We start from the raw sequence: 44,223 nt of genomic DNA, 5'->3' as shown, positions 1-44,223 counted from the left end.
ATGGCAAAAGAAAAGTTTGAACGCGTAAAACCGCACGTAAACGTAGGTACAATCGGCCACGTTGACCACGGTAAAACAACTCTAACAGCAGCAATCACTAACGTACTTGCAAAAGTATACGGTGGTGTAGCTAAAGACTTCGCATCAATCGATAACGCTCCAGAAGAGCGTGAGCGTGGTATCACAATCTCAACTTCACACGTTGAGTACGATACACCAACTCGTCACTACGCACACGTAGACTGTCCAGGACACGCTGACTATGTTAAAAACATGATCACTGGTGCTGCACAGATGGACGGCGCGATCCTAGTAGTTGCTGCTACTGACGGTCCTATGCCTCAAACACGTGAGCACATCCTACTTTCTCGTCAGGTTGGTGTACCTTACATCATCGTATTCATGAACAAATGTGACATGGTTGACGACGAAGAGCTTCTAGAGCTAGTAGAGATGGAAGTACGTGAACTTCTTTCTGAGTACGACTTCCCAGGTGATGACCTACCTCTAATCCAAGGTTCTGCGCTTAAAGCGTTAGAAGGTGAGAAAGAGTGGGAAGACAAGATCGTTGAGCTTGCAGAAGCACTAGACACTTACATCCCAGAGCCAGAGCGTGACATCGATAAGCCATTCATCATGCCTATCGAAGACGTATTCTCAATCCAGGGTCGTGGTACAGTAGTAACAGGCCGTGTTGAAGCTGGTATCATCAACGTGAACGACGAAGTTGAAATCGTAGGTATCAAAGAAACTACGAAGACAACTTGTACGGGTGTTGAGATGTTCCGTAAGCTTCTAGACGAAGGTCGTGCGGGTGAGAACATCGGTGCACTACTACGTGGTACTAAGCGTGACGAAGTTGAGCGTGGTCAGGTTCTATGTAAGCCTGGTTCAATCAACCCACACACTAAGTTCACTTCAGAAGTATACGTACTTTCTAAAGATGAAGGTGGTCGTCACACGCCATTCTTCAAAGGCTACCGTCCACAGTTCTACTTCCGTACAACTGACGTAACAGGTAACGTTGAGTTACCAGAAGGCGTAGAAATGGTAATGCCTGGTGACAACATCAAGATGACTGTTGAGCTAATCGTTCCAATCGCGATGGACGAAGGTTTACGCTTCGCTATCCGTGAAGGTGGCCGTACAGTAGGTGCTGGTGTTGTAGCTACAATCATTGAATAATCAATAGATTGCAGTAACACTGTAAAAAAGGTCACTTAAGTGGCCTTTTTTAATGTCTGAGATTTGGAACTGGTAGGTTGGATAAGCGCAGCGCCTTCCGGTGGGGTACCATCCGGTGGGGTACCATCTGGCAGTCATCCATCACTTATTGAATCAGAACTTAAACTGATCGTTAATCAAGGATGTTAAAACATGATCTTGCCATTCACCGTTGAGAAATAGATAATCTTTAGCAACTCCTTCAATGGTAAAGCCTAATTTTTTTAAAACGGCCGCGCTTCTTGCGTTGCATGGCACATAGTTCGCCATGATCCGATGAAAATTCTTGTGCGCAAAAGCCCAATGTATAATGACGGCCAATGCCTCGTGCATTAAGCCACAGCCATTCTTTTGCTGATCTAGTTGATAGCCTAAAAAACACGCCTGAAAAGGACCTCTTTGAATGCCAGACAGGCCTACTTGACCAATGACATGTTCTTCGTTGCTTTTTTCAAAAAGGTAGAATTGATACATTGAGTCATCTTCGAAACAGGCAGCTAAGTGCTTTAAGTTTTGAACCCAATGGTCCACCGTGAAAAAATGCGCATCACGCAAAGGTTGAGAGTCGGCAAAAAACGCTTTATTTCTTAAGTAAAACTTCGTGATGGCAGGTGCAAATTCTGTACGTGCACTTTTGATTATTAATCGCTCGGTGTCTATTTGCATTGTTTATCCTTATTGTGGCCGACGCTGCTGCGATTGTCGGGCACTTGATATCGTTGTATATCAGGGTAGTTAAACTGAGCGTAAGTCCATGTAAGAAAGGCTTTACATCGCGGTGAGTTACAATAATATCGTATGGTATATTTTACTGCCCATTCAAACATTCAAAGGTCGTAATTTAAAAGCAAAAAACGGTTGCGCTCAACCCAACTTAACTCTTTTACTTAATATTGTGTTTTCTCGTTCTTTGACACTCTGCTGTGTAACAACGATAGCAAGATGCAATATAACGTTGCGTGAGGGTCAAGGCTTTAATGAGTTCAGTTCTGTGATGATTGTTTAATATGGCGAAAAGGGCGTTTTGCAAAAGGCTGCACTATCATGTCGCAGCCCTATTTGTCTGCTTGAATTAAAACTTTAACGCTGTCCAAGGGCCGTTTTGACTGTCTTGTGGTGCTTGGCCGAGTGTCCAGTGACGCGCGTAGTAATAAACATTTTCGTGTTTAACCACTTCACCCCCTTTGTACTCTTTGGTCGCTGACCACGGAGATACCTTTGATAAGTCTGGCGTACTTGGGTTGTTATCGCCATCACCGTTACAACTAGAATTGAAAATACCTAAAGGTTTGTCAGTGTTTACAAACCATTTTACGGCTACTTGGTCTGAGCTGTAGCCTCGATTAACATGCTCACCTACATTCCAGCGCGCCATATGACGGTAACCTGTTGTATCAACGATAGCAAACCAATGATAGGCATTGTCTTGATGATGTAGTTTATCACCTGCAAATGTCGTGCTGATATTCGAAGTGAGCTCGGCAAAAACACGCTCACCTTTGGTGTAGACATATTCTGCGGTTGTCAGTGATTTTGAATCGCCATTTTCGAACAGGACTCTGACTTCTTGTCCTGCCTCAACAGCATCTACCAATTGACACAATTGCCCTTCAATCGCTTTCCCTTGTTGATCATGATGGTACGCTAGCGTCCAGTTTGCAGATGCATTGAAAGATGCAGTCACACCAGCAAACACTAGACTTAATAGATACTTGTTCATCAAATTCCTTAATTTAAGTTGTTATATTGATACCGATCAATATCATAGAGTATGTTGTTTCCATAATAAATACAAAGGCTGGTAAATGTATCTGGTAGCAATGTAAGAGGCCGCTGACGGTGAGTACAATTTGTACTAAATCAGTTACAGAAATAAGTATGCTGTTTGGTACTGCCGGTACGCACGGTCTTTAAAAACCCCAAAAAGCGTTTGACCTCAACCTTACTTGAGCTTTTATCTTACTCGTGACTACATTAAAAGCATAAGGAAAACTTGATGTTAGAATTGCAATCGTCAACCATCGCTAAGTATATTTCACACTACCTTAGTGGTTTCTCAATTGATGCGCCTATTGGTACTTTAAGTTTTGTGCAAGCCTTACAGGCGCAACACTTAGCAATGTACAGTTTCAGCAGCATTAACGCGATGCAGGGCGCTTATCTAAGTCTCGAGCCTGAAGAATTGTTTGAGCGGCTAATTGTACAGCGTCAGGGAGGGTATTGTTTTGAGCACAACCGAGTGATGTATTTAGCACTGCAGGCTCTGGGTTATCAGGTACGCCCAGCGTTAGCGCGGGTCATGCTAAGTGGTAAAACCGATAATCCTCGCACACACAGAGTCACTTTACTCACCCATGAAGGTAATACCTATGTGGTTGATGTGGGTTTTGGTGTGCAGGGTTTTATTTTGCCACTTGCCATTGACCACAATCATAGTGTGAACGAAGGGCCCAACCACTATCAAATTGAGCGTACAGCGGCACATGCTAAGGTATCATTGAGCGCACCACAGTCATTGACCTTGTATGAAATTGATTTAGCCAAGGTATTTGAGGAGGATTGTGAGGTGGGTCACTTTTATAGTCATCAACACCCAAAAGCGTCATTTGTGAATAATCTCGTTGTATCACGCATTGATGATGGCCAGCGCTATTTGATCCGCAACACGACCTTTTTACATGTGGATGAGCGCAATCAAACGCAAAGTGAGCAAGTAATCGGTAGCGTATTTCAGTTGCAGCAATTACTACAAAGGCACTTTAATATAACCGCCAGCGAAGAACATCTGAACAAGGTGTTTGATAAAGTACAAAGGCGGCAATTAGCGCGAGCAGGATAATGGCTTAGTGATTGCGTATGGCCTGCTCGCAACGGGCCTCGGTATTGAGCTTATTTTTTAACATGTTATGGCTTTTTTGTAGTTTGCTTATCAAGCTTTCATCACTGTTAATATTGGCGGCTAGGTACATACGCTTACTCAAATGGGGTGAAACATATACGCGCTCCCATTCTCCGCCTCTACCTAATGCCATTTGTACATTTTTAACGAATAGGTCAGCCCCATACAACAAGTCAACTCGTGCCTTATTAAGCATTTGTGCGCCTTGCTCATGGCTGGCCAAAATCACTAAATTATCTTCCTGAGAAAAACCAATTTCTACCAAGTGTTGTTCGGTTGGCTGGCCAGATGCTACTGCTACAACATATTGTCTTACGTCTTCTATATCATTAATTTGAATGTCTTTTCTGGCTCTTAGCTTGTAAAAGGATACATTTATTTCACACAAGGGGGCCACCCAGTGATATTGCTTTTCGCGTTCATGTGTACGTGCTAAAGAATAAATAAAGGCGTTAGGGGTGTGGTTTACCACATGATTGGTCCTAAACCATGGCAAAACATGAATTTTGTAGTCTAGTTTGCTGTGTTCAAACAGCATTTTCACTAAGTCAGTAGCTACACCTCCAATTCTACCTGGCCCTAGAAACTCTTGGTAGGGGGGAAAGTCTTCGGTATAAATATGAATTTGCTCATTTGAGTCCTTAGAGTGCGCCAAACCATGGCACAAGATTAAAGCGCAGATGGTTATCCAGTGGATGTGTTGTTGCATTATTCTGCTCCTTGATTTTTTACCCACTATAAAGCGTAGTCAAAGTGATACAATTTGGTGTTATTTTATCCATCGCCTAGTGCATGTTAATTGGATACAATGCACCAATACTTAGATGTAAAACAGCCTGATAGGTAATAAACACAAGGATTTAAGCAGTATGACTCGTATGTTAGCGTTAGTAGGCGTAATTTTATTACTCAGCGCCTGTACCAGCCTAGTTGAAAAGGGAGATAAATTATACGAACAAGGTATGTACCAACAGGCTGCAGAATTTTATCAGCAAGCTGTGCATGAAGACGCAACGGACGTTGAGGCACAACAGCGGCTTAATCAGGCCCGCCATAAAATAATAGACCGTGGACTCATCGAAGTTCGCATGTTGCGACTCGCTGCAAATCAGGTTGGGGCAGCCGATAAACTTGAGACTATTTTGCGCAATCAAAGCTCTTGGCACATTGAAGCGATGGGGGCGCAGGCTGCCACGCAAAATGAAGAAATTCGTTATGCGGAGCAATTTTTACGTACACAAGCAAAAGACCTTGCCAATAGCTCGTACCCCGATAAATTTCGTTGGTTTGAGCAAAAATATGCTTTTTTAATAACCAATGCACAGTTAGCTACAATGTTAAGTGGCTATCAGCAACAACTCGGCGAGCACGCTAAAAGTAAATGCCAAGCACTGGCTGAGCAGGTCCAAGGGCAGCGGTTTTTTCTCAAAGAACTGGCGCAAAAGTATTGCTCAGCCTGGAGTGTGGCCCAGACATTTAAGCTAGATCAGCAAGATAAGAGCCGCTATCGAAACATCGTTTTCAATAAGCAATTGCAACTTAATACGTCAAAGCGACGCGCCCATGAACAACTAATAGACGGCGCGCTTAGTGAGCTTAAAGATCAATTTCAGCAAAGTATCTGGTATGCACCCATTGGTGAACAATTACTCAAATTAACGCTAACAGCCGATGTTGACTATCAGCGTAATAGCATACAAAAGCAACAGGAGAAACGCTATCTAGTCAAGGAATGGCGGCCCGATCCAAATGACAAATCTAAACAGGTAGAGGTTGATGTTGAACGGGTCTATATTTATCCGCAAACACACTATCACGAAGAATACTCTGCGCGTTTGAGCTATAGTGGGCAGTTGGCAGGAATGTCGTTGGCAAATCAGTATATGGATAGCCAAAGCAACCAAACTGTCAGCCATAGTGCTAATTTTGCTGAAGCTGAGTTGGCACCTAAGTCTGCGAAATTCTTGGATCAAACCAGCACATTTTCTGATTATCTGACTCGCCTGACACACGGCGTCAATGATGAGCTGACAAAGTTATGGGCCAGTCAATATTGTCAAAATCAATACGCACAAAACTCGATGGAAAATGTGTTGCGGTGTGCACGTGTGGAGTCAGACAATGATTACGTAAATAGTTGGTTTGAACGTCAGTTTGGTATCAACTACAAGGCGATGCGTACTTTATATGGAGTGTAAGTAGAACGTAAAAGCATGGACTCAGTCCATGCTTTTTAGGCATTAATCAATTAAGCGTGAAACCACAAAGTAGGGGTTTAAATAACTTTCTTTTTGATTATATAGCAAAGGAGTCCCGTCAACTTTACTCACCGTTGCTCCTGCTATTTCAGCAACTGCATGGCCGGCCCCTGTATCCCACTCACTTGTTGGTCCAAGCCTTGGATAGATATCAGCTTGACCTTCAGCAACGAGACACAGTTTTAGCGAACTGCCTTTTGCAACCATTTCGACTTCATCAAACTGCTCTAAGTAGGCCGCTAAGTCAGCAGAAGGGTGTGAACGAGAACCCACCACGTGAATTTTGCCCTTATTGGGCTTTTTAGTTACTTTCAGTTCGATACGTGCTTCGCCACATTCTCTGAAAGCACCGATAGCTTCAGCGGCTAGATAACTGACATTCAGAGCCGGGGCATGCACCACGCCAAGGATAGGTTTCCCATTTTTGATTAAAGCGATGTTAACGGTAAACTCACCGTTCTTTTTAATGAATTCTTTGGTGCCGTCAATTGGGTCAACAAGCCAGTATTCTTGCCAAGCTTGTCGAGTTGGCCAATCAATATTAGCGCTTTCTTCACTCAAAATGGGTAATTCAGGTGTGAGCGACTTTAAACCTTTTACGATCACTTCATGGGCCGCAACATCGGCATCGGTTACAGGGCTTTCATCCGCCTTATACTCGATATTAAAATCTTTGGCGTAAATCGGCATGATGGCATCACCGGCTTTACGTGCCAATAGTAAGATCTCTTCCAATAGATCGGTCTGGTTCATAACTTATCCTATGATGTTTTTGGTTTTTAGATAGGCTATCAATTGTTCGACGGACTGTTGTAATGAGTTTTTACTGGTATCCAAGCGAACTTCCGGATTGTTTGGCACTTGATAGTCGGAATCTATCCCCGTAAAGTGTTTGATCTCTCCAGCTCTGGCTTTTTTATACAGCCCCTTTGGGTCTCTTTGTTCACATACATCCAAAGGAGTATCAAGAAAAACCTCAATAAACTCACCGCCTCCTAATAGCTCTCGTACCATATCACGTTCAGCACGAAACGGGGAAATAAAGGCTGTTAATACCACCAAACCGGCATCGGCCATCAATTTACTCAGCTCACCAACTCGGCGAATATTTTCCACGCGGTCGGCGTCGCTAAACCCCAAGTCTTTACATAGACCATGACGTACATTGTCACCATCAAGCAGGTAGGTATGAACGCCTTGCTGATGTAGCGCACTTTCTAGTGCGCCTGCTACGGTGCTTTTACCAGAACCAGAGTAACCAGTGAACCAAAGCACGCAAGGTTTGTGGCCCTTTTGTTCGCTGCGCAGTGCTTTGTCTACGGCATAGTTATGCCAAACTATATTTTCGTCCATATTGCTACCTACTAAAATGGGAACACCAAAGGTATTAAGGTTAAAACGGTGACCGAATAAATTAAGGACAGCGGCAAGCCCATCGTGACATAGTCTTTGATCCGGTAGTTGCCAGCGCTATACACCATTAAATTGGTTTGATAGCCAAATGGTGAGATAAAGCTCGCTGATGCACCAAATGCCACAGCCATCACAAAGGGCAGTGGATTGACACCAAAGCCAACAGCTAATGCATAAGCAACAGGGAAAGATAGCGCTGCTGCTGCATTGTTAGTGATCAACTCGGTAAATACCACGGTCATTACAAATATGGCAATAAAGGCTCCATAAGGGCCGAAATCACCTAATAAAAAGAACAGTCCACTGGATATTTGCCCAGCCAGACCGGTGTTGATCATCAACTTTGCAAGGCCAATAGCGCTGCCGACAATAGCAACAAGCTCTAGAGGAAAGCGTCGTTTCAATTCATTAACTTTAATAGTACCCATTAGAATTAAACCGACTAAAAGCACCATCAGGCCTTTTACCAGTGGCACTAAGTCAAATATGCTCAGCGCCAACACTGTAGTAAATGCGCCTAATACAATATTTGATTGCTTCGATTGGAGATGTGTCTGTAAATCCAATCCAGAAATATAAACAAATTCGCGCTTAAGGTCTGGTAGTTCATAAAATTGGCTGCCTGGTGCTAAGATCAGAGAATCACCAGCTTGTAGTTGAACTTGACCTAAGCCACCTTGTAGGCGGTCATGACCACGGCGAATTGCAATAACGGCAGCATGGAACTGTTCACGAAAGCGGATTTCTTTGACCGTTTTTCCGATAAACTTAGATGATTGGCTCATCACCACTTCTACCAAATGCTCTACATCTTTTTCATGTTTGTCATGAACGATTTTTAGGCCATCAAATTGGGATAAAAGTGGTACAGACTTAATGTCACCAACAAACAATAAAACATCACCCTGTTGAATCACTTGTTGTGGTGTTACTGCAATAATGCGGCGGTCACCGTGAATAATCTCAGCGAGGAATAAGTCTTTAAGGTCGCGCAGGCCATTTTCTTCAACGGTACGGCCGATCAGCTTTGAGCCCGGCTGAACTTTTCCCTCGAGATAAAACGGCACAACTTCCTGATCGTTTTTACCATTGTCTGGAAGGTATTTTAGTAGCACCATAATTGTTAGCAAACCAGCAACTAATGCCCCTAATCCGACCAAGGTAAAATCAAAAAATCCTAATGGTGCCATGCCCGCATCTACTGCAAAGCCATTGACGATTAGGTTGGTCGACGTGCCGATTAGGGTCAATGTTCCACCTAAAATAGCGGTATAGGATAGTGGTAACAAAAGTTTAGAAGGAGAGTGTGTGGGGCTCTCTTTTATCGCAGAGATAAGAGAGGCAACGACAGCCGTATTGTTGGTGAACGACGACAAAAAGGCGGTCGATAAGCCTAGTTTCATCACTGAGCATGACAAACTTCCTTTTGCCAGTGATTGCGCTAAGGTTTGTATCAATGTGGTTTTTTCTATCGCAATCGATACTAGGATCAGCAAAATAAGGGTGATCAGCGAGGGGTTTGCGTAGTTAACAAGCATCCCCTCAAGCTCAATTAGACCTGTAAGATAACTGATACTAATGGCCCCAACAAATAGCCATGCTGGTTTTAGTCGACTGCCAAAAAGACAACCGACTAGTACTAACATGATACCTGTTAAAATGATTTGCTCATGCACTTAGAGGTACTCCTATTAACAGGCGTAGGGCCATTACTTAAGCTTACTAATATCAAGCGCTTGCCAGTGTGGGAAGTGCTTGCGTACTAAAGCGTTAAGCTCAATTTCAAATTCACTAAACTGTGAATTTGACACACTTTGTGCAGCCAATAGGTTCTCAATCATACCTGCACCAACCGTCAAATTACTTAGTCGGTCGATTAATATAAACGCGCCTGTTTCGCGGTTATTGCGATACACATCGGCCAGAATGCTTTCTGTGAGTTCCAGCGTCACGATGGCAATTTCGTTCAATTGTAAGGTGTCAGCCTGGCCCTTTTCCAACGTATTTACATCAATTGTGTGATCGATATGCTTAACAATAGCCGAAGTATTCTTACTACCAAGCTTGAAGTTATAGCTTTTCCCAATTGCCAATGGTGACTCATGCATCCAAACTAGTTTAGCCTGAATCAGATTAGTAACCTCAGCGTTAGATTCTGCTGGCACAATCACGTCGCCGCGACTTACGTCGACTTCATCGTTAAGTGTGATGGTAAATGCCTGACCTGTTTCAGCACGCTCTAGGTTGCCATCGAATGTCACCAGCTCTTTAATGCTTGAACGCTTACCAGAAGGCAATACTTTTACTGCTTGGCCTACTGCTAGTGACCCCGACGTTAGAGTGCCCTGAAAACCGCGAAAATCCAAGTTCGGGCGCACTACATACTGCACAGGGAAGCGTGCTTCGAACTCTGTGTTCGCAAGGGCGGCCGGAGAATCTTCTAATAACTCCAATAAAGGTTTGTCTTTGTAATATGGTGTGTGCTCAGAACGTGTCACCACATTGTCACCTTTCAAAGCAGACATAGGCACGAACTTGATGTCAGTCACATTTAGCTGCTTTGCAAACTCAAGATACTGTTCTTTGATACGGTTAAACACGGCTTCATCAAAGTTACAGATATCCATTTTGTTCACGGCAACTACAAACTGTTTGATACCAAGAGAATCACAGATAAAGCTGTGTCGCTTAGTTTGGATTTGCACACCATATCGAGCATCGACCAGAATGATAGCTAAGTCACTGGTAGAGGCACCGGTTACCATATTACGAGTGTATTGTTCATGTCCAGGAGTGTCAGCAATGATAAACTTGCGCTTAGCCGTTGAGAAATAACGATATGCAACATCAATGGTGATCCCTTGCTCACGCTCTGCTTGTAGGCCATCTACAAGCAACGCTAAGTCAAGTTCTTCACCTGCGTTGCCTACTTTTTCATTGTCTTTGTGCAGTGCAGCAAGCTGGTCTTCATATATTTGGTGACTGTCGTGCAGCAAGCGACCAATCAAAGTAGATTTACCGTCGTCTACACTGCCGCAAGTCATCATACGTAGTAGGCTCTTGTCTTGCTGACGAGCAAGATAAGCTTCAATACCTAATTCTTTTACTTCATTGGCAGTTGACATTAGAAGTACCCCTCACGTTTTTTCTTCTCCATTGACCCAGCTGAGTCATGGTCAATGACACGACCTTCTCGCTCAGATGATGTTGATAGCAACATTTCTTCGATAATCTCGGTTAATGTACTCGCAGTAGACTCCACTGCACCTGTTAATGGGTAGCAGCCCAAAGTGCGGAAGCGCACAGATTTCATTTGCGGCACTTCGCCTTCTTCTAAAGGCATGCGATCGTCATCTACCATGATTAATGTACCATTGCGCTCAACAACGGGTCTCTCTTTGGCAAGGTAAAGAGGGACCATTTCAATATTTTCCTGATAGATGTATTGCCAGATATCTAACTCAGTCCAGTTAGATAGCGGGAAAACACGGATGCTTTCACCTGGATTGACTTGGCTGTTATAAGTGTTCCATAACTCAGGGCGCTGGTTTTTGGGGTCCCAGCGGTGATGTTTATCACGGAATGAGTAAACACGTTCTTTCGCACGTGATTTCTCTTCATCTCGACGGGCACCGCCAAATGCGGCATCAAAGCCATATTTGTCTAGAGCTTGTTTTAAACCCTGCGTTTTCATAACATCGGTATGTTTTGCGGAGCCATGTGAAAAAGGCCCAATTCCCATGGCAATCCCTTCTGGATTTTTGTGTACCAACAAATCAAAGCCATATTCTTTGGCGATACGGTCACGAAACTCGATCATTTCGCGAAATTTCCAGTCGGTATCAACATGTAATAATGGAAAAGGGATTTTGGCAGGAAAGAAAGCCTTTCGCGCCAAATGAAGAAGTACCGAAGAGTCTTTACCAATTGAGTAAAGCATGACTGGGTTTTCAAACTCCGCAGCGACTTCGCGAATAATCTTTATACTCTCAGCTTCAAGTTGCTGAAGGTGTGTTAAAGCCATGGTCGTCGTCCTACATCAAAAATTAAATATAAATAAACTGTTTATGCCACATCTGTGAGTGGCTGAGCGAAGCTGCTTACTTGTGTTGTTTTACCAAACCAAGCAAGTTGCTCATGCAGCGCCGCAACTTCACCAACAATAAGTAACGCTGGCGATACAATTTTGTGTGTTTCTATTTGTGCGGCTAATTGACTTAGCTGCGTTCTTACCACCCTTTGTTCTTTACGGGTGCCATTCTCAATAATCGCAACAGGTGTTTTACCATCTCGTCCATATTTGAGCAGTTGTGCTTGAATATGCGGGGACTTAATAACACCCATATAAATCGCTAAAGTTTGGTTGGGTTTGGCAAGTGATTGCCAGTCCAGTTCTTGTCCATCTTTTTTGCAATGACCAGTGACAAACTGAATTGCTTGAGCATGATCTCTGTGCGTCAGTGGAATACCCGCATAGGCACTACATCCTGCAGCTGCGGTGATCCCAGGTACTATTTGGTACTTAATTTGATTTTCAGCCAATACCTGTACCTCTTCACCCCCTCGGCCATATATAAACGGATCGCCGCCTTTTATACGACAAACTTTTTTGCCTTGCTTCGCTAAATCAACCAGCATTTGGTTCGTGTCTTCTTGCTTAACGCTATGGTTACCAAGACGCTTACCTACACAGATTAAATCGGCATCGCGGCGAACTAAGTCCATAATTTCATCAGAAACTAAGTAGTCATAAACCACAACATCCGCTTGTTGCATTAATTGCAATGCTTTTAAAGTTAGTAACTCAGGATCGCCCGGACCCGCCCCAACAACATAAACTTCTCCCTCTGGAGTAGGCGTTGCATTAAGCATACCATGTAGTTGTTGCACAGCCGCTTCGGTATCACCTGTTTGAACTTTACTGACCACGCTTGAGTCGAAAACGCGCTCCCAAAATTGGCGTCTGTCTGCAAAATGTTTAAATCGTTTCTTAACTTGAGCACGAAAATCACCCACCAACCTAGCCAAAGGGCCAATATGCTGAGGGATCAAAGTTTCCAATTTCTCTCTTAGTCGACGAGCTAATACAGGGGCTGTTCCTGCGCTTGAAATCGCAATAGTTATTGGGTCTCTATCAACGATAGAAGGGAAAATGAAGGTGCATTTAGGTTGATCATCCACAACGTTAACGAATACATTGCGTGCATTAGCTAATTCAAAAACAGTGTTATTTACAGAGTCGTTGTCTGTGGCTGCAATAACTAACATTTTTCCATCTAAATGAGATGCGCTGAAATGCTCGCTAACAAGAATGACTTGACCTTCATTGGCATGCTCATGAAGTTCGTCACAGAAACTGGGGGCGACCAGCGTGACTTCGGCGCGCGCCTTTATTAATGCACGGCATTTTCTAAGCGCTACTTCACCGCCACCGACGATGAGTACCGGCTTGTTATCAAGTTTGGTGAATATAGGTAAATACTGCACAGTTTGCTCCACAAGCACATAAATAACGCAACCACGATGCACGCAAAGTGGTGAATACGGAAGCAGAATATAGTGCTCCTAACAGAGTAAAAAATAATTAAAACCTAGTTTATATAACTATAAGTTATATGCGACCTTTAAAAAAGGCTTAAGCCTTTATTTACAGCACTTTGCGCGTTTATTTTTTCTGTGGCAGACAGCTTATAGTGTTTGGTTATGAGTTATTCAGCATGACATTGTTATGGGTCTTTGTTTTTGCGGACATATGTCCTATGGTGTTCGCTGAGGATGCTTTTTACTAAGCCAAAAATGTTGAACTTACTGGAATAGAATTATGGCATTGCATGAAGATGCTGAAATGGCATTAAGCTTAATGGACTTAACATCATTGAACGATAGCGATGACGAACATGCTATTGCTGCATTAATTAGTAGTATCAACCCTAAGTTTGGTGTGCCCGCGGCGGTATGTGTTTATCCCCAATTTGTCGCGCTGGCTAAACGTTTACTCGCTGAACGAGGCTTAATGCAAGTCAAAGTAGCGACGGTAACCAACTTTGCGGATGGTAAACAAACATTGAAGCGTGTATTGGCGCAAACAGAGCAAGCCTTGGAAGACGGTGCAGATGAAATCGACCTAGTATTGCCTTATCAGCAACTAATAGCGGGCGACCCGGATACGCCTTGGCAATATGTCAACTCCAGCAAAACTCTGTGTGAGGGTCGAGCAAAGCTCAAGGTGATTATAGAAAGTGGCGTGTTAGAAACAGAGGCCTTGATCACGCAAGCATGTGAAGTTGCCATTCTCGCTGGCGCCGATTTTATTAAAACTAGTACCGGAAAAGTGAATGTAAATGCCACACTAGATGCAACACGCACTATACTGAAGTTTATAAAGCGCTCTGGTAAAGACGTAAGCTTTAAAGCCGCAGGAGGCGTTAAAACTGTGCTGCAAGCAGCAGAGTATCTACGTCTCGCCGAAGAAATCATGGGGAGCCAGTGGGTAAATGCGGATCATTTTCGCTTTGGTGCCTCAAGCTTATTAGCGGATATACATGAAACAATCTCTAGTTCGGGAAAGTGATTTAGAAAAGCTAAAGTTGGAGCATGATGCAGCTAAGCTATTTCTGCGTTGTTATGAACAACAATATGGCACGCCCATGCGGCATATCTGGCACAATGAGCCAAATATGCCGGACATTAGTTGTTATCAAGGTGATGAACGTCTTGATATTGAAGTAGCACATCTCTATGGCAGTGAAAAAGAAGCGATGGCGGTACTTGGCAGGCCATTGTCGCTGGAAACTCAACGCGAGTTAGCCGCCATGGCGCAGGCCCCTACAGAGCAACGTTTGCGTTTTGCACTCGGACGCTTATTAAATCAAAAAGCCTATAAACGCTACCATTCCAAGCGTACTTGGCTATTAATACGTAATGCTAGTACGTTGTGGCACCACTCGGATTTTGTTGCTGTGGTTGGTCATCTTGACTATCCCAGCAATCATGCCTTTGAGCAGATCTGGTTGTTGACTGACTTTTATAACCCCGATTTAATTCGATTAGACACTTGAATTTGCACCATTCAAACCCATCTAAACCGTTGTATTGATGGCGGTTGCGTGGATTATTTGTGTTTGCACATCTTTTACTCTTGTTTTCAAATTGTTCGTAAGTATAATGGGCATCCACTTTGCAGGGGCGTAGTTCCAATTGGTAGAACAGCGGTCTCCAAAACCGATGGTTGCGGGTTCGAGTCCTGCCGCCCCTGCCAATTCAAAACTTGAGTCTAAATCTAAAATAATGTGTTTTCAGTCTTGAGCGCTTATTTGTACATTTGGATTTAATGGATTTACCCTGTTATATGCAGGGTTGTTGTGTCTGTATTTAAGGTAAAATTGATTATGAGCACTAATGTTGAAAGCCCGTCAAGCTCGATGGACATGGTAAAATGGCTAATTGCAATCACGCTACTTATGGGTGCGGTAGTTGGCAACTATCTTTATGCAGATATGTCTGTATTGGTACGTGCGGTAGGTGTGGTTGCAGCGGTAGCAGCAGGTTTGGGTGTTGCAGTTACCACTGAGAAAGGGCGTACTTTTATTGCTTTTGCAAAAGAGTCTCGCATTGAAGTACGTAAAGTTGTTTGGCCTACGCGTCAAGAAACGACTCATACTACACTTATCGTAATGGCTGCGACTGTAGTAATGGCGTTGATCCTTTGGGGATTGGACGGCATTTTATTCCGAGTTGTTGGCTTTTTAACTGGATTGGAGATCTGATCCCATGTCGGATGAGAACAAAGAAAAGAAATTACGTTGGTACGTAATTCAGGCGTTTTCAGGTTTTGAAAAGCGCGTAGCGCAAACCATCATTGAGCATATCAAAATTGAAGGTTTGGAAGAGTATTTTGGCGAGGTGCTTGTACCAACTGAAGAAGTTGTTGAAATGCGAGCGGGCCAAAAGCGTAAGTCTGAACGTAAATTCTTCCCAGGCTACGTGTTAGTTGAAATGGTCATGAACGATGCTTCATGGCACTTGGTAAACAGCACACCACGAGTAATGGGCTTTGTTGGCGGTACGTCAGATAGACCTGCACCGATCAGCCAAAAAGAAGCAGACCGTATCTTAAACCGTCTGCAAGAAAATGCTGAAGCACCGAAACCTGCGACATTATTTGAGCCAGGTGAAGTAGTTCGTGTTACTGATGGTCCATTTGCAGATTTCAACGGTGTGGTTGAAGAGGTTGATTACGAGAAGAGTCGCCTGAAAGTTTCAGTACTTATCTTCGGTCGTTCGACACCTGTTGATCTTGAATTCGGCCAAGTGGAAAAAGATAAGTAATCTTTCTCCTACGAGCTATTGAAAAAGGCCGCTGGTTAACTTATAATCAGCGGCCTTTTTGTATGTTAGGGTGTTAAACCTTAATAATATCAAAAAGTTTTTTTTAATTGGGAAGCCGTTTGAGTACGCGTCCTCGCGCGCACAAGGCTAAGACCCACCTAATGAGGTATTATCATGGCTAAAAAAGTTGAAGCTCTAATCAAGCTACAAGTTGCTGCTGGTATGGCTAACCCTAGTCCTCCAGTAGGTCCTGCACTAGGTCAACACGGTGTAAACATCATGGAATTCTGTAAAGCGTTCAACGCACGTACAGAGTCTATCGAGAAAGGCGCACCTGTTCCTGTAGTAATTTCTGTATACAGCGATCGTTCTTTCACGTTCGAAATGAAGACTCCTCCTGCATCTTACCTTCTTAAGAAGGCTGCAGGCATCAAGTCTGGTTCTGGTCGTCCTAACACTGAGAAAGTGGGTACTGTTACACGTGCTCAACTTGAAGAGATCGTTGAGACTAAACGTCCAGATTTAACAGCGGCTGACATGGAAGCTGCGGTTCGCACGATTGCAGGTTCTGCACGTGCAATGGGCTTGAACGTAGAGGGTTAATAGAAATGGCTAAACTTACTAAACGTATGCGTACTATCCGCGAAAAAGTGGATGTTACTAAAGATTACGAAATCAATGAAGCAGTTGCATTACTTAAAGAATTAGCAACAGCTAAATTCGTTGAAAGTGTTGACGTTGCTGTTAACCTTGGTATCGATGCACGTAAATCAGACCAAAACGTACGTGGTGCTACTGTACTACCACACGGTACTGGTCGTGACGTTCGCGTAGCTGTGTTCACTCAAGGTGCTAACGCTGATGCTGCTAAAGAAGCTGGTGCTGATTTAGTTGGTATGGAAGACCTTGCTGAGCAAGTTAAGAAAGGCGAAATGAACTTTGACGTTGTTGTTGCTTCTCCTGATGCAATGCGCGTTGTTGGTCAACTAGGTCAAATCCTAGGTCCACGTGGTCTTATGCCAAACCCTAAAACTGGTACTGTAACGCCTAACGTTGCAGAAGCAGTTAAAAATGCTAAAGCTGGTCAGGTTCGCTACCGTAACGATAAGAACGGTATCATCCACACTACTATCGGTAAAGTGGATTTCACTGCTGAGCAGTTGCAACAAAACCTTGAATCTCTACTTGTTGCGCTTAAGAAAGCTAAGCCTTCTCAAGCAAAAGGTACTTACTTGAAAAAAGTAAGCATCTCAACAACTATGGGCGCAGGTGTTGCTGTTGACCAAGCTACTCTAAATACGCAAGTATAATTAATTAGAGATTAGCATTTACATGGCGTAATTTTTGAACTATAATTTTGCGCCATTTTGTTGATAAATTCATTTGAATATAATCAACAAACAAAGAATTCGGGTTGAAGCGTATAATTTCGCAACACTTTTTAAGTAACGCGATAAATTACGCTTCCGTCCAAGACCGTAGGTGGCCTTGGCCTTAATCGTCCTACGTAGACGGTGTGAATCCCAGCTAGATTTTTCCTAATCTTCTGGCTCTCGCCGTAAAAAGCATCTCTGCTAAAGTTTTTAGCAGGGTAGAGTAGAACTGAAAAACAAATCTTTGTTTTTCTATAAACCAGGAGTAACACCCATGGCTTTAAATCTTCAAGACAAAAAAGCAATTGTTGCTGAAGTCAACGAAGCTGCCAAAGGTGCTCTTTCAGCAGTTGTTGCTGATTCTCGTGGTGTAACAGTAGGTGCAATCACTGCTCTTCGTAAAGAAGCTCGTGAAGCTGGTGTATGGATGAAAGTTGTTCGTAACACCCTAGCTAAACGTGCTGTTGAAGGCACTGATTACGAATGCCTTAACGAATCACTAGTTGGTCCAAGCCTTATCGCTTTCTCTTCAGAGCACCCAGGTGCTGCTGCGCGTATCTTCTCAGATTTCGCGAAAAAGAACGAAGCATTCGAGCTTAAAACTGCTGCATTCGAAGGTAAAGTTGTAGACGTAGCTATGCTTGCTAAGCTACCTACTTACGACGAAGCTGTTGCACGCTTAATGAGCGCTATGAAAGAAGCGTCTGCTGGCAAATTGTGTAAAACAATTGAAGCGGTACGTGTACAGAAAGCTGAGCAAGCTGCTTAATTTAAGCCTCGCTCCTTTCTTTAATAAATTTTTTGAACCACATGGGTTCGTGAATAATTAGGAAATTTGAAATGTCTGTAACTAAAGACCAAATCCTTGACGCTATTGCTGAAATGTCAGTAATGGAAGTTGTTGAACTAGTAGAAGCAATGGAAGAAAAATTCGGTGTAACTGCAGCTGCTGCTGTTGTTGCTGCGGGTCCTGCTGAAGCTGCTGAAGAAAAGACTGAGTTCGACGTAATCCTAGCTGCTGCTGGCGGTAACAAAGTTGCTGCAATCAAAGCGGTACGTGGCGCTACAGGTCTAGGCCTTAAAGAAGCTAAGGCTCTAGTAGAGTCTGCTCCTGCACCTATCAAAGAAGGTGTATCTAAGGAAGAAGCTGAAGCACTTAAGAAAGATCTTGAAGAAGCTGGTGCTCAAGTTGAGATCAAGTAATCTAGCTGACGCTAGGTTCGCTGCCTGAGAAATCAGGCAAGGGCTGGTGATTATTTAATCACCGGCCCTTTTGCGCTATAGCGAGATGCTTTCTATCGCGCAATAAAATTCTAAATTTCAATGGTATTTTCAATGACTTACATGTTTTTGTTAATATCAATGGCATTTAGTACAACAATTAGATGTTGTTATCATGGCTTGAATGCCAGTTAAGTCTGTTCTTACAAGAACAGGTTGGGTCAAAGATCAGCAAGCTGAGGAACCCCATGGCTTACTCTTATTCTGAAAAGAAACGTATCCGTAAGGATTTTGGTAAACGTCCACAAGTTTTGGACATACCTTTCTTACTGTCGACGCAGTTGGAATCGTTCAAAAAATTCTTGAATCCGGACGCTGATGGCGACCACGGTTTGGAAGCTGCTTTCCGTTCTGTGTTTCCGATCAAAAGCTACTCGGGAAATTCTGAGCTACAATACGTAAGTTATCGTATTGGTGAGCCAGTATTCGATGTAAAAGAATGTCAAATTCGCGGCGTGACTTATTCTGCTCCACTTCGCGTTAAATTACGTCTTGTGTTAATGGATAAAGACGCACCAGGCACAGTTAAAGACATTAAAGAGCAAGAAGTTTACATGGGCGAAATCCCGCTCATGACTGACACCGGTACTTTTGTTATCAATGGAACAGAGCGTGTTATCGTTTCTCAGCTACACCGTTCACCTGGTGTATTCTTTGATAACGACCGTGGTAAGTCGCACTCGTCAGGTAAAGTGCTATATAACGCTCGCGTTATCCCTTACCGTGGTTCATGGTTAGATTTTGAATTCGACGTAAAAGATAACCTTTACGTTCGTATTGACCGCCGTCGTAAACTACCAGCATCAATCATTTTACGTGCGCTTGAGTTCTCTACAGAAGAGATCCTAAGCTTGTTCTTCGAAACAACAACGTTCGAAGTAACCAACGGTAAAGTGCTAATGGAGCTTGTACCATCACGCCTACGTGGTGAAACTGCTGCTTTTGATATTAAAGATGCTGACGGTGAAGTAGTGATTGAATCTGGTCGCCGTATTACCGCGCGCCACATTAAAACACTAGAAAAGAAAGAAGTTAGTCAGTTAGAGGTACCACACGAATATATCATTGGTCGTGTTGTTGCAAAGGACTACATCGACGAGTCATCTGGCGAAGTTATCGCTAATGCTAACGATGAGTTATCGCTTGAGCTAATGGCTGAGCTTGTTAAAGCAGGTCACACTCGCATCGCAACATTGTATATCAACGACGTTGATAGTGGTGCCTACATGTCGGATACAGTGCGTATCGACTCAACTAGCAACCGTTTGGAAGCTTTGGTTGAAATCTATCGCATGATGCGCCCTGGTGAGCCACCAACAAAAGAAGCGGCGGAAGCCCTATTTGACAATTTGTTCTTCTCTGAAGAGCGTTATGATTTGTCAACTGTTGGTCGTATGAAGTTTAACAGCCGTGTAGGTTATGACACGGACACAGGCCCAGGTACATTAAGCAAAGAAGACATCGTTGCGGTAATGCGCGTATTGATCGACATTCGTAACGGTAAAGGCGAAGTGGATGATATCGACCACTTAGGCAACCGTCGTATTCGTTCTGTTGGTGAAATGGCAGAAAACCAATTCCGTGTTGGTCTAGTACGTGTTGAGCGTGCAGTGCGTGAGCGCCTAAGTCTTGGTGATCTTGATGCTGTTATGCCACAGGACTTAATCAATGCTAAGCCTATTTCAGCGGCAGTAAAAGAATTCTTCGGTTCTTCACAGCTATCTCAGTTCATGGACCAAAACAACCCATTATCTGAAGTAACGCACAAACGTCGTATTTCTGCGTTAGGTCCGGGTGGTTTGACACGTGAACGTGCAGGCTTTGAAGTACGTGACGTACACGTAACGCACTATGGTCGCGTATGTCCAATCGAAACGCCTGAAGGTCCGAACATCGGTCTGATCAACTCATTGTCTACATATGCACGTACTAACGACTATGGTTTCTTAGAAACTCCATACCGTAAAGTAGCAGATGGTGTTGTAACTGACGAAGTTGATTACTTATCGGCTATCGAAGAAGGTCAGTTCGTAATTGCGCAGGCAAACTCGAACTTAGACGAGAACAATGAATTTATTGATGAGCAGATCCCATGTCGTCACAAAGGTGAATCGACATTTATGGGTCGTTCTGACATCCAATATATGGACGTATCTCCACAGCAGGTTATCTCTGTGGCAGCGGCACTTATTCCATTCCTAGAGCACGATGACGCGAACCGTGCACTCATGGGATCGAACATGCAACGTCAGGCTGTTCCGACGTTGAAAGCAGACAAGCCGCTAGTTGGTACTGGTATTGAATTAACACTTGCAAAAGACTCTGGTGTAACTATCGTTGCTAAGCGTGGCGGTGTAGTTAAATACGCTGATGCAAGCCGTATCGTAGTTAACGTAAATGAAGAAGAGCGTATTCCGGGTGAAGCGGGTATCGACATTTACAATCTAACTAAATACACACGTTCAAACCAAAACACCTGTATCAACCAGAAACCAACTTGTATGGTTGGAGAGCCGGTTGTACGTGGTGATGTACTAGCTGATGGTCCATCTACAGATTTAGGTGACTTAGCACTTGGTCAAAACTTACGCGTGGCATTCATGCCTTGGAATGGTTACAACTTCGAAGACTCGATCTTGCTATCTGAGCGCGTAGTTGAAGAAGATCGTCTAACCACGATTCACATTCAAGAGCTACAGTGTATCGCTCGTGATACTAAGTTAGGTCCAGAAGAGATCACCGCGGATATTCCAAACGTTGGTGAATCAGCGCTTGGTAAACTTGATGAATCAGGTGTTGTATACATCGGTGCTGAAGTTAAAGGCGGCGATATCCTAGTAGGCAAAGTAACACCTAAAGGTGAAACGCAATTAACTCCTGAAGAAAAGCTGCTACGTGCTATCTTCGGTGAAAAAGCATCAGACGTTAAAGACAGCTCGCTACGTGTTCCAAACTCTGTAACGGGTACTGTTATTGACGTACAAGTATTTACTCGAGATGGTGTTGAAAAAGATAAGCGTGCGCTTGAAGTTGAAGACATGCAGCTTCGTGAAGCGAAAAAAGACTTCAATGAAGAGTTCAAGATCCTTGAAGGTGGTGTTCTAACACGTGCGCGCAATCTACTTGTTAAAGCAGGCTTCGATGAAAGCCGTATCGCAGGTCTTTCAACTGACAAGTTGCTAACGCAAAGTCTTGCAGATGAACAGCAGCAATCAGAGCTTGAGCAATTAGCTGCACAGTACGATGAGCTTAAAGCCGAGTACGACAAGAAGTTCGAAAACAAACGTCGCAAGATCACCCAAGGTGATGACTTAGCGCCGGGTGTATTGAAGATCGTTAAAGTTTACCTAGCGGTAAAACGTCGTATCCAGCCTGGTGATAAGATGGCGGGTCGTCACGGTAACAAGGGTGTAATCTCTACTATCGTGCCAGTTGAAGACATGCCATACGATGAGAAAGGTCGTACTGTAGACATCGTATTGAACCCGTTGGGTGTACCATCGCGTATGAACATCGGTCAGATCCTTGAAACTCATATGGGTCTAGCTGCACGTGGTATCGGTGAGCGCATCGAAGAGATGATGAAAGAACAGCGTGAGCTTGCAGAATTACGTGATTTCATTAAGAAAGCGTATGAAGTGGGTGATTGTCGTCAGAAAGTAGATATTGATAGTTTCTCTGATGATGAAGTTCGTCGCTTAGCTGAAAACCTAAAAGGCGGTTTACCAATTGCAACTCCAGCATTTGACGGCGCGAAAGAAAGCGAAATCAAAGAGCTACTTGAGCTAGGTGGTTATCCATCAAGCGGTCAGGTAACACTTTACGATGGTCGTACTGGTGATGCGTTTGAACGTCAAGTAACTGTTGGCTATATGTACATGTTGAAACTTAACCACTTGGTTGATGACAAGATGCACGCACGTTCAACAGGTTCTTACAGCTTAGTTACTCAGCAGCCGCTGGGTGGTAAAGCACAGTTCGGTGGACAGCGTTTCGGTGAGATGGAGGTATGGGCATTAGAAGCATACGGTGCTGCCTATACACTACAGGAAATGTTGACAGTTAAGTCGGATGACGTAAATGGTCGTACTAAGATGTATAAGAACATCGTTGACGGTAACCACAAGATGGAACCGGGTATGCCAGAGTCATTCAACGTATTGCTCAAAGAAATCCGCTCACTGGGTATCAACATCGAGTTGGAAGAAAATTAATCCGACCGCCGCAGCTAAAACTGCGGCAGTTACCCTCCCAGTGGGTAGCCGGACTGAAAGAATGAAGGGGCAAGCAATGCTTGTCCTCAAGATTAACCTCCGACAGGAGAGCTAAGGTGAAAGACTTACTTAAGTTTCTGAAGCAACAAAATAAGACCGAAGAATTTGATGCAATTCGCATTGGTCTTGCTTCACCAGACATGGTGCGTTCATGGTCTTACGGTGAGGTAAAGAAACCTGAGACAATCAACTACCGTACTTTCAAGCCTGAGCGTGATGGCTTATTCTGTGCCCGTATTTTCGGCCCAGTGAAAGATTATGAGTGTTTATGTGGTAAATATAAGCGCTTAAAACACCGTGGTGTGATCTGTGAAAAATGTGGCGTTGAAGTAACGTTAACTAAAGTGCGCCGTGACCGTATGGGTCACATTGAGCTTGCAAGCCCTGTGGCGCATATCTGGTTCTTGAAATCATTACCATCTCGTATTGGTTTAATGCTAGATATGACATTGCGTGATATTGAACGTGTACTTTACTTTGAATCATTTGTGGTAACAGAGCCTGGTATGACGACGCTTGAGCGTGGTCAGTTATTAGGTGAAGAAGAATACCTAGATGCACTAGAAGAGCACGGTGATGAGTTCGAAGCGAAGATGGGTGCAGAAGCTGTACTTGATTTGCTACGTGAACTAGACCTTGGTCAATTAATCGCTGAAATGCGTGAAGAGTTACCAACAATTAACTCTGAGACTAAGCGTAAGAAAATCACTAAGCGTCTTAAGTTAATGGAATCTTTCCACCAATCAGGTAACAACCCTGAGTGGATGATCATGAGCGTGCTTCCGGTTCTTCCACCAGATTTACGTCCATTAGTACCACTAGATGGCGGTCGTTTTGCAACGTCTGACTTGAACGATCTTTATCGTCGTGTTATTAACCGTAACAACCGTTTGAAGCGTCTTTTAGACTTAGCTGCACCAGATATTATCGTACGTAACGAAAAGCGTATGTTACAAGAAGCGGTTGATGCGCTACTTGATAACGGTCGTCGTGGTCGTGCGATTACAGGTTCTAACAAGCGTCCACTTAAGTCGCTTGCGGACATGATCAAAGGTAAGCAAGGTCGTTTCCGTCAAAACCTTCTTGGTAAGCGTGTTGACTACTCAGGCCGTTCTGTAATCACGGTTGGTCCTACGCTTAAGCTACACCAGTGTGGTCTTCCTAAGAAAATGGCACTTGAGCTATTCAAGCCATTTATCTACGGTAAGCTAGAGCGTCGTGGTATGGCGACAACTATCAAAGCTGCTAAGAAGATGGTTGAGCGTGAAGTACCAGAGGTTTGGGACGTACTAGACGAAGTAATCCGTGAGCACCCGGTTCTACTTAACCGTGCACCGACACTTCACCGTCTTGGTATCCAAGCATTCGAACCGGTTCTTATCGAAGGTAAAGCGATTCACCTGCACCCACTAGTGTGTGCGGCCTATAACGCTGACTTCGATGGAGACCAAATGGCGGTACACGTACCGTTAACGATTGAAGCACAGCTTGAAGCGCGTGCGCTGATGATGTCGACTAACAACATCCTATCTCCAGCGAACGGTGAGCCAATCATCGTACCTTCACAGGACGTTGTACTAGGTCTTTATTACATGACGCGTGACCGTATTAACGGTAAAGGCGAAGGCATTGTATTCAAAGATCCTAAAGAAGCAGAAAAAGCATACCGTACAGGAGCTGCCGAGCTTCACGCTCGCGTAAAAGTTCGTATTACTGAAACGCGTATTGATGAAGAAACCAAAGAACGTTCAGAAGTAACAGAGATCATTGATACGACAGTTGGTCGTGCGATTTTATCACTTGTGTTACCTGAAGGTTTACCGTTTGAGCTTATCAATAAAGCACTAGGTAAGAAGCAGATTTCTGGTCTATTAAACGAGTGTTACCGTCGTCTTGGTCTAAAAGATACGGTGGTATTTGCTGACCAAGTGATGTACACCGGTTTCCACTATGCGATGAAGTCTGGTGTTTCAATTGGTATTGATGACTTAGTTATCCCACCAATTAAAGCTGAAATCATTGAAAATGCCGAAGCAGAAGTAAATGAAATCAACCAACAGTTCCAGTCTGGTCTTGTAACTGCGGGTGAGAAATACAACAAAGTTATCGATATCTGGTCACGTGTTAATGAAAACTTATCACGTGAGATGATGGCTAACTTGTCAAAAGACACCGTTATCAACGCTCAAGGTGAGCAAGAAGAGCAACCGTCATTTAACTCAGTGTTTATGATGGCCGACTCGGGCGCTCGTGGTAGTGCCGCTCAGATCCGTCAGCTAGCTGGTATGCGTGGTCTAATGGCACGTCCAGATGGTTCAATCATCGAAACACCTATTACGGCTAACTTCCGTGAAGGTCTAAACGTACTACAGTACTTTATCTCAACTCACGGTGCGCGTAAGGGTCTTGCCGATACGGCACTTAAGACAGCGAACTCGGGTTACTTGACTCGTCGTCTAGTAGACGTAGCACAAGACTTGGTTATCAATGATGACGATTGTGGCACATTAGATGGTCTAACAATGAAACCGCTTATCGAAGGTGGTGATGTTGTTGAGCCGCTACGCGAACGTGTACTAGGTCGTGTTGTTGCTGAAGATGTTGTGAAGCCAGGTACTAACGAAGTATTGGTTGAGCGTAACATTATGCTTGATGAAAAACTGTGTGACCTTTTAGAAGAGCACTCAGTGGATGAAGTACGTGTACGTTCTGTAATCACTTGTGACAATGACTTTGGTGTATGTGCTAAGTGTTACGGTCGTGACCTTGCACGTGGTCACTTGATCAATGCTGGTGAGTCTGTAGGTGTTATCGCTGCACAATCAATCGGTGAGCCAGGTACACAGCTTACGATGCGTACATTCCACATCGGTGGTGCGGCGTCAAGAGCATCTGCTGAGAACAGCGTACAAGTTAAGACTAACGGTAGCCTTAAGCTGCACAATGCAAAATATGTATTGAACACTGATGGCAAGATAGTAATTACGTCACGCTCTACAGAAATCACTATCATCGATGAGCACGGTCGTGAGAAAGAACGTTATAAAGTACCTTACGGTGCGGTATTAACGGTTCAAGATGGTGCAGACGTTAAAGGTAACGACATTGTTGCAACTTGGGATCCGCACAGTCACCCAATTATCATCGAACATGAGTCTAAGATCAGCTTCTCTGACATCGATGACAGCAACACTGAAGCACAAACGGATGAACTGACTGGTCTAACCCGTGTGGTTGTTAAAGACTTGTCTAAGGTTAATGCGAAAGAACCTAAGCTAATCGTAGAAAACGAAGAGCGTGGTTTACAAGAAATTCGCTTACCATCGTTTACCACTATCGAAATTTCAGATGGCACAACGGCTGCACCTGGTAAGGTTCTAGCGCGTATTCCACAAGAAGGTTCGAAGACACGTGACATTACCGGTGGTCTACCGCGCGTAGCGGACTTGTTCGAAGCACGTAAGCCAAAGGATCCTGCAATTCTTGCAGAGATCACAGGTACTATTAGCTTCGGTAAAGAGACCAAAGGTAAGAAACGTCTTGTTATCACACCTGAACAGGGTGATGCATACGAAGAGATGATCCCGAAATGGCGTCAGCTTAACGTGTTCGAGGGTGAGCAGGTTTCTAAAGGTGAAGTTATCGCCGATGGTCCTGAGTCTCCACATGACATCTTGCGTCTACGTGGTGTGACTGACGTATCTAACTACATCGTAAACGAAGTACAAGAAGTATATCGTCTACAGGGTGTAAAGATTAACGATAAGCACATTGAGACTATCATTCGTCAGATGCTACGTAAGTGTATCATCCTAGATGGTGGCGACACTGAGTTCCTTGCGGGTGAGCAAGTAGAAGTGGCTCGCGTAAACATCGCGAACCGTGAGCTTGAAAAGCAAGGTAAGATCCCAGCTAAGTTTGAAATTCAGCTGATGGGTATTACTAAAGCATCACTTGCAACTGAGTCGTTCATCTCGGCTGCATCGTTCCAAGAAACAACACGAGTTCTAACGGAAGCGGCTGTAAATGGTAAGAGCGACGAGTTACGTGGTCTGAAAGAAAACGTAATCGTTGGTCGTCTGATCCCTGCTGGTACAGGTTTCGCGTATCACCAAGATCGTATGAACCGTCGCAAGCAAGCAGAGATGCCAATTGAAGAGCAAACTGTAAGCGCTGAAGAGGCAACTCAAGCACTTACTGATGCACTTAACGCTGATTTACTAGGTGGAAACAAATAAGGTTCCATTTATAAATATGCTTGAAAAAGCCGCCTTTATTGGCGGCTTTTTTGTATTCAATTTTTATATTTCAAGTGCCGGTCTGTTATCAAGGCTGTTCATTAAAATGTTAGCCATTTTTTTGAGTATATACTCCTCCAAGAAACAGACCTCACTCCAACTCGCTTAAAAAGCAGTCAAAAAGTTCTAAAGTGAATCTAAAATAAGTAATTACTTTTAATTTTTTTTTGCGAAACAAATTATTTGCCCCAAGTAATACGCGATGTAGCGACCAGAAAATGCATATTTTTATACGCAACTTCATGATTAAAAAGCTTTTATAATAACTTATTAACTAATAAATCTTTTTATTAAAAATCCATTGATCTCATTAACATTAAGCTCTAATATGGGTACGAAATTTATACAACCAGCTTGAGAAGTAGGAAGTACAAGCAGGTAAAATGTTAAAAGGAATTTTTAATGACACATGCTATTACGTATAAGCGTGCTGGGTTCTGTGTGGCTTTTTTACTGGTTAACACATTTACTGCTCACTCAGCATTGGCCTCTAGTGGAAATTGCCCTGCAAAATTTCAGGTCAGGCATTTTCAGCCACAGATCTGTTACTCTGAATACGATCAGAGCAGTTGTAATGATGTATGCGCAGCAGCGACCCCAGCTACGCAACCTACCTGTTTCAAAGAGCTATCTTTGCCATGTGATGTGGTTGCAGATATGCGTTTAACAGCAAAAGGCTATCAGCAAGAAGGTGGACAGTCATGGTTTCACGTGAGTGATTTACTGTCTTATACACCACTACATACAGAGCTGAATGTTTTTCAGGCTTCTCTACATTATGAGTTGTATCAGGACTATATTAACACTCCCGGAAATTTCGGCTTTACGCCAGCGAGTGATGAACTTCGCAAACAAAATTTCAGACTAGATCTTCTAGGCCGTCTTGAACGGGAGTCAACGGCACTTAGATATGCTGCTGTTTATCGACGCTATTCTTTAGGTGTTGAACTTGAAGAAAGACTCAATGAGACATTTGCACAAATGATGTCTGATATAGACAGGTTTTCATACTTCAACGCCAGCGAAAAACAGAGCTTAAAGGATGAGCTTAGCAACAACCTGTCAGGACAAGTTCGTCTGTGGAACCTGTTAAAAAGGTATAGTCTGGAAACCATAGCAAACAGTCGAGTTAGACACTTAAACCGTCGTATGTCTACCTACGTGTCGCTGCTCCAGGATTTACCAACTGACCTACAAAGTATCATGATCAATAAGTCAGTGGTACTTGATAAGCATATAGATATTTCGCTTGCACGATGCGAGCAGGGCATTTGTTTCAACGAAATTGTTGCACCACAGGGTACACCTTTTTACCCGAACTTTGACCATCGTTTGTCTTACTTTGAACAGTCTTTGATAGCACTGGCTAATGAGGCATCTGCGCTGGGCTATGTGTATGATGGAGATTATCAGTTAGTCCCTCCACAGCAACTAAGATTCCCTGATTTAGCGGGCTTTGTCAGCAATAAATTATCTGACTATCGAGCTGAACGCACAGATGTAAATCTCGAACGATTGGCTACCGCAATTAACGTTGCATATCTTGCGAAGAACTCATCGGGACAGCAAACACTGGCTAATTTATCTCAACTTGCTGATGTAACAAACAACCAAGGTCTTGTGACGCTTGAGACACTCGCGAGTAAACCGATTTTGTTATGTAAGGAGTTTAACAAGATCAGCCCTGAGATGACGCAAATACAAAATGAGAGTTTTCAGTTAGCAGAGGAAGCCAACAGAATACTCGATATCATGCTTAACCTCGATTATTCAGAACAACTGATGTTTCAGTTAGAAGAAATAATTTTAAAACTTGAAGCGTTAGCAATGAGAAGTCAAGTGATTGCTAATGTTAGACAGTTTGACGAAGACCGAATTCTGACCATCAATTGGCAATTGTTTGACTTATCAGAAATGAACAGTGATGAGTTGCTAATTGAGGTGGAATATTTTGATTATAACGGAATGTTCTGGATCCCAAGAATGTCTGTCAATTTGCCCGAGCTGTTTCCTTCAATAGATGGTCTCAGTACATCGACAAATTCACTACTGCCCACAGCGGTGGGGATTAACTCCCCGTTGAATAATTTGCAGTTAAAAATCAGACAGTCGGCATTTCACGGATGTTCTGAGAATAATCAGCAAGTCAATATGGTAGTTAAAATAACTGATGGGCAAGGAATCGTAAGCCGTCAGGTTTTAACTGCAACCCTCGAGCAAATATAAGTTCTATTAAAGGATATAAATAATGAAAGCTTTATTAATAGCGACCTTGTCTTTGACAAGTGCGGCGTCGGCTTATGCCTTTCCGGTCAAGGTTTTTGATGCCGAAGAACAATGTCAATCGCGTATGACGTCACAAGGAAAACGTTTTGTTCCACCTTGTCAATTCTCAGGCATGAATGTGTACGCTGAGAAAAATAATGCTTATGCAAGCGGTAGCCTGATTAATAATGGCTTGTTTAAAACGATGCTTAACTACACCTTTGCATGTGAATCAATACGTCCACTATCAGTGCGCTTCACGTTATCAAATGCGGATGGCTCTTCCGTATCAAACCGTATCGCTGGGTCTCGTACCTATGAGCCAAGCTCGGTTGAACTAACTCATGGTAACAACGCTTCGGTATTAAACTTTGAGGAGCTATCAGGAGCAACAGGTTTTCAGGCGATGAAACCGGGTTGTAAGTTAGAAGTTCAGCAACTGGTTACCTACCCAGAGCCTCGTTATTTCAATCAAGTTGCTACGCACCTAGTGTCTTTTAATCTTCACTTAGAGCGCTTGATTGGACAAGCTGTACCCTCAACAGGCCACACAAATTTACTTACGGCTATCAACAACACAATTGCCACCTTGGAGTTTATGCAATTTGATGTTGAAGACGACATCTTGGCAGAAGAGCTACGAGATGTGTTGGCTGATTTAAGCAGCACAAAAACTTATTTAGAAAATAACTGTGGCACTGGAAGTTACTCGAGTTTATGTACGGCTCAACTTGCGAACTTAAGAAGCTCGCTGTCTTCTGCTCTTTATGTAAATGAAAGCAATATTTCTCAGTTGTACAACTTCTTAAACTCACAGACTGCGTGGCTTGCGAATAAATACGTAGGCAGGGATCGTACGATTCTGCAAAGTGCAGTTAGTAAATTAAGCACAAGGCTATAAGTGCTTTTGTAATACTCAGTCCGAATCGCAAAGGATCTATCCATACCGTAAAGGAAATATAACTATGTACGGAAAACTCATAGCAACATCTGTTGCAGCCGCTTTGGTACACAGTGCCACGGCACATGCTTTACCTGACACAACATCAGGCAATCCACTTAGTAAGTTGGGTATTCATACTCCAGCTGGGGTTGGTGATGTGGTTCAGGATCATGAAAACCCTAAGACGCTCCATGTGGGCCCTGCTAACGATAAGGAGATTATCGGCACTTATTTCGACACAGGCGGTGGCCCTAGCTGTTCTGCATATGTCGCAATGAAAGAGCAAGCAAACAGATTACCAGCAACCGAGCAGGCTATTAAGCAAGCGATTGACAATGGTGATTTTGTTAGTAACTACTTTCAGCTAACTGTCGGTATTCCTGCGCGCAATACTGCTGCGACTATCAACATTGGCAATAAGTCAGAAGAGATCTATAACCTTGCGCTTGCAAATGGCGGCTTGATTGATAGATATCACGTATTAGAAGCACAGTGGTCAGATATTGCTTATGAATCAGAGCTATACAGAGACGAACTAGACACGCTCAAAGATGATCAAGCAGCAGCGAACAACCAATGTATCGTAAACTCTGGTGGTGACTTCTCTAAAATGTATGAGTGTATCGTTGGTGTAGCCAATACGTATACTCCACTGATTGAAGCTGCAAGAGCGAAGGTAAAAGAAGTTGACGAGCGTAAAGACGCAATCCGCGAAGACTACTACGCGGCTAAAGGTGAGTACAAAGCGTTTGAAGACAAGCTAAACCGTCTTAACAGTCAACTAGAGTTTGCAATGCGCTTGTACGAGTCTCAGCTTATGATCGTAAACAATGCGTATGACATTGAGTATAAAGCAGTTACAGAAGCTGGCAGCCTGATCGCGGGTATTGCTTCTGCAGGTTACAACTTGTGGGGTAACGAAGCTGCTATCTTGTCTAATACGCTAAGAAGTGCAGGCCAAACAGACTACTCAGTTCAGCAACTGAACGTATTTGATATTCGTCTCAACTCAGGTGTGACTCGAGATAACCCAAATATCTCAACAGACGATAATCAGCCTATTTTCCGCAAAAACGTTTGGACTTACCCGTCGAATACCATCATTAACTTCGGCAACATTGGTGACAGAACCATGCCGTTTGAGCGTGAAACAGTGGGTGACCAAATTCATTTTGACACAACTACTTGGGACTCACTCGGTTCTGGTGGTATTGACTTCCACGTAACAAAAGATGCGCGTTGTGGTGATTATGAGGCGAATGTAGAGCGTAACTACACTGCGACTCATAATGGCACAACTGCGTCTTGGAAAGTGACACGTGATGAATACAAGCCTGTTCTTAACAGCCCTGTATTTGCAACGAATATTGCGCTTTCATACAGCTATTATGCGTATCCTGGCAAACTCAAAGGTGAGTGTTCAATCGACGTTGATCGCATGAACAGTTACTGGAGAAATGCTGGTAAGTCTAAGAGCTGGAGCTGGTTCAAGACGAAAACGAAGAGCTGGGATCATATTCGTACTACGGCTCGTGATGAGCTAGGTATGGAATGTAAGCTGAGCTTAGTACCGCAATCAAGTGATCCTGAAGAAGCTGCAAGACTGGCTGAGAAGTTTGAAACACAAATGTACAACGATATGTGGCAAATGTTCTTAGCAGTTTACGCAGAGTCTTATGATGTGATTGTTAAAGACCCTGAAATAACAGATCCAGGTCAAAGCGATGTAGGTAAAACGATCGGTGACGGCTTGTTGACAGTTTGTCGGAATGCATATTGTCAGTTTGCAAATGTTGTTTTACGTGCCCTAGATAAGATCGGTGGCTCTAAAGCACAAGGTACTACATCTCACGTTTCACATGAATACGGAAAGATCTGGAAACGATACGAGAAAGACTCATTCAACGTATATCAAGGCAGTGCTTCTATCAAAGCTAAAGTGTGCGTTGACTCTAGTCAATGTAACTAAGCCATGATTTCTGAGGGGGCTTGCCCCCTCATATTGTTCCAAACGTTAATTTAGGATTTTTTATGAAGGCAAAGATTGTAATTGCAGTCATCTGCACAGCTGTAATCAGTTATTTGGGTTGGATTGTGTATACCCCTACAGATGAAGTACAGCCTCAGACTAAAAGCCCAAAGGTAGAAATGGATAAAGAATACAAAGAACCAGAGGCTCCAGAGCCAAAAGTTGTTACGACGAGAAAAAGCGTAGAAGAGATCGTAGCAAGAGCAAAAAATTATCGTAATCCGTCAGCGGTTATTGAGCAGGCGAACCAAGTTGACCCCAGTAAAGAAGAGGAATATTACGAGTTTATTATCACTTCTTTTCCGCACCTTAAAGATCAGGTCAATGCATATCGTGAGGCAACACGGGTGCAAAAAGAGCGCTTGGCAGCGCTTGCAAACCGAGTTGAAGAGCGAAACAAAGATGTCGTCGCATCGGGTTCCGCCTCTCAGAGTTTAGATGACGATATTTTATATGAACAAAATCAAATAGCTGAACATGCTCGAGTGTTGGGGAAGCAAGCTATGGCGCTAACCGAAGCTATTAGGCAAGCAGCGTACAATTAATTGAGAGTTAAAAAAGGAATACTGACATGATATGGAAAAATAGCTTTCCCATTCCGCTGTGCATACTGATCTCCGCATGTGGGGGTTCTAGTAGTACAGAGGTACAAGCAGAAACAAATAATGCTGCTAAAAATCAAGCACCTGTTGCAGTGATCACCACGAGTGATACAAATATTACTACAAACAAGTTAGTGCATTTTAATGCTTCGAAAAGCTACGATCCTGATGGGGATGTATTGAGCTATGAGTGGCAACTAACCAAAGGTGCTGAGCAAACTCCTGTTGCATTAGAACAGCATAACAAAGAAGAAATTACTGTTCAGCTTAGCAATAGTGATAAGTATGTACTCACTTTAACTGCGAGTGATGGCAAAGCGTATAGCAAACCCTCCAAGTTCGAGTTTGCTCTCAATGGTGAAATGACTTTAACAGCATCTGCTGGACAAGATATTACCGTGAAAAAAGGTCAGATTGTAGCGCTTGATGGTAGCGAAAGTCGTGATTTGGATGGGGTCATCACTAGCTATCATTGGCGCATTATAGAAAAACCAGACAATAGCCAAGCAAGAATATTTATAGATAAAAAGGTAAAAGCTACCTTCGTTGCGGATCAGGTTGGGCAATACATTGTCGAACTGAGTGTGCAAAATGAGCAAGGTGACATCGCCACAGATACACTGACGATCACCAGTGATGCATTGGATGTCAATTCACCTCCTGTCGTAGTGATCAAGGATGCAAAGAGCCAGATTAAGCCAAACGAAGTTATAGCGCTTGATGCCAGTGAAAGTTATGACCCTGATAGATTTGACAGTTTGTCATTTGCTTGGGAGGTGGTGTCACAGCCTGAGGGTGCTGATGCCAATCTAAGTACATTGTTTGGTGCGCAAACAAGCTTCTCAGCCATAACACTGGGCGATTACGAAGTAGCAGTGAGTGTTACTGACTCACAAGGTGCTGCTGCACAAGCTTCATACTTACTGTCAGTAACCACGGATAACTTACCACCTGTTGCACAGCTTGGTGCAGATATTAATGCACCAATCGAGCCGCTTGAACTTATTTGTCAGTCTTGTTTCGACCCAGAGGGTGAGCCGCTGACGTATCAATGGCAGTTGCTTAGTCGTCCACAGCAGAGTATGGCAGAACTGCAAGCAGCGACAGACGCTGTGGCCAAGTTACACCCTGATGTAGCTGGTGAATATGCTATTGCAGTAAGCGTATCTGATGGTCAAACTGAAGTAACATCCAATACCCAAACCTATTACATTGATGATAATCAGAAGCCAACAGCCCACCTTTCTGGTCCGGGTGAGGTGTACATTGGCGATACGGTTGAACTGGACGCCAGCCAAAGCTCAGATCCTAACAACGACACACTGACATATGAGTGGCAACTTATTGAAAGTGCGGCTGAGGTTCAATTACATACAAGAGATGACGGCACTGCATTTTTCACTCCAACAGAACTTGGTAACTATATTGTTTCTTTACGTGTTCATGACGGTCAATATTACTCCGATCCGTTAACGCATACAGTGCAAGTGAAATCTAATTTACCACCGGTTATTGTGTTAGAAAATGACGCACCAAGAGAAGCTGAAGTGGGAGCGCAAGTGCTGTTCAATGCGTCGGCAAGTTACGACCCAGAGGGTGATGCGCTCACTTATCAGTGGTCTTTGGATAAGCCTGAAGATTCAACAGCACAGTTATCTACCAATACGATAGCTACGACCAGCTTAGTAGCAGATGTAGCGGGTACATACTCTATTAACCTGCATCTTAGCGATTCAGCAGATAACGTAACTACTCAATCAGTGCGCTTAAATGTCTCAGATCCCGTCAATATGCTTACAGGCTATGTCAGAGGGAAGATAGTTAACTCTTATAGACATCCAGTTGCGAATGCAGGTCTAAATATCAATGGACAGCAATATGTTAGCGATGCACAGGGGGTGCTAAATGCTCGAGTAGAAGTTGAAGAAGGAGCTCCTTTGGTTGTTAGGACCGAAGATGAACGTTTAGCTTCAGGTGTCTATACAGCGCCGAGTATCACTCAGGATGAATTTGTTATCAACTTGGGTGATGCGTTTGTGCCACACATGCAACCGATTGAAGTCAGGCTATTAACATGCCCTCAGTACAGTGGTCCTGACGTTATTGAGGTTGGCTATCGTATGCTTTCAACCATCCCTGAAATGGGCTCTATCACAGCTGAATATGATCAAAAAATCAGCTTTACACTCGACGGCTTAGGAAGATCAACTCAAGCATTCAGCTTACCAGCAACCGCTAAGTATGAACTATACGTGGATGATAATTTAAAAATTACCACGCCAAGTAGTCAGCTGATGAATGTATTTTACTCGGTTGATATTCCCGCTAGAGGTTTTGTAACTATTTGTAATCAATAAACTAAAAGGAAATTTTACAATGAAAAAATTAACAACTGCATTGGCATTTATGCTCTCTTTTGGCGCTCAAGCTATCGAACCTATCTATGTAGGTGGTGAACAATATAGCTACACAATGAGTGACTTCACTCCGGTCTATGCAAATGGTCACATTGTGGGTTATGACGCAGCAATACCAGTTGGAGTGGATATGTATGATGACTTTATTGGTGATTACCCTGAGCTGATATTCGACGTCAGTGGTGAAGCGGTAGGCACAACGGATGGTTCTCCGATGTTGATGGACATGTCGGTAGTTTGTTCTGGCGTTGATATTGGCTATGACGCTGATGTGGTTATCAATCGTAGAGGCCGTTTAATACCTGCTCGTTTCTCTATTTATAACCGCACAAAAACCAATGGTGAGTGTCAAGAGTTGAAGCTTAGAATCAACAAAACAGGCTCATCAGCAACTAACCCAGCAGCAACGATTGACGCACTGAACGTGAACCTCATCGTCTTCTTAAATCTTAGCTTCTAATACACTAACTAAAAAAGGAAATTGTTATGAAAACTAAATTGATACTGCTCATTTTCTCGGCGCTGACCATACTTTCGTTTCGTGCTACGGCAAGTACTGAAGCGTTAACTGTAGACGCTTCATCTATGCTTGAGTTGTCAGCTCAAGAGCTTGCGCTACGATACCCATGTTGTGACAGATACCGTGACAGATATTGCGACATTCGAATTGAAGCGCTAAAAGAGTATCAATCAGTTTCACCAAAGGAAATGGTGGAAGCAGCTAAAGCCGTGACGATGACCTCTCCAATATATATTGGTGGTGCACGTTATACGTTAAACAAGTCAAGCTTTACTCCTGTCTATACTACCCGTGTGATTTATGAGCCATGCCTTATGCCTGAGCCCATCACAGTGAACGTTTTAACTGGTTATGAAGCGAGATTCGCTGTGTATGGTGATTATAGCCAAGACCTGTTTTTTGACATCAGTGGTCGTTCAGATAAATCAATGAATCTATCTGTATCATGTGGTTCTTTCAGTGGCTCCGACTCTGGTACTAAGTGGGTGGTTTCGAAGCAACAAAACACCGGTGGTAGCTGTAAATCAATGCTAGTGAAATATTCATTCACTAATTCGACAGCACCGACTGCTATTGACTTAAACATTATGATCTCTGAAGAGCTTAACTAAGTAGTTTAAAAAAGGAATTGATATGAAATTAGTTAATTTGTGTAGTGGTACTTTGCTTGCTTTGGCTGCGGTAAGTTCGCTTTCGGCTCAGGCTAAGCCAAATGATGGCATCTACCCACCACCGACTGAACCATGTACTTATAGTACAGGTCCAGAGGTCATGTCGCTTGGGGTGCAAGCCTTTAATCTAAACATTCAGCAGGCATCTCCGATTTTTATCGGGGGAGAACGTTACACCTTAAGTCGCAGTGACTTTACACCTATTTATCAGAGAGTGACTTATACCTGTCCTGGTTTAGACCCATTGGTCGTGGACGAGTATTCGGGCTACACATTGTCGCTGCCTGTATACAATGATTTTGGGCAAAAGCTGTACTTTGATATTTCTGGTAGAGCGGCTAAGTACATGAATTTAAGTGTCTCGTGTGGTTCATTCAGTGCCTCTGACTCAGGAGATAAGTTTTATATTTCGCGCTCGGCGATTACTGGCGGTAGTTGCACACAACTGGACTTGAAATTGACTTTCAACAAAAGTTCTTCTCAGCCCAGTTATTTAGACTTGAATGTGATGATCTCCGAGGCATTGGATTAACCAATAAAGGAATGCTGTACAAGGCTGGAGGTTGTGTTACTAGCCTTGTACATAGCACGAATACAAGGAAATAAAAGATGAAAAAACTTTTGTTAGCAGCAGGCATCTTGGCCTGTTCGAGCAGTGTAGTTGCCTTGGAGACAGGCAACACTGTGACTGTCAATCAAGAAACATTGCAATTGAGTACTGCGGATTTTACGCCCATTACAACAGTGTGGGCTGGTCGAACTGTTGTCACGGGCTACCAAGCTTTAGTGGACGTACAAGGCGCGCAGTCGGCACTATTTTTTGATGCCAATGGTGAGGTTTCGGCACGTTGGTTTGCGTCTAATTTCGCTTTAGTGACTAAGTTGAGCTGCAATGGTGTTCCAGTTGGAATGAGTAAAGCTTATGGCAAGCGCGTTGATGGTCAGTCGACACCTGCTCAGCCGACAATCACTGAGTTAAGAAAAGGCGTTGAGGGCTGTACTCAGTTAAAAATCGAATTATCTAAAGAAGGGTCTTTGAGCCGCCAGTTCTACACTCGTATTCAAGATATTTCGTTTGCTATTGCAGTAAAGGGATTTAACTCACCTCAAGGAGCACTTTAAGATGTTAAAAGCAATTGCAATGGGCACCAGCTTGCTCGCATTCAGCACCCTAGGTCTTGCCTCTGAGATAAGCAATACATTCACAGATGCAGATATGTTGCAACAGGGCAACAGTTATGAATTGAATCTTGCTGCATCTGGACTAACCAGTGCTTCAGTAATCGAATTAAACTTGGTGATATCGGGTCAGGGAGCGTTAAGCTCTGGTCAGCAGCCTGCATGTACTCAGTGGCAAGGGTTGCAGTGTATGGGGGGGTATGAAAATACTTCTCAAAGTGAAGTTTTACATGAAGTGAACATCGCTGTAACTTGTGACGATCAGCCTTTATACGAAGACCGTAAGAGCTACAGTGAGTATACAAATGAAATACTTACTAGTGCAGACAGCACCTTAGCGTTCGATGTTTCGTTGGTCAAGTTGACGCCAGTAACATGTCAGTTAGTCAAGCTCAACGTATCCACCCTAAGTGGTGAACCTATGGCCAAAATACAAGGTTCAATCACTTTGAAGAATAACACTTCAAAGCCAAGTGCATCATATTATGAGGTTATACAGTGAAAAAACTACTCATTATTTCGAGTTTATTAACAGCTTCTCAAGCATTCGCAGACCCTATTGATGTTGGCGGTGTGGCTTATGAGCTAGGTTTTAGTGATTTTACGGCTATAACAGAACCATATGCAGGACGAGAAGCGGTAGTAGCTTATGAAACTACGCTGGACGTGGACGGTGATTTTGGACAGGATCTAAACTACCGTATCGCTGGTAAAGTCTATACGCGATGGTTTGCAGGTAACATGGCTGCCACACTATCAGTGACTTGCGATTCACCCTATATAAATACGCCTATTTTTATAGGTGAAGATATGGACTTTGGTATAAGAATTGATGGTGTTTCATACTTAGCTAAGCCAAGTATCTCAAGCTATATCAATACAGACGGAAACTGCCAGAAGATGACTGTTCGCATAGATAAAGAAGGTCACCTAAGTCGCCAGTTCTATACCATAGTGACTGATCTGCAATTTAACGTTCAAATTATTGAGCATATACCTCGTTAATATTACAAGGCACCTCTAGGTGCCTTTAATTACAAGGAGTGGTTAATGAAACACTTAATAGCACTAGGTGCCTGTATGATGGCATCAAGCGTATCGGCACTGCCAACCTTTTTTGTTGGCGAAACAGCCCAGATAACCAAGGGTGACGTGCAAGTAATTAAGCAGCTTTATAAGCGTGAAAATGGTGTTGATAAGTATGCCGAAGTCGCATATGAAATTGAGTTTCCAATGTATGGTTCATGGGGACTTACGGAGCTAGATGTTCAGTTAACAGGTGATATTACATCGGCATGGTACTCGTCAAACTTTGGTATGACCGTATCAGTATACTGTAACAACGTTGTAGTTGACTCCGATACGTCGTATGGTGTGCGTTATGACAGAGCAAGTTATGTGGTTAAGCCTCAGTTTCGAGTTGAAAATCACCCAATTCCAGCAGGGTGTGAATCAGTAAAGGTGAGGATGGACAAACTGGGTAGCCTTGCTCGTATGTACTATACCGATATTGAAAACATTGACCTTAGGCTGTACATGACGAGTAAGTTCTAGCTGCGAAATTGTAGAATTAATTGCAGAAATAGAGTTCTAGGTGATAACTCCAAATTTCTTGATAAGATAGTACTTTCGTCTCGAGTCATGGAGTTCTCACTTCGCCTACCAATTACAGTATTCACTGTTTTGCGCGTGAACCAGCAACAATCCCCTTCAAAAGCGTTAAAGTTAGCGCTTTTGGGACGGTTTTTATTGACAGGTCAATCTTTGCTCATTAAAATTCGGCCACCCATTTATTCGTTCCATGAAAATGGCGAAGAAATTGGGTCGATTTTTTATATTTTTTCAGTAGTAATTTTAACTAATCAGGAGCTATTTAATGGCAACTATTAACCAGCTAGTGCGTAAGCCACGTCGTAGCAAGGTTACAAAAAGTAACTCAGCTGCGCTTAAAGCTTGTCCGCAAAAGCGTGGTGTATGTACTCGCGTATATACAACTACACCTAAGAAACCAAACTCAGCATTACGTAAAGTAGCGCGTGTACGTTTAACTAACGGTTTCGAAGTAACATCATACATCGGTGGTGAAGGCCACAACTTACAAGAGCACAGTGTAATCCTAATCCGTGGTGGTCGTGTTAAAGACTTACCAGGTGTGCGTTTCCACACTGTTCGTGGTGCACTTGACTGTGCCGGCGTAAACGACCGTAGACAGGCTCGTTCTAAGTACGGTGCAAAACGCCCTAAGGGCTAATGGTTCTCCGTTAGTAAGGCCAAGCACTTAAGTTTTAATTTTTAAATAATTTGTTTTGGGAGTCGCCCAAAAAGGCGAACCTGAAGATACCGGAGATATAAAATGCCTAGAAGACGCGTAATAGGTCAACGTAAAATTCTTCCAGATCCGAAGTTCGGATCAGAACTTCTTGCTAAATTCGTTAACGTAGTAATGTTAGACGGCAAGAAATCTACTGCTGAAAAAATCGTATACGGTGCGTTAGACGTGGCTGCTGAGAAATCAGGCAAGTCGCACCTAGAAATCTTTGAAGCTGCACTTGACAATGTACGTCCACAGGTTGAGGTTAAATCTCGCCGTGTTGGTGGTTCTACATACCAAGTACCAGTTGAAGTACGTCCAGTTCGTCGCAACGCATTAGGTATGCGTTGGTTAGTTGAAGCTGCACGTAAGCGTGGCGAGAAATCTATGGGCTTACGTTTAGCTCAAGAGATCGTTGACGCTGCTGACAACAAAGGCACTGCGGTTAAGAAACGTGAAGACGTTCACCGTATGGCTGAAGCGAACAAAGCATTCGCTCACTACCGTTGGTAATCTGCTAACACCCTTTAAGAGGATAATATGGCACGTACAACTCCTATTGAGCGCTACCGTAATATCGGTATTTGTGCTCACGTAGATGCAGGCAAAACCACCACGACAGAACGTGTTCTGTTCTACACAGGTCTTTCTCATAAGATCGGTGAAGTTCACGATGGTGCTGCAACTATGGACTGGATGGAGCAGGAGCAGGAGCGTGGTATCACTATCACGTCTGCTGCAACCACGTGTTTCTGGAAAGGAATGGACGCGCAGTTTGACGACCATCGTATCAATATTATTGATACTCCAGGGCACGTAGACTTTACCATCGAAGTAGAACGTTCTTTACGTGTACTCGATGGTGCAGTTGTCGTGTTGTGTGCTTCATCAGGTGTACAGCCACAAACAGAAACAGTTTGGCGTCAGGCGAACAAATACGAAGTACCTCGCATGGTCTTCGTAAACAAAATGGATCGCACTGGCGCAGACTTCCTTGCTGTTGTGGGACAGGTGAAATCTCGCCTGGGCGCCACACCTGTGCCTATTCAGTTACCAATTGGTGCTGAAGACGAATTTAAAGGTGTTATCGATCTCATCAAAATGAAAGCTATCAACTGGAATAATGAAGACCAGGGGATGACGTTCACTTATGAAGAGATCCCAGCAGAGCTTCAAGACTTAGCTGAAGAATGGCGTGCTCACATGGTTGAGAGCGCAGCTGAAGCGTCTGAAGAACTAATGGACAAATATTTAGAAGACGGTGAACTAAGCGAAGCTGAAATTAAAGCGGCGCTTCGTAAGCAGACATTGGCCAATGAAATTGTGCCAATGACCTGTGGTAGTGCATTCAAAAACAAAGGCGTACAAGCAGTGCTTGACGCAGTGGTTGAATACATGCCATCACCTACTGAAGTTAAAGAGATTCAGGGTATTCTAGAAGACGACTCTGAAGGTACTCGCCCTGCAGATGATAGTGCGCCGTTCTCGGCATTGGCATTTAAAATTGCCACAGACCCATTTGTAGGTACTTTAACTTTCTTCCGTGTTTACTCTGGTACAGTTAGACAGGGTGACGCGGTATATAACCCGGTTAAAAGCAAAAAAGAGCGTTTGGGCCGTATTGTTCAAATGCATGCAAACTCTCGTGAAGAGATCAAGGAAGTGCGCGCTGGTGACATCGCCGCTGCCATTGGTCTGAAAGATGTGACTACTGGTGACACATTATGTTCACAAGAAGCTGTTATCACTTTAGAGCGCATGGAATTTCCAGAGCCGGTGATTTCAGTTGCAGTTGAGCCAAGAACCGTAGCTGACCAAGATAAAATGGGTATCGCGCTAAGTAAATTAGCGGCAGAAGACCCATCATTCCGTGTAGAAACGGATGAAGAATCAGGTCAAACGATCATCTCTGGTATGGGTGAACTACACTTAGATATCATTGTTGATCGTATGAAACGTGAATTCAGCGTTGAATGTAACGTTGGTAAGCCGCAAGTGGCATATCGTGAAACGATTCGTAACACGGTGGAAGCTGAAGGTAAATTCGTACGTCAATCTGGTGGTCGCGGTCAATATGGTCATGTTTGGCTTAAGCTTGAACCGATGGACATCTCTGATGATGAGGCTCCAACTTATGAATTCGTTAACGAAATCGTAGGTGGCGCAGTACCAAAAGAGTATATTCCAGCGGTTGATAAAGGTATTCAAGAGCAGATGCGACAAGGTGTACTTGCCGGTTATCCGCTATTGGGTGTTAAAGCGACGTTGTTTGATGGCTCGTTCCATGACGTAGACTCAAACGAAATGGCGTTTAAAATCGCAGGTTCAATTGGTTTTAAAAACGGTGCACTACAGGCGCAGCCGATTATTTTAGAACCAGTTATGAAAGTTGAAGTTATCACCCCTGAAACTAACATGGGTGATGTAGTAGGTGATTTAAACCGTCGTCGTGGCATAATCGAAGGCATGGAAGAAGCACTTGGTGGCTTGAAGCAAATTAATGCTCAAGTACCTCTTTCTGAAATGTTTGGTTATGCAACCGATCTTCGTTCAGCTACACAAGGTCGTGCCTCGTACTCAATGGAATTTTCCAAGTACGCAGAGGCGGCTAAGAGTGTATCTGACACAATTATTGCAGCTCGCGCTGTTAAGTAATTTTAGTTCGGTCCGGTCTCTAAGGGCTGGACTTTAATTTCTTTATAGGAATTTTTTAAGATGGCAAAAGAAAAGTTTGAACGCGTAAAACCGCACGTAAACGTAGGTACAATCGGCCACGTTGACCACGGTAAAACAACTCTAACAGCAGCAATCACTAACGTACTTGCAAAAGTATACGGTGGTGTAGCTAAAGACTTCGCATCAATCGATAACGCTCCAGAAGAGCGTGAGCGTGGTATCACAATCTCAACTTCACACGTTGAGTACGATACACCAACTCGTCACTACGCACACGTAGACTGTCCAGGACACGCTGACTATGTTAAAAACATGATCACTGGTGCTGCACAGATGGACGGCGCGATCCTAGTAGTTGCTGCTACTGACGGTCCTATGCCTCAAACACGTGAGCACATCCTACTTTCTCGTCAGGTTGGTGTACCTTACATCATCGTATTCATGAACAAATGTGACATGGTTGACGACGAAGAGCTTCTAGAGCTAGTAGAGATGGAAGTACGTGAACTTCTTTCTGAGTACGACTTCCCAGGTGATGACCTACCTCTAATCCAAGGTTCTGCGCTTAAAGCGTTAGAAGGTGAGAAAGAGTGGGAAGACAAGATCGTTGAGCTTGCAGAAGCACTAGACACTTACATCCCAGAGCCAGAGCGTGACATCGATAAGCCATTCATCATGCCTATCGAAGACGTATTCTCAATCCAGGGTCGTGGTACAGTAGTAACAGGCCGTGTTGAAGCTGGTATCATCAACGTGAACGACGAAGTTGAAATCGTAGGTATCAAAGAAACTACGAAGACAACTTGTACGGGTGTTGAGATGTTCCGTAAGCTTCTAGACGAAGGTCGTGCGGGTGAGAACATCGGTGCACTACTACGTGGTACTAAGCGTGACGAAGTTGAGCGTGGTCAGGTTCTATGTAAGCCTGGTTCAATCAACCCACACACTAAGTTCACTTCAGAAGTATACGTACTTTCTAAAGATGAAGGTGGTCGTCACACGCCATTCTTCAAAGGCTACCGTCCACAGTTCTACTTCCGTACAACTGACGTAACAGGTAACGTTGAGTTACCAGAAGGCGTAGAAATGGTAATGCCTGGTGACAACATCAAGATGACTGTTGAGCTAATCGTTCCAATCGCGATGGACGAAGGTTTACGCTTCGCTATCCGTGAAGGTGGCCGTACAGTAGGTGCTGGTGTTGTAGCTACAATCATTGAATAATCAATAGATTGCAGTAACACTGTAAAAAAGGTCACTTA

General features: G+C 43.5%; 38 protein-coding genes and 1 tRNA gene. 30 read left to right on the top strand and 9 right to left on the bottom strand.

The genetic code is table 11. The features are described from left to right. Positions 1 to 1,185 carry an elongation factor Tu gene (gene tuf, locus BIW53_RS01660; protein WP_070989959.1) on the top strand — a complete coding sequence of 395 codons (1,185 nt, stop codon included), beginning with the start codon at positions 1 to 3 and terminating at the stop codon, positions 1,183 to 1,185. A 153-nt stretch (positions 1,186 to 1,338) separates the two neighbouring features. Here tuf (BIW53_RS01660) and BIW53_RS01655 read toward each other — a convergent pair whose 3' ends face one another. Then, positions 1,339 to 1,890 carry a GNAT family N-acetyltransferase gene (locus BIW53_RS01655; RefSeq protein WP_070990024.1) on the bottom strand — a complete coding sequence of 184 codons (552 nt, stop codon included), beginning with the start codon at positions 1,888 to 1,890 and terminating at the stop codon, positions 1,339 to 1,341. Between the two features lie 406 nt (positions 1,891 to 2,296). Next, on the bottom strand, positions 2,297 to 2,944 hold the full coding sequence (locus BIW53_RS01650; protein WP_070990021.1) for a hypothetical protein: 648 nt from the start codon (positions 2,942 to 2,944) through the stop codon (positions 2,297 to 2,299). Between the two features lie 276 nt (positions 2,945 to 3,220). Here BIW53_RS01650 and BIW53_RS01645 point away from each other — a divergent pair, with 276 nt between their 5' ends. After that, entirely contained in the window at positions 3,221 to 4,063 is an 843-nt protein-coding gene (locus tag BIW53_RS01645; protein WP_070990019.1) for an arylamine N-acetyltransferase family protein, read from the top strand. Positions 4,064 to 4,067: 4 nt separating this feature from the next. On the opposite strand, the gene BIW53_RS01640 is transcribed toward BIW53_RS01645, so the two are convergent. Continuing rightward, a complete protein-coding gene (locus tag BIW53_RS01640) occupies positions 4,068 to 4,832 on the bottom strand; it encodes a substrate-binding periplasmic protein (RefSeq protein ID WP_070990018.1) in 765 nt (254 codons plus the stop codon). Positions 4,833 to 4,992: 160 nt separating this feature from the next. On the opposite strand from BIW53_RS01640, the gene BIW53_RS01635 reads away from it, so the two are divergent. Continuing rightward, on the top strand, positions 4,993 to 6,321 hold the full coding sequence (locus BIW53_RS01635; RefSeq protein WP_070990016.1) for a hypothetical protein: 1,329 nt from the start codon (positions 4,993 to 4,995) through the stop codon (positions 6,319 to 6,321). Positions 6,322 to 6,363: 42 nt separating this feature from the next. Here the strand turns inward: BIW53_RS01635 and cysQ are convergent, their stop codons facing one another. From cysQ to cysG, 6 genes are read right to left on the bottom strand one after another with little or no spacing between them, the layout of a single operon-like run. After that, a complete protein-coding gene (gene cysQ / locus BIW53_RS01630) occupies positions 6,364 to 7,134 on the bottom strand; it encodes a 3'(2'),5'-bisphosphate nucleotidase CysQ (RefSeq protein WP_070990014.1) in 771 nt (256 codons plus the stop codon). A gap of 3 nt (positions 7,135 to 7,137) precedes the next feature. Next, the gene (gene cysC, locus BIW53_RS01625; RefSeq protein ID WP_070990012.1) at positions 7,138 to 7,734 is read right to left on the bottom strand and encodes an adenylyl-sulfate kinase; all 597 of its coding nucleotides are present in this window, start codon (positions 7,732 to 7,734) and stop codon (positions 7,138 to 7,140) included. An 11-nt stretch (positions 7,735 to 7,745) separates the two neighbouring features. Next, positions 7,746 to 9,470: an SLC13 family permease gene (locus tag BIW53_RS01620; RefSeq protein ID WP_070990010.1), complete on the bottom strand. Its 1,725-nt coding sequence runs from the start codon at positions 9,468 to 9,470 to the stop codon at positions 7,746 to 7,748. A 33-nt stretch (positions 9,471 to 9,503) separates the two neighbouring features. Next, a complete protein-coding gene (gene cysN, locus BIW53_RS01615) occupies positions 9,504 to 10,919 on the bottom strand; it encodes a sulfate adenylyltransferase subunit CysN (RefSeq protein ID WP_070990008.1) in 1,416 nt (471 codons plus the stop codon). Then, positions 10,919 to 11,818: a sulfate adenylyltransferase subunit CysD gene (cysD, locus tag BIW53_RS01610; protein ID WP_070990007.1), complete on the bottom strand. Its 900-nt coding sequence runs from the start codon at positions 11,816 to 11,818 to the stop codon at positions 10,919 to 10,921. The genes cysN and cysD overlap by 1 nt, the downstream gene beginning before the upstream one ends. A 41-nt stretch (positions 11,819 to 11,859) precedes the next feature. Further along, a complete protein-coding gene (gene cysG / locus BIW53_RS01605) occupies positions 11,860 to 13,281 on the bottom strand; it encodes a siroheme synthase CysG (protein ID WP_070990025.1) in 1,422 nt (473 codons plus the stop codon). A gap of 334 nt (positions 13,282 to 13,615) precedes the next feature. Here cysG and deoC point away from each other — a divergent pair, with 334 nt between their 5' ends. The 27 genes from deoC to tuf (BIW53_RS01465) all read left to right on the top strand — a co-directional run bounded on the left by deoC (position 13,616) and on the right by tuf (BIW53_RS01465) (position 44,185). Continuing rightward, entirely contained in the window at positions 13,616 to 14,365 is a 750-nt protein-coding gene (deoC, locus tag BIW53_RS01600; RefSeq protein WP_070990005.1) for a deoxyribose-phosphate aldolase, read from the top strand. Continuing rightward, positions 14,337 to 14,852, top strand: a complete 516-nt coding sequence (locus tag BIW53_RS01595) for a hypothetical protein (protein WP_070990003.1) — start codon at positions 14,337 to 14,339, stop codon at positions 14,850 to 14,852. Before deoC ends, BIW53_RS01595 begins: the two co-directional genes overlap by 29 nt. Before the next feature lie 123 nt (positions 14,853 to 14,975). Continuing rightward, positions 14,976 to 15,052 (top strand) — tRNA-Trp (locus tag BIW53_RS01590). A gap of 130 nt (positions 15,053 to 15,182) precedes the next feature. Continuing rightward, positions 15,183 to 15,560 carry a preprotein translocase subunit SecE gene (gene secE, locus BIW53_RS01585; RefSeq protein ID WP_070990002.1) on the top strand — a complete coding sequence of 126 codons (378 nt, stop codon included), beginning with the start codon at positions 15,183 to 15,185 and terminating at the stop codon, positions 15,558 to 15,560. A 4-nt stretch (positions 15,561 to 15,564) separates the two neighbouring features. Then, positions 15,565 to 16,122 (top strand): transcription termination/antitermination protein NusG, encoded by a 558-nt coding sequence (gene nusG / locus BIW53_RS01580; protein ID WP_070989999.1) that lies wholly within the window; start codon positions 15,565 to 15,567, stop codon positions 16,120 to 16,122. Positions 16,123 to 16,296: 174 nt separating this feature from the next. After that, on the top strand, positions 16,297 to 16,725 hold the full coding sequence (rplK, locus tag BIW53_RS01575; protein WP_070989997.1) for a 50S ribosomal protein L11: 429 nt from the start codon (positions 16,297 to 16,299) through the stop codon (positions 16,723 to 16,725). Between the two features lie 5 nt (positions 16,726 to 16,730). Continuing rightward, entirely contained in the window at positions 16,731 to 17,432 is a 702-nt protein-coding gene (gene rplA / locus BIW53_RS01570; RefSeq protein WP_070989995.1) for a 50S ribosomal protein L1, read from the top strand. Between the two features lie 337 nt (positions 17,433 to 17,769). Next, positions 17,770 to 18,264: a 50S ribosomal protein L10 gene (gene rplJ, locus BIW53_RS01565; RefSeq protein ID WP_070989993.1), complete on the top strand. Its 495-nt coding sequence runs from the start codon at positions 17,770 to 17,772 to the stop codon at positions 18,262 to 18,264. A gap of 71 nt (positions 18,265 to 18,335) precedes the next feature. Beyond that, entirely contained in the window at positions 18,336 to 18,698 is a 363-nt protein-coding gene (rplL, locus tag BIW53_RS01560; RefSeq protein ID WP_010376226.1) for a 50S ribosomal protein L7/L12, read from the top strand. Positions 18,699 to 18,964: 266 nt separating this feature from the next. Beyond that, the gene (gene rpoB / locus BIW53_RS01555; RefSeq protein WP_070989991.1) at positions 18,965 to 22,990 is read left to right on the top strand and encodes a DNA-directed RNA polymerase subunit beta; all 4,026 of its coding nucleotides are present in this window, start codon (positions 18,965 to 18,967) and stop codon (positions 22,988 to 22,990) included. Between the two features lie 116 nt (positions 22,991 to 23,106). Beyond that, positions 23,107 to 27,288 (top strand): DNA-directed RNA polymerase subunit beta', encoded by a 4,182-nt coding sequence (gene rpoC, locus BIW53_RS01550; protein WP_070989989.1) that lies wholly within the window; start codon positions 23,107 to 23,109, stop codon positions 27,286 to 27,288. A gap of 462 nt (positions 27,289 to 27,750) precedes the next feature. Beyond that, positions 27,751 to 29,574 (top strand): hypothetical protein, encoded by a 1,824-nt coding sequence (locus tag BIW53_RS01545; RefSeq protein ID WP_070989987.1) that lies wholly within the window; start codon positions 27,751 to 27,753, stop codon positions 29,572 to 29,574. Positions 29,575 to 29,596: 22 nt separating this feature from the next. Then, positions 29,597 to 30,514 carry a hypothetical protein gene (locus BIW53_RS01540; RefSeq protein ID WP_070989986.1) on the top strand — a complete coding sequence of 306 codons (918 nt, stop codon included), beginning with the start codon at positions 29,597 to 29,599 and terminating at the stop codon, positions 30,512 to 30,514. Between the two features lie 64 nt (positions 30,515 to 30,578). Continuing rightward, positions 30,579 to 32,525, top strand: a complete 1,947-nt coding sequence (locus BIW53_RS01535) for a hypothetical protein (RefSeq protein WP_070989984.1) — start codon at positions 30,579 to 30,581, stop codon at positions 32,523 to 32,525. A 62-nt stretch (positions 32,526 to 32,587) separates the two neighbouring features. After that, complete coding sequence (locus tag BIW53_RS01530; RefSeq protein WP_070989982.1) at positions 32,588 to 33,130, top strand: hypothetical protein; 543 nt, start codon at positions 32,588 to 32,590, stop codon at positions 33,128 to 33,130. A gap of 26 nt (positions 33,131 to 33,156) precedes the next feature. Beyond that, on the top strand, positions 33,157 to 35,544 hold the full coding sequence (locus BIW53_RS01525) for a PKD domain-containing protein (RefSeq protein ID WP_070989980.1): 2,388 nt from the start codon (positions 33,157 to 33,159) through the stop codon (positions 35,542 to 35,544). A gap of 19 nt (positions 35,545 to 35,563) precedes the next feature. Further along, a complete protein-coding gene (locus BIW53_RS01520) occupies positions 35,564 to 36,064 on the top strand; it encodes a hypothetical protein (protein ID WP_070989978.1) in 501 nt (166 codons plus the stop codon). Positions 36,065 to 36,090: 26 nt separating this feature from the next. Further along, positions 36,091 to 36,735: a hypothetical protein gene (locus BIW53_RS01515; RefSeq protein WP_070989976.1), complete on the top strand. Its 645-nt coding sequence runs from the start codon at positions 36,091 to 36,093 to the stop codon at positions 36,733 to 36,735. A gap of 22 nt (positions 36,736 to 36,757) precedes the next feature. Next, positions 36,758 to 37,327 (top strand): hypothetical protein, encoded by a 570-nt coding sequence (locus BIW53_RS01510; RefSeq protein WP_070989975.1) that lies wholly within the window; start codon positions 36,758 to 36,760, stop codon positions 37,325 to 37,327. Positions 37,328 to 37,404: 77 nt separating this feature from the next. Next, on the top strand, positions 37,405 to 37,917 hold the full coding sequence (locus tag BIW53_RS01505) for a hypothetical protein (RefSeq protein ID WP_070989973.1): 513 nt from the start codon (positions 37,405 to 37,407) through the stop codon (positions 37,915 to 37,917). 1 nt (position 37,918) lies between these two features. Continuing rightward, on the top strand, positions 37,919 to 38,476 hold the full coding sequence (locus BIW53_RS01500; RefSeq protein WP_070989971.1) for a hypothetical protein: 558 nt from the start codon (positions 37,919 to 37,921) through the stop codon (positions 38,474 to 38,476). Further along, positions 38,473 to 38,979 (top strand): hypothetical protein, encoded by a 507-nt coding sequence (locus BIW53_RS01495; protein WP_070989969.1) that lies wholly within the window; start codon positions 38,473 to 38,475, stop codon positions 38,977 to 38,979. The genes BIW53_RS01500 and BIW53_RS01495 overlap by 4 nt, the downstream gene beginning before the upstream one ends. Before the next feature lie 45 nt (positions 38,980 to 39,024). Further along, positions 39,025 to 39,528: a hypothetical protein gene (locus BIW53_RS01490; protein ID WP_070989967.1), complete on the top strand. Its 504-nt coding sequence runs from the start codon at positions 39,025 to 39,027 to the stop codon at positions 39,526 to 39,528. 322 nt (positions 39,529 to 39,850) lie between these two features. Beyond that, a complete protein-coding gene (rpsL, locus tag BIW53_RS01480; protein WP_010367657.1) occupies positions 39,851 to 40,225 on the top strand; it encodes a 30S ribosomal protein S12 in 375 nt (124 codons plus the stop codon). 102 nt (positions 40,226 to 40,327) lie between these two features. Beyond that, positions 40,328 to 40,798 (top strand): 30S ribosomal protein S7, encoded by a 471-nt coding sequence (gene rpsG, locus BIW53_RS01475; RefSeq protein WP_070989963.1) that lies wholly within the window; start codon positions 40,328 to 40,330, stop codon positions 40,796 to 40,798. Positions 40,799 to 40,825: 27 nt separating this feature from the next. Further along, on the top strand, positions 40,826 to 42,940 hold the full coding sequence (gene fusA / locus BIW53_RS01470) for an elongation factor G (RefSeq protein WP_070989961.1): 2,115 nt from the start codon (positions 40,826 to 40,828) through the stop codon (positions 42,938 to 42,940). A gap of 60 nt (positions 42,941 to 43,000) precedes the next feature. Further along, positions 43,001 to 44,185, top strand: a complete 1,185-nt coding sequence (tuf, locus tag BIW53_RS01465; RefSeq protein ID WP_070989959.1) for an elongation factor Tu — start codon at positions 43,001 to 43,003, stop codon at positions 44,183 to 44,185. Positions 44,186 to 44,223: the final 38 nt, after the last annotated feature.

This window comes from Pseudoalteromonas byunsanensis, assembly GCF_001854475.1.
Lineage (GTDB): Bacteria > Pseudomonadota > Gammaproteobacteria > Enterobacterales > Alteromonadaceae > Pseudoalteromonas > Pseudoalteromonas byunsanensis.
The sequence above is the reverse complement of the archived record's forward strand: the minus strand, read 5'-3'. Positions and strand labels throughout refer to the sequence as shown.

Coding starts and splice junctions, on each gene's coding strand:
- tuf (WP_070989959.1), top strand. CDS start 1: ATGGCAAAAGAAAAGTTTGAACGCGTAAAACCGCACGTAAACGTAGGT.
- BIW53_RS01655 (WP_070990024.1), bottom strand. CDS start 1,890: ATGCAAATAGACACCGAGCGATTAATAATCAAAAGTGCACGTACAGAA.
- BIW53_RS01650 (WP_070990021.1), bottom strand. CDS start 2,944: ATGAACAAGTATCTATTAAGTCTAGTGTTTGCTGGTGTGACTGCATCT.
- BIW53_RS01645 (WP_070990019.1), top strand. CDS start 3,221: ATGTTAGAATTGCAATCGTCAACCATCGCTAAGTATATTTCACACTAC.
- BIW53_RS01640 (WP_070990018.1), bottom strand. CDS start 4,832: ATGCAACAACACATCCACTGGATAACCATCTGCGCTTTAATCTTGTGC.
- BIW53_RS01635 (WP_070990016.1), top strand. CDS start 4,993: ATGACTCGTATGTTAGCGTTAGTAGGCGTAATTTTATTACTCAGCGCC.
- cysQ (WP_070990014.1), bottom strand. CDS start 7,134: ATGAACCAGACCGATCTATTGGAAGAGATCTTACTATTGGCACGTAAA.
- cysC (WP_070990012.1), bottom strand. CDS start 7,734: ATGGACGAAAATATAGTTTGGCATAACTATGCCGTAGACAAAGCACTG.
- cysN (WP_070990008.1), bottom strand. CDS start 10,919: ATGTCAACTGCCAATGAAGTAAAAGAATTAGGTATTGAAGCTTATCTT.
- cysD (WP_070990007.1), bottom strand. CDS start 11,818: ATGGCTTTAACACACCTTCAGCAACTTGAAGCTGAGAGTATAAAGATT.
- deoC (WP_070990005.1), top strand. CDS start 13,616: ATGGCATTGCATGAAGATGCTGAAATGGCATTAAGCTTAATGGACTTA.
- BIW53_RS01595 (WP_070990003.1), top strand. CDS start 14,337: ATGAAACAATCTCTAGTTCGGGAAAGTGATTTAGAAAAGCTAAAGTTG.
- secE (WP_070990002.1), top strand. CDS start 15,183: ATGAGCACTAATGTTGAAAGCCCGTCAAGCTCGATGGACATGGTAAAA.
- nusG (WP_070989999.1), top strand. CDS start 15,565: ATGTCGGATGAGAACAAAGAAAAGAAATTACGTTGGTACGTAATTCAG.
- rplK (WP_070989997.1), top strand. CDS start 16,297: ATGGCTAAAAAAGTTGAAGCTCTAATCAAGCTACAAGTTGCTGCTGGT.
- rplA (WP_070989995.1), top strand. CDS start 16,731: ATGGCTAAACTTACTAAACGTATGCGTACTATCCGCGAAAAAGTGGAT.
- rplJ (WP_070989993.1), top strand. CDS start 17,770: ATGGCTTTAAATCTTCAAGACAAAAAAGCAATTGTTGCTGAAGTCAAC.
- rplL (WP_010376226.1), top strand. CDS start 18,336: ATGTCTGTAACTAAAGACCAAATCCTTGACGCTATTGCTGAAATGTCA.
- rpoB (WP_070989991.1), top strand. CDS start 18,965: ATGGCTTACTCTTATTCTGAAAAGAAACGTATCCGTAAGGATTTTGGT.
- BIW53_RS01545 (WP_070989987.1), top strand. CDS start 27,751: ATGACACATGCTATTACGTATAAGCGTGCTGGGTTCTGTGTGGCTTTT.
- BIW53_RS01540 (WP_070989986.1), top strand. CDS start 29,597: ATGAAAGCTTTATTAATAGCGACCTTGTCTTTGACAAGTGCGGCGTCG.
- BIW53_RS01535 (WP_070989984.1), top strand. CDS start 30,579: ATGTACGGAAAACTCATAGCAACATCTGTTGCAGCCGCTTTGGTACAC.
- BIW53_RS01530 (WP_070989982.1), top strand. CDS start 32,588: ATGAAGGCAAAGATTGTAATTGCAGTCATCTGCACAGCTGTAATCAGT.
- BIW53_RS01525 (WP_070989980.1), top strand. CDS start 33,157: ATGATATGGAAAAATAGCTTTCCCATTCCGCTGTGCATACTGATCTCC.
- BIW53_RS01520 (WP_070989978.1), top strand. CDS start 35,564: ATGAAAAAATTAACAACTGCATTGGCATTTATGCTCTCTTTTGGCGCT.
- BIW53_RS01515 (WP_070989976.1), top strand. CDS start 36,091: ATGAAAACTAAATTGATACTGCTCATTTTCTCGGCGCTGACCATACTT.
- BIW53_RS01510 (WP_070989975.1), top strand. CDS start 36,758: ATGAAATTAGTTAATTTGTGTAGTGGTACTTTGCTTGCTTTGGCTGCG.
- BIW53_RS01505 (WP_070989973.1), top strand. CDS start 37,405: ATGAAAAAACTTTTGTTAGCAGCAGGCATCTTGGCCTGTTCGAGCAGT.
- BIW53_RS01500 (WP_070989971.1), top strand. CDS start 37,919: ATGTTAAAAGCAATTGCAATGGGCACCAGCTTGCTCGCATTCAGCACC.
- BIW53_RS01490 (WP_070989967.1), top strand. CDS start 39,025: ATGAAACACTTAATAGCACTAGGTGCCTGTATGATGGCATCAAGCGTA.
- rpsL (WP_010367657.1), top strand. CDS start 39,851: ATGGCAACTATTAACCAGCTAGTGCGTAAGCCACGTCGTAGCAAGGTT.
- rpsG (WP_070989963.1), top strand. CDS start 40,328: ATGCCTAGAAGACGCGTAATAGGTCAACGTAAAATTCTTCCAGATCCG.
- fusA (WP_070989961.1), top strand. CDS start 40,826: ATGGCACGTACAACTCCTATTGAGCGCTACCGTAATATCGGTATTTGT.
- tuf (WP_070989959.1), top strand. CDS start 43,001: ATGGCAAAAGAAAAGTTTGAACGCGTAAAACCGCACGTAAACGTAGGT.